Source organism: Nocardioides sp. CCNWLW216, from assembly GCF_037120545.1.
Lineage (GTDB): Bacteria > Actinomycetota > Actinomycetes > Propionibacteriales > Nocardioidaceae > Nocardioides > Nocardioides lianchengensis.
The window spans coordinates 532,186-589,690 of the sequence record NZ_JBBBBJ010000001.1 but is presented as its reverse complement, the minus strand read 5'-3'; the positions used below and the strand labels follow the sequence as shown (position 1 = coordinate 589,690).

The 57,505-nt window shown below is 72.2% G+C and carries 51 protein-coding genes and 1 pseudogene (2 of these 52 running past the window's edge); 34 read left to right on the top strand and 18 right to left on the bottom strand.

The window, feature by feature from the left end:
• From V7S47_RS02735 to V7S47_RS02715, 5 genes are all read left to right on the top strand, one after another.
• Positions 1-296 carry the 3' portion of a GTPase-associated system all-helical protein GASH gene (locus tag V7S47_RS02735; RefSeq protein WP_336560141.1) on the top strand. 757 nt of this gene lie to the left of the window's left edge, so the window shows 296 of its 1,053 coding nt (coding positions 758-1,053); its start codon lies beyond the left edge, outside the window; its stop codon occupies positions 294-296.
• Complete coding sequence (locus tag V7S47_RS02730) at positions 289-1,371, top strand: TRAFAC clade GTPase domain-containing protein (protein ID WP_336560140.1); 1,083 nt, start codon at positions 289-291, stop codon at positions 1,369-1,371. The genes V7S47_RS02735 and V7S47_RS02730 overlap by 8 nt, the downstream gene beginning before the upstream one ends.
• Complete coding sequence (locus V7S47_RS02725) at positions 1,368-2,222, top strand: hypothetical protein (protein WP_336560139.1); 855 nt, start codon at positions 1,368-1,370, stop codon at positions 2,220-2,222. Before V7S47_RS02730 ends, V7S47_RS02725 begins: the two co-directional genes overlap by 4 nt.
• Positions 2,206-4,212, top strand: coding sequence for a GAP1-N1 domain-containing protein (locus tag V7S47_RS02720; protein WP_336560138.1), 2,007 nt, complete (start codon positions 2,206-2,208; stop codon positions 4,210-4,212). Before V7S47_RS02725 ends, V7S47_RS02720 begins: the two co-directional genes overlap by 17 nt.
• A 307-nt stretch (positions 4,213-4,519) precedes the next feature.
• The gene (locus V7S47_RS02715; RefSeq protein ID WP_336560137.1) at positions 4,520-5,611 is read left to right on the top strand and encodes an LLM class flavin-dependent oxidoreductase; all 1,092 of its coding nucleotides are present in this window, start codon (positions 4,520-4,522) and stop codon (positions 5,609-5,611) included.
• Between the two features lie 200 nt (positions 5,612-5,811).
• Here the strand turns inward: V7S47_RS02715 and V7S47_RS02710 are convergent, their stop codons facing one another.
• A complete protein-coding gene (locus V7S47_RS02710; protein WP_336560136.1) occupies positions 5,812-9,480 on the bottom strand; it encodes a family 78 glycoside hydrolase catalytic domain in 3,669 nt (1,222 codons plus the stop codon).
• A gap of 304 nt (positions 9,481-9,784) precedes the next feature.
• Here V7S47_RS02710 and V7S47_RS02705 point away from each other — a divergent pair, with 304 nt between their 5' ends.
• On the top strand, positions 9,785-10,123 hold the full coding sequence (locus V7S47_RS02705; RefSeq protein ID WP_336560135.1) for a hypothetical protein: 339 nt from the start codon (positions 9,785-9,787) through the stop codon (positions 10,121-10,123).
• Between the two features lie 51 nt (positions 10,124-10,174).
• Here the strand turns inward: V7S47_RS02705 and V7S47_RS02700 are convergent, their stop codons facing one another.
• The 3 genes from V7S47_RS02700 to V7S47_RS02690 form a co-directional block, all read right to left on the bottom strand.
• Positions 10,175-10,792, bottom strand: coding sequence for a hypothetical protein (locus V7S47_RS02700; protein ID WP_336560134.1), 618 nt, complete (start codon positions 10,790-10,792; stop codon positions 10,175-10,177).
• Positions 10,793-10,880: 88 nt separating this feature from the next.
• Positions 10,881-12,065, bottom strand: a complete 1,185-nt coding sequence (locus V7S47_RS02695) for a SpoIID/LytB domain-containing protein (protein WP_336560133.1) — start codon at positions 12,063-12,065, stop codon at positions 10,881-10,883.
• A 159-nt stretch (positions 12,066-12,224) separates the two neighbouring features.
• Positions 12,225-13,760, bottom strand: coding sequence for an LVIVD repeat-containing protein (locus tag V7S47_RS02690; protein WP_336560132.1), 1,536 nt, complete (start codon positions 13,758-13,760; stop codon positions 12,225-12,227).
• 72 nt (positions 13,761-13,832) lie between these two features.
• On the opposite strand from V7S47_RS02690, the gene V7S47_RS02685 reads away from it, so the two are divergent.
• Genes V7S47_RS02685 through V7S47_RS02675 form a run of 3 tightly spaced genes read left to right on the top strand, consistent with a single transcriptional unit; the run spans position 13,833 to position 15,751 of the window.
• On the top strand, positions 13,833-14,579 hold the full coding sequence (locus tag V7S47_RS02685; protein WP_336560131.1) for a DUF305 domain-containing protein: 747 nt from the start codon (positions 13,833-13,835) through the stop codon (positions 14,577-14,579).
• A gap of 4 nt (positions 14,580-14,583) precedes the next feature.
• A complete protein-coding gene (locus V7S47_RS02680; protein ID WP_336560130.1) occupies positions 14,584-15,099 on the top strand; it encodes a hypothetical protein in 516 nt (171 codons plus the stop codon).
• 25 nt (positions 15,100-15,124) lie between these two features.
• Positions 15,125-15,751, top strand: coding sequence for a hypothetical protein (locus tag V7S47_RS02675; protein WP_336560129.1), 627 nt, complete (start codon positions 15,125-15,127; stop codon positions 15,749-15,751).
• A gap of 9 nt (positions 15,752-15,760) precedes the next feature.
• Here the strand turns inward: V7S47_RS02675 and V7S47_RS02670 are convergent, their stop codons facing one another.
• A complete protein-coding gene (locus tag V7S47_RS02670) occupies positions 15,761-16,348 on the bottom strand; it encodes a TetR/AcrR family transcriptional regulator (RefSeq protein ID WP_336560128.1) in 588 nt (195 codons plus the stop codon).
• A gap of 64 nt (positions 16,349-16,412) precedes the next feature.
• On the opposite strand from V7S47_RS02670, the gene V7S47_RS02665 reads away from it, so the two are divergent.
• Positions 16,413-17,582, top strand: a complete 1,170-nt coding sequence (locus tag V7S47_RS02665) for a macrolide family glycosyltransferase (protein ID WP_336560127.1) — start codon at positions 16,413-16,415, stop codon at positions 17,580-17,582.
• A 154-nt stretch (positions 17,583-17,736) separates the two neighbouring features.
• Here the strand turns inward: V7S47_RS02665 and V7S47_RS02660 are convergent, their stop codons facing one another.
• Both V7S47_RS02660 and lpdA read right to left on the bottom strand, forming a co-directional pair.
• Complete coding sequence (locus V7S47_RS02660; protein ID WP_336560126.1) at positions 17,737-19,134, bottom strand: NAD(P)H-quinone dehydrogenase; 1,398 nt, start codon at positions 19,132-19,134, stop codon at positions 17,737-17,739.
• A gap of 91 nt (positions 19,135-19,225) precedes the next feature.
• A complete protein-coding gene (lpdA, locus tag V7S47_RS02655; RefSeq protein ID WP_336560125.1) occupies positions 19,226-20,620 on the bottom strand; it encodes a dihydrolipoyl dehydrogenase in 1,395 nt (464 codons plus the stop codon).
• A gap of 81 nt (positions 20,621-20,701) precedes the next feature.
• Between lpdA and V7S47_RS02650 the strand changes: the two genes are divergently transcribed.
• A complete protein-coding gene (locus V7S47_RS02650) occupies positions 20,702-21,154 on the top strand; it encodes a gamma-glutamylcyclotransferase family protein (protein WP_090850131.1) in 453 nt (150 codons plus the stop codon).
• 99 nt (positions 21,155-21,253) lie between these two features.
• Here V7S47_RS02650 and V7S47_RS02645 read toward each other — a convergent pair whose 3' ends face one another.
• The gene (locus tag V7S47_RS02645; RefSeq protein WP_336560124.1) at positions 21,254-22,213 is read right to left on the bottom strand and encodes a type IV toxin-antitoxin system AbiEi family antitoxin domain-containing protein; all 960 of its coding nucleotides are present in this window, start codon (positions 22,211-22,213) and stop codon (positions 21,254-21,256) included.
• A gap of 287 nt (positions 22,214-22,500) precedes the next feature.
• On the opposite strand from V7S47_RS02645, the gene V7S47_RS02640 reads away from it, so the two are divergent.
• The 14 genes and pseudogenes from V7S47_RS02640 to V7S47_RS02575 form a co-directional block, all read left to right on the top strand.
• On the top strand, positions 22,501-23,304 hold the full coding sequence (locus tag V7S47_RS02640; protein WP_336560123.1) for a purine-nucleoside phosphorylase: 804 nt from the start codon (positions 22,501-22,503) through the stop codon (positions 23,302-23,304).
• Positions 23,305-23,318: 14 nt separating this feature from the next.
• Positions 23,319-23,945, top strand: coding sequence for a TetR family transcriptional regulator (locus V7S47_RS02635; protein ID WP_336560122.1), 627 nt, complete (start codon positions 23,319-23,321; stop codon positions 23,943-23,945).
• 112 nt (positions 23,946-24,057) lie between these two features.
• Entirely contained in the window at positions 24,058-25,173 is a 1,116-nt protein-coding gene (locus V7S47_RS02630; RefSeq protein ID WP_336560121.1) for a heme/hemin ABC transporter substrate-binding protein, read from the top strand.
• Entirely contained in the window at positions 25,170-26,267 is a 1,098-nt protein-coding gene (locus V7S47_RS02625; RefSeq protein ID WP_336560120.1) for a FecCD family ABC transporter permease, read from the top strand. The genes V7S47_RS02630 and V7S47_RS02625 overlap by 4 nt, the downstream gene beginning before the upstream one ends.
• Positions 26,264-27,085 (top strand): heme ABC transporter ATP-binding protein, encoded by an 822-nt coding sequence (locus V7S47_RS02620; RefSeq protein ID WP_336560119.1) that lies wholly within the window; start codon positions 26,264-26,266, stop codon positions 27,083-27,085. Before V7S47_RS02625 ends, V7S47_RS02620 begins: the two co-directional genes overlap by 4 nt.
• A complete protein-coding gene (locus V7S47_RS02615; RefSeq protein WP_336560118.1) occupies positions 27,082-28,251 on the top strand; it encodes a hypothetical protein in 1,170 nt (389 codons plus the stop codon). Before V7S47_RS02620 ends, V7S47_RS02615 begins: the two co-directional genes overlap by 4 nt.
• Positions 28,248-29,690, top strand: coding sequence for a hypothetical protein (locus tag V7S47_RS02610; RefSeq protein ID WP_336560117.1), 1,443 nt, complete (start codon positions 28,248-28,250; stop codon positions 29,688-29,690). Before V7S47_RS02615 ends, V7S47_RS02610 begins: the two co-directional genes overlap by 4 nt.
• Positions 29,691-29,716: 26 nt before the next feature.
• Positions 29,717-33,373, top strand: coding sequence for a beta strand repeat-containing protein (locus tag V7S47_RS02605; RefSeq protein ID WP_336560116.1), 3,657 nt, complete (start codon positions 29,717-29,719; stop codon positions 33,371-33,373).
• Between the two features lie 77 nt (positions 33,374-33,450).
• Positions 33,451-34,038, top strand: coding sequence for a TetR/AcrR family transcriptional regulator (locus V7S47_RS02600; protein ID WP_336560115.1), 588 nt, complete (start codon positions 33,451-33,453; stop codon positions 34,036-34,038).
• A gap of 99 nt (positions 34,039-34,137) precedes the next feature.
• A complete protein-coding gene (locus V7S47_RS02595; RefSeq protein ID WP_336560114.1) occupies positions 34,138-34,800 on the top strand; it encodes a biliverdin-producing heme oxygenase in 663 nt (220 codons plus the stop codon).
• Positions 34,801-34,818: 18 nt separating this feature from the next.
• Positions 34,819-35,619: an NAD-dependent epimerase/dehydratase family protein gene (locus V7S47_RS02590; RefSeq protein WP_336560113.1), complete on the top strand. Its 801-nt coding sequence runs from the start codon at positions 34,819-34,821 to the stop codon at positions 35,617-35,619.
• A gap of 40 nt (positions 35,620-35,659) precedes the next feature.
• Positions 35,660-36,058 carry a MerR family transcriptional regulator gene (locus tag V7S47_RS02585; protein ID WP_090850112.1) on the top strand — a complete coding sequence of 133 codons (399 nt, stop codon included), beginning with the start codon at positions 35,660-35,662 and terminating at the stop codon, positions 36,056-36,058.
• Positions 36,059-36,066: 8 nt separating this feature from the next.
• Entirely contained in the window at positions 36,067-37,059 is a 993-nt protein-coding gene (locus V7S47_RS02580; protein ID WP_090850111.1) for an aldo/keto reductase, read from the top strand.
• A gap of 117 nt (positions 37,060-37,176) precedes the next feature.
• A pseudogene (locus tag V7S47_RS02575) lies at positions 37,177-37,746 on the top strand (lysoplasmalogenase family protein); the annotation flags it as partial.
• A 43-nt stretch (positions 37,747-37,789) separates the two neighbouring features.
• Here the strand turns inward: V7S47_RS02575 and V7S47_RS02570 are convergent.
• Both V7S47_RS02570 and V7S47_RS02565 read right to left on the bottom strand, forming a co-directional pair.
• Positions 37,790-38,236 carry an SRPBCC family protein gene (locus tag V7S47_RS02570; protein WP_336560112.1) on the bottom strand — a complete coding sequence of 149 codons (447 nt, stop codon included), beginning with the start codon at positions 38,234-38,236 and terminating at the stop codon, positions 37,790-37,792.
• Complete coding sequence (locus V7S47_RS02565) at positions 38,233-38,772, bottom strand: HEAT repeat domain-containing protein (RefSeq protein ID WP_336560111.1); 540 nt, start codon at positions 38,770-38,772, stop codon at positions 38,233-38,235. Before V7S47_RS02565 ends, V7S47_RS02570 begins: the two co-directional genes overlap by 4 nt.
• Before the next feature lie 17 nt (positions 38,773-38,789).
• Between V7S47_RS02565 and V7S47_RS02560 the strand changes: the two genes are divergently transcribed.
• Complete coding sequence (locus V7S47_RS02560; RefSeq protein WP_336560110.1) at positions 38,790-40,442, top strand: phospho-sugar mutase; 1,653 nt, start codon at positions 38,790-38,792, stop codon at positions 40,440-40,442.
• 7 nt (positions 40,443-40,449) lie between these two features.
• On the opposite strand, the gene V7S47_RS02555 is transcribed toward V7S47_RS02560, so the two are convergent.
• Entirely contained in the window at positions 40,450-41,031 is a 582-nt protein-coding gene (locus V7S47_RS02555; RefSeq protein ID WP_336560109.1) for a hypothetical protein, read from the bottom strand.
• A 53-nt stretch (positions 41,032-41,084) separates the two neighbouring features.
• Here V7S47_RS02555 and deoC point away from each other — a divergent pair, with 53 nt between their 5' ends.
• Complete coding sequence (gene deoC, locus V7S47_RS02550; RefSeq protein WP_336560108.1) at positions 41,085-41,771, top strand: deoxyribose-phosphate aldolase; 687 nt, start codon at positions 41,085-41,087, stop codon at positions 41,769-41,771.
• Between the two features lie 12 nt (positions 41,772-41,783).
• Positions 41,784-42,473: an ATP-binding protein gene (locus V7S47_RS02545; RefSeq protein ID WP_336560107.1), complete on the top strand. Its 690-nt coding sequence runs from the start codon at positions 41,784-41,786 to the stop codon at positions 42,471-42,473.
• Here V7S47_RS02545 and V7S47_RS02540 read toward each other — a convergent pair.
• Complete coding sequence (locus V7S47_RS02540) at positions 42,429-42,896, bottom strand: DUF3592 domain-containing protein (protein ID WP_336560106.1); 468 nt, start codon at positions 42,894-42,896, stop codon at positions 42,429-42,431. The genes V7S47_RS02545 and V7S47_RS02540 overlap by 45 nt on opposite strands.
• Positions 42,897-42,899: 3 nt before the next feature.
• A complete protein-coding gene (locus V7S47_RS02535; RefSeq protein WP_336560105.1) occupies positions 42,900-44,015 on the bottom strand; it encodes an adenosine deaminase in 1,116 nt (371 codons plus the stop codon).
• Positions 44,016-44,067: 52 nt separating this feature from the next.
• Between V7S47_RS02535 and V7S47_RS02530 the strand changes: the two genes are divergently transcribed.
• Positions 44,068-44,523, top strand: coding sequence for a MaoC family dehydratase (locus tag V7S47_RS02530; protein WP_336560104.1), 456 nt, complete (start codon positions 44,068-44,070; stop codon positions 44,521-44,523).
• Between the two features lie 89 nt (positions 44,524-44,612).
• A complete protein-coding gene (locus tag V7S47_RS02525; protein WP_336560103.1) occupies positions 44,613-45,383 on the top strand; it encodes a hypothetical protein in 771 nt (256 codons plus the stop codon).
• A gap of 44 nt (positions 45,384-45,427) precedes the next feature.
• Here the strand turns inward: V7S47_RS02525 and V7S47_RS02520 are convergent, their stop codons facing one another.
• Both V7S47_RS02520 and V7S47_RS02515 read right to left on the bottom strand, forming a co-directional pair.
• On the bottom strand, positions 45,428-46,714 hold the full coding sequence (locus V7S47_RS02520) for a thymidine phosphorylase (RefSeq protein WP_336560102.1): 1,287 nt from the start codon (positions 46,712-46,714) through the stop codon (positions 45,428-45,430).
• Between the two features lie 4 nt (positions 46,715-46,718).
• Positions 46,719-47,135, bottom strand: coding sequence for a cytidine deaminase (locus V7S47_RS02515; RefSeq protein ID WP_336560101.1), 417 nt, complete (start codon positions 47,133-47,135; stop codon positions 46,719-46,721).
• A 224-nt stretch (positions 47,136-47,359) separates the two neighbouring features.
• Between V7S47_RS02515 and V7S47_RS02510 the strand changes: the two genes are divergently transcribed.
• The 4 genes from V7S47_RS02510 (at position 47,360) to V7S47_RS02495 (ending at position 52,629) form a co-directional block, all read left to right on the top strand.
• Entirely contained in the window at positions 47,360-48,451 is a 1,092-nt protein-coding gene (locus V7S47_RS02510) for a BMP family lipoprotein (protein ID WP_090850815.1), read from the top strand.
• Positions 48,452-48,590: 139 nt separating this feature from the next.
• Positions 48,591-50,105 carry an ABC transporter ATP-binding protein gene (locus tag V7S47_RS02505; RefSeq protein ID WP_336560100.1) on the top strand — a complete coding sequence of 505 codons (1,515 nt, stop codon included), beginning with the start codon at positions 48,591-48,593 and terminating at the stop codon, positions 50,103-50,105.
• Entirely contained in the window at positions 50,102-51,337 is a 1,236-nt protein-coding gene (locus tag V7S47_RS02500; protein ID WP_211752660.1) for an ABC transporter permease, read from the top strand. Before V7S47_RS02505 ends, V7S47_RS02500 begins: the two co-directional genes overlap by 4 nt.
• Positions 51,334-52,629: an ABC transporter permease gene (locus V7S47_RS02495; protein WP_336560099.1), complete on the top strand. Its 1,296-nt coding sequence runs from the start codon at positions 51,334-51,336 to the stop codon at positions 52,627-52,629. The genes V7S47_RS02500 and V7S47_RS02495 overlap by 4 nt, the downstream gene beginning before the upstream one ends.
• Before the next feature lie 15 nt (positions 52,630-52,644).
• Here V7S47_RS02495 and V7S47_RS02490 read toward each other — a convergent pair whose 3' ends face one another.
• From V7S47_RS02490 to V7S47_RS02480, 3 genes are all read right to left on the bottom strand, one after another.
• A complete protein-coding gene (locus V7S47_RS02490) occupies positions 52,645-53,841 on the bottom strand; it encodes an amidohydrolase (protein ID WP_336560098.1) in 1,197 nt (398 codons plus the stop codon).
• Between the two features lie 79 nt (positions 53,842-53,920).
• Positions 53,921-54,901: a methylmalonyl Co-A mutase-associated GTPase MeaB gene (gene meaB / locus V7S47_RS02485; RefSeq protein ID WP_336560097.1), complete on the bottom strand. Its 981-nt coding sequence runs from the start codon at positions 54,899-54,901 to the stop codon at positions 53,921-53,923.
• A 79-nt stretch (positions 54,902-54,980) separates the two neighbouring features.
• Positions 54,981-57,505, bottom strand: the end of a protein-coding gene (locus V7S47_RS02480) for a glycoside hydrolase domain-containing protein (protein WP_336560096.1). The gene runs 3,250 nt beyond the window's last position; 2,525 of the gene's 5,775 nt are visible here — the last part of the coding sequence; its start codon lies off the right edge, out of view — the gene reads right to left on this strand; the stop codon is at positions 54,981-54,983.

Genomic DNA, 57,505 nt, shown 5'->3' with positions numbered 1-57,505 from the left:
CGCTAACGGTGCTGGACCAGGTGATCGCGGCCGGCACGGATACGTTCACCCTGACCGAGGCCGTCGCAGCCCTCCAGGAAACCGGATGGACGGCCCCCACACCCGATAACGCCCGTGAGGTCTTCCGCCCCTTGGCAACCGGCATCGCCTTCATGGTGCAGTTCAGCGGCAACACCACGGTGGTCACTGAGGCACTCGCGGCCTCCCTCGATCTGCCTGAAGGACATGTTGTTAGTGCGTCTGCCCTGGCTCGCCAGATTCTGAACGAACACGCACAGCAGGGCGAAGATGACTGAGGCGCAGGTCTTCCCGCAGTTCACGTGCTCAGAGGCCGGGTGCGAGATCGCCTCCGGGGGCGCTTGCCTCGACGGCTTTGAGTCCGCGACCATCTGCCCGCACGCTACCGAGACCGCTGGCCCAGGCGACGGGGCCGGAAGGTCGGACGAGGCGGATCCCGAAACCGGTGAGACTTCTGAGGGGTTGACAGAGGACGAGGATCCGGATCTCGAGCGACCGGTTCTGAGGACCGAGCCACCTGTACTCGTTCCCGGAGAGGAGGCACTGACCCTTGGTGAGGCAGGTGGCCTGATGGCCAAGCACCGAGTCACGATGGTGCTGGTCGCCGGCGAGGCCGACGTGGGCAAGACGACCCTGGTCGCCGAGCTGTTTGCGAGGTTCCTTGCTGGACCGTTCAACGGCTGGTCCTTCGGCGGATCGGAGACGCTGCGGGCCTTTCACATCCGTCTGCACCCGTCGCTCGCGTCCTCCGGTGCGGGAACCCCAACGACCGAACGCACCGCCGATGAGGAGATGCGGTTCCTACACCTCACCTTGGCGCGCGACGGCAACCGGCACGAAGTCCTGGCCTCTGACGGCAAGGGCGAGTACTTCGAGAATCTCATCGAGCACGGCGGTATTGCCTCCGAAGTACCGATCGCGGGTCGCGCCGACCGGTGTGTGGTCGCTGTCAACGGCGAACGCCTCAACAACCCACGTCTGCGGGACTCGACCATCCACAGAGCGCGGCTGCTCCTCATGGCCCTGACAGGACCGGGCGGAGTTCCCGCGGGATGCCCCATCGCGCTCCTGTGCACCAAGTGGGACAAGGTCGGCACCGACGAAAGTCGCTCCGCTGCGCGCGCCCTGCTCGACGAGCTGGCCGCATCGTGTGGACGCGAGGTCGCCGTGATGACTGCGACGGTCCGACCTGGACCTGACATCGAAGGCCTCGAGGAGCTCCTCGACTTCGTAGCCCCGACCAACGAAACTCCACCAGCCAGCGCCGGGGCCGAGCGACGCGCCCCTGCTCAGAACGGCGAAGGGCGCCACTTCTGGCGGGCTCTTGAAACGCCACCAGGAGAGACCGTATGACGGAGAGCCCGGATCCCGACGCCGTGAGTGCCCTGTTCGTAGGCCTCCCGTATACGGGCAAGACCACCTACCTAGCCCTGGCTTATGGCACGATCGTCAACGACCTGAACTGTGGTGTCGACCTTGACGCGCACGACGACGATCGTGCCTACCTCAACCGGATTCTTGGTGCGCTTCAAGAGTTCAGGCAGGCGGACCACACGACCGTGGGCGAAACCGAAGGGATGAATCTGTCTCTGCGGTTCTCCGAGCACGCTTCGGCGCGTGTGGAGATCCCCGATCTTTCCGGCGAAACCTGGCAAAGCGTCCACGTCGACCGTTCGTGGGACAGACAGCTCGTCGACGCGGTTCACGGTTGCACGGGCTTCGTCTTGTTCACCAACGTCGACTACCACGAGGCCGGCCAGACGGTGGCAGAACACCAGGCTGACGCCGAGGCCCTGGGTGACGAGGATTGGGATCCCACCCAACCTCACTCTGAGGAGATCGGAGAAGGTCCTACGCAGCTCGCACTGGTTGACCTTCTCCAGGCCCTGCGCCGCGTGCACGATGGCGTCTTCCGGCTCAGCATCGTCCTGTCTGCGTTTGACGCCGCATTGCCTGCCGACATCAAGCCGACGGCGTGGGTCGAGCAGAATCTGCCCTTGCTCGCTCAATACGTTGCCGTGAACGCGGACCGTATCGAGAGCCGAGCCTTCGGCGTCAGCGGTCAGGGTGGTGTGTATCCGCCGCCCCCTGACCTGGAGTCGATCCCGCTCCTTCGACGCGCCTTTGTGCGGGGGCCTGAAGGCGAAAATGAAAGTCTCCTCGCGCCGCTACTCTGGGCGCTAGGCCATGACCATGAAGATTAGGACTGAACAGGCTCTCTTCGGCTACAACGAGGGACACCGCCTCCTTGTGTCGTCGAGGTCGTTGAGCTCCGAGACCCAGCGCGCGCTCCGGACACTGACAGACGCGGCCTTCGAGGGTGCGGTGACGACGTACCTCACTGTGCAGCCGCTCGAGACCGAGAATGCACAGGCGTTCGTCCGCACATGGCGCGCGGATGACTGGAACCGCCCGGGCAGCGTTTGGTCACATGTGTTGTTTGTCGAGCATTCCGACCTCAGTAAGATGACCGGGTTCGGCGCCATCACAAAAGCGTTTCGGAGGCCACATCCGGCGGCCGGCGCGCTCTCGAACGCGGAACTCTCTGCGTATCAGGTCGCGCTAGACATTGCAGGTGATCAGCGCGTCGGCCCGGTGAACGCAGACATCGAAATCCTGCGTCAGATCATCCACGCCACCTACTCAACCAACGATCCGATCCAGTTCCGCGTCAACCAAGTCGAGAACTTCGAGTCTCTCTTGCTGGCGATGACCGAGCAGCAATGGCCGCGCCTGAGGCGGACGTTCTCATCGCGAACGCGGCAACGCGCCGCCAGCGCCACGTACGACCTTGAGTTGGTCGAAAAGTTGTCGAGGTCAACTGCAGCTAATCCGCTCGCGGATCAAGGCTCGCGCGACGTCGGTAGATGGGTCGACTGGTTGGTCCGCGACCTGATTCAGCCGGACGAGAACTTCCGACTGTTCCTGCGACTCGGTGGCACTGAGAGCCGGACCGGGCGCAGCGAACTACGCAGGCTGGCCGACCTCTACGACCGCCTGGCGCAACCGAATCCAGACATCATCAAGACCGCTCTCGCAGTACGACACGCCTATCCGCTGCCGGAGAGCCACAGCCTTTTGAAGGCAGCTCTCTTCGGACCGGCTGATCATTCTAGGTACGGAGGCTGGCCGGTCGACGAAGCATCGCGTCTGACCGCCGCGCTTGCCGCGTCGCCGTCGTTGGACCTCAGAGGCCTCGACTTCGGGAGTCGACTGGCCCAACTGGCGATGTCACCCGGCGGAGCCGAGGAGGTCGGCCGCATGGATCTCGAAGCCCTTCCTCTTGAAGCACTCGAGCCTGTAGTCGCAGATGTGGCGAATGCGGTCGACATTACTGCTGCCGTTGCCCTCGCGAACGCGCTTCCCGAACTTGGCGCACTGGTTGTGGCACGCCGACCTGAGCTTCTGGGCCAGCCAGCAGTTTGGGCGGAGGGCGATGCCGCACTCTTGCTCGACATCCTCGAACTGCAGAATCGCGACACCGTCATTGCCGTACTCACCTCGCTGCTCGAGTTTCGGGCGATTGAACCCCTTGCCGCGGTCGCCAGCGCGAACCCGGCACGATGGTGGGACCTTCTCGGATGGGTCGGCACAAGGCCGTCTTCAGACCTCGTCGCCGGCGCGGAGGTCCTGCGCGCTGTGCTGGCGCGTATCGGCTCAGCCGCTCTCGGCTCTCCACCGGAGGGGTCTCTGCAAAGCTCGGGCGAACTCGTAGCGCTCGCTTTGGCCGCCGACTTGGGGGTCGGGCTGTGGAGGCGTGCGCCCGCGAAGGACTGGGCGAACCTCATCTCGCATCTGCCGGAGCTAGACGCTCCCAGGAACGTCATCGAGCGTACCTACTCCGTCGCTCTGGCAAGCGCCTTGCAGAGCAACTCCGCGAAGGTGCGGACGCAGGGCTGGCAGATGACATTCGAGTTCCTCCATTTCGCCCTTCTGGACCCAGGATTCGACCCAGAAGGCTGGTATCTCCTGGCGAACGTGCTTCCCGCGGGTGAAGAGTGGGATCGGTGCAGTCGTCTCCGCCGTGGTGCTGCTTGGGAGGCGCGCCGTGACCAGTGGCCGCCGGCTTCGGTCGCACGCCTAATCGAGGCCTCGACGCCCTACCAGTACGACATGGCTGACCTCATCAGTGCGCGCAGCGAGAAGAAGAAGAAGGACAGCTGGCTGCGGTCAGTACTCCGGCTGCTCGAATAGCTCCCGCCTGCCGCCGGTCGGCGGGTCTAACCTCCGCCTCCCGGCGTCGTCGAAACGTCCGCGATTACCGAGGTCTGTCGGTCCGCTCCACGCCGGCGGTCGATCAGGGAAGCTGCCGCTGGTCGCGCGCGCTGACGAGACCCGCGCCCTACCCCCGCGAGTCGGCGCGTTCGAAGCACCTGCACACGCCGAGAGGACTCGGGGCTGACGCGATCTTGACGAGGACCGGGTGCGTCACCGAGCCGGCATCGCTCACCGACTCGTAGCGTTGAAGAGACAAGCCGCGCGTGACCCGTCGACGGACGGGATGGAATGGGTGGCGAGCGGGACGCGTTCAGCCCGCACCCACCACCCACCCTCGGAGGTTCCCGTGCACGTCGGCGTTGACAGCTTCGTCTCACGGGTCACTGACCCGTCCACTGGTCGCGTCGTCGGCCCCGCGGAACGGATGGCCCACCTGCTGGAAGAGATCGAGCTCGCCGACCGGTCCGGCCTCTACTCGTTCGGCATCGGCGAGCACCACCGCGAGGAGTACTACGACTCCGCACCGCCGGTCATCCTCGCCGCGGCCGCCGCGCGTACGACGTCGATCCGGCTCGGCAGCGCGGTAGCGGTGCTGAGCGCCGCCGACCCGGTGCGGCTCTTCCAACAGTTCGCGACGCTCGACCTGATCTCGGGCGGCCGGACCGACCTGGTGGTCGGCCGCGGCTCGTTCACCGAGTCGTTCCCGCTCTTCGGTCTCGACCTGGCCGACTACGACTCGCTGTTCGCCGAGAAGCTCGACCTGCTCCTGCAGATCCGAGACTCACCGAAGGTGACCTGGTCGGGACAGCACCGCGCCCCCCTCACCGGTCAGGGCGTCTACCCGCGACCAGCGCAGGACCGGCTGCCGATCTGGGTCGGGGTCGGCGGGACGCCCGAGTCGTTCGTGCGCGCCGGATTGCTCGGTTTGCCGCTGATGGTCGCGATCATCGGCGGCGAGCCGCGCCAGTTCGCACCGCTGGTCGACCTCTATCGCCGGGCGGGCGCGCAGGCCGGTCACGCGCCCGAGACCCTGCGCGTCGGCCTCCACGTCTTCGGCTACGTCGGCGAGAGCCGTCGCCACGCCGCTGACACGATCTACCCGGGCTGGCACGAGATGTTCACCTCGGCCTCCCGCGAGCGCGGCTTCGCGCCGCCCAACCGGGCCCAGTTCGACGCCACCAGCGGACCTGACGGCGCGTTCTTCCTGGGCAGCCCCGACGAGATCGTCACCAAGCTCGGCCGCGTCGCGGACCAGCTCGGCGGGGTTGATCGGGTCGCGCTCCAGATGACCAACCCGCGCTTGGCCCACGCCGACCTGCTGCGCGGCATCGAACTCCTCGGCGCCGAGGTCGCGCCGCGGGTCGCTGACCTCTGACCAGTCGTCGCAAGCCGGACCGTCGGACAAGCCGACACCGCACACGCTCCGTCCCTGTGTCTCTCCCCGCCGTCAGCGCGTTGCACGCGGGTCCTGCCCGGGAGAGCTGACGCCGGCGGGCTCGGCGAGGAACCATGACGAAGCGGCCGGCCAGGGCACCCTCACGGGCACCCGGACCGGCCGCTTTCACCAGAGGCATCTCAGCGTCGTACCCGCACGATCACCCGCGCCGAGCGGGAGGGCTTGACCCCCTTCGTCCCCTGGAAGAGCGCCCGCACAGCGATCCGCCCGGGCCGAACCTGACGCGGCACCCAGATCCGAGCCCGGCCCTGAGCTTTGACCGTGGCGGCGCCGAGGCGACCCTTGCTGGAGCGGAAGACGACCGTGCCGCCCTTGACCCGCGCCCCGTCCTCAGCACGGACGCGCGCGACCAGCAGGACCCGGTTCTTCCGACGCTCCGCCGTCAGCTTGGTGGTGGAGGAGACCCGGCCGGCCGAAGGCGGGTTCGGCGGGGTGGGCGGGGTCGCGCGGACGTTGCTGAACGTCCAGGTGCCCGACCCGACGGACCAGCGCTGCTGGCCGTCGACGGTCTCCAGCGGCGTTGCCGTGGCGCCCCTCGGACCGCGGACGGCGTACGTCCGGCCGGCGACGACCGGGAGGGAGACGACGCCCTCGACGTTGACCGGGAGGCCGGCGGTGAGGGTGACGTCGCTGCCACGGCGGGTCCAGTCGGTGCTGACCGGGCCGCGCTGGGTGGGGCGGGTGCCCGCGGCGTGGGTGAGGCCGGTGTCGGGGATGCGGAGGGCGACGTCGCTGGCGCCGGCTCCGGTCAGGTCCACGCCGAGCACGTCCTGCTGGATGTCGACGATCGCCTGGGAGCCCCAGCCGTGCGACAGGCTGTTGGCCGAGCCCTCGGCGACCCACGCCTCGGGCGTGAACGTGCCGCCGTCCTTCAGTGTCTTGGCCCAGCCGAGGTCGTCGGCGTTGGTGAGCAGGCTCCGCAGCTCGCGCTCCGCTCCCCCGTCACCGAGGGCCTTCAGCAGCCAGTGCGACGTCATCGGGCCCTGCTTCATGCCCATCGCGCCGATCCGCTTCGCCAGCTCCGGACGGTCGGCCCCGGGGGCGATGCCGAACGCGATGGCGTACGACGTCGCGTGCTGGCCGGCGTGCGGGCTCGACGTGCCGTCGGCGCGGATGCCGTCGTGGTAGCTGCCGTCGCTCTGGCGGAGCACCGCGTTCATCCGGTCGGCGATCGCGTCGGCGTCGGCGTCGTACGCCTCGGCCCCGGGCTCGCCGAGCTCCTCCGCCATCAGGGCGGCGGTGCGGAGCACGTTGACGCCGAGGGCGTTGACCGTCGTGCGGGCGGTGGCGGTCATGTCGTAGTCGAAGCGACCGGAGGCCGGCCAGTCGACGATGCCGTAGAGGTACTGGCCCGAGCCGCCGGTGAGCTCGGTGACCAGGCCCTGCGTCGCGCCGCTGGTCGCGACGTGGCGGCGGATGTAGCCGGCCGTCTCGGCCATGGCGGGGTACGCCTCGGCGAGCAGGTCGCGGTCGCCGGTCTCCTGGTAGTAGCGCCAGACCCAGTCGGGCACCAGCGCGGTGAAGTCCGGGATGTCGCGCTTGCCGTCGCCATTCGGGTAGACGGCGTTGTAGCGGCCCTTGTCGACCTCGGCGCCGCTCCAGTAGCGCTCCTGGCTGGCCAGGAACTCCCGCATCGCGACCCGGGTCGCGACCCGCTCGTTCTGGGTCGCCATCAGGCCGTAGGAGATGTTCGCGGTGTCGAGGAGGAACTGACCCTGCTCCCGCGTCGGGGTGTCGACGAAGGTGTCCTGGACCGAGTAGACCAGCGAGCGGTCCATCAGGTCCCACACCGCGTTCAGGGTGGGGTCGTCGCTCTCGAACGTCGCCGCCTCGCCCGGGAGCCGGGTGTGCAGCACGGTGGCGCTGACGTCGTCGACGGTGATGTCCTCCCCCGCGCCCGGGATCTCCAGGTAGCGGTAGGCGAGGTGGTCGAAGGCCTGGAAGTCCTGCTCGCCGTCGACCTGGGTGTAGAGGAAGCGCATGTCGGTCCCCTGCGTCGCGACGCCCGACGTGGAGACGCGGCCGTTCTCCTCCAGCAGGAAGCTGGCGCGGACCGGGATCGTGCGTCCGGCCAGGCCGTCCTCGAAGTGCACCGCCGGGCGGGCCGGGATGACCTTGCCGAAGTCGGCGACCGGGGTGCCGTCCTGGGCGATCAGGATCCGCTCAGGCCGTACGACGGTCTCGGTGACGCGGGTCTGGCGGCCCGAGAGGTGGTTGAACGTGTTCGCGACCGGGTGCTCCCCGATCACGATCGGCGCGCCCCACGTCGAGTCGTCGTACCCGGGGCGCTTCCAGGCGCCGGCGGCCACAGTGAGCCGCGCGTCCTGGTGGGTGATGTTGAGACCCTCGCCGTTGCGGGTGCCGACACCGACGAAGTCGCCCGGCCGCGTGCGCCAGGTGCCGTCGGTGGTGACGACGTACTCGGAGCCGTCGGCGTACTCGACGACGACGCGGCCCAGCAGCCCGGGCGTGCCGGCGGCGCGGCCCTGGCCGCTGCCCGACCAGCGGGAGACGACGCCGAAGACCGTCTGGCGGCCCGGGCGGAGCAGGACGGTGAGGTCGGCGGTCTGGTAGTACTGCTCGGCCTGCAGCGTGGCGCTGCCCTGGTAGCCGAGGTTGCTGCCGCGGTCGGCGCGGGTGCCGTTGACCCACAGCTCGTAGGTGTCGTCGGCGGCGAACCAGCTCCGCGCGCGAGTGATCGTGCCGGCGGGCAGCGTCACCTGCTTGCGCGCGAAGGTGAACTCGTCTGGCTCCTGCCCCGCGCTGCGCTCCCACTTCGCGAGGTCGCTGGAGAAGTCCTCGGAGAAGAGCGTCTCGTCGTCGGGGCCGGTGACGACCAGGTTGTCGTAGTCGGCGGTCTCGCCGCTCGCCGTACGGAAGCCGACGGTGCCGGTGGCCCAGTTGGTCCGGGTGACCTGGCCGAGCTCCGTGCCGTCGAGGAGGTAGGTGATCGTGTCGCCGACGACCCGGACGGTCAGGTGGTACGTCGTGTCGACCGCGACCGTGGCCGGGAAGGTCACCCGGGCGCCGGAGGTGTTGGGCAGCGTGCCGCCCTGCAGCAGGTGGTGGCGTACGCCGGTGCCGGGCACCAGCGCGACCATGTAGCCGTTGGCGGCGTCGGGGGCGCGCAGCACGATGCCGGCGCTGTTGCGGCGCGGGGTGATGTCGACGTCGAGGGTGTAGTCGGTCCAGTCGCGGCCGGCCTTGGCGACCGTGATGCCCGCGCCGGTGTGGCGCCCCTGCCCGTCCTGCACCTGAAGCGCACCGGTGAGGGAGCCGGGCTGGCGGCGGATCCACTGCGCGCCGCCCCAGTCACCGTCCTCGAGGCCGGTCTCGAACGTCGCCTCCGGCGCCCAGGGCGAGACCTGGCCGCCGCGGTCCCAGGTGCGGACCGTCCAGTCGTACGCCGTACCGGGGTCCAGGTCGGCGCCGTCGTAGTCGACGTAGGCCTGCTGGTCGGAGTCGACCTTGCCGGAGTCCCAGACGACCTGGTCGTCGTCGCCGCGGACCTCGATCTCGTACGCCGTCTGCACCTCGTTGCCGTCGACGTCCTGCGGCAGCCACCCGAAGCGGGGTGTCCCGTCGACCTCGAGCGGGTGCGGCTGGTCCTCGACGGTGAGTCGGGTCGGCGCCGACGGTGCGGTCCCGTCCGCGGCGTGCGCGGGGGTCGCCGTCGTCGCTGCGCACAGCGTCACGCCGAGGGCCAGGGCCACCGACGACGCCGCGATCCGGCGGGCGGGATGGGAGTGGTGAGGCGGGGTCGCCGCCTGCGAAGGGGGTTGAAGCACCGAGAGCTCCTCCGAGATTGAAAGGTTTCAGGAAGCGATCCTGTCATGGAGTGGTGGGCGTCACAAGGGGGCTGAGATGCCTCCTTATGAGCGGTTGGGTGCATCCAGGTCGTGCGCGTCGATCTGCCGCGCCCACGAGGGTTGAGCTGCGCGAGAAAAAGTGACGCGCGGTGCGCGGATACGAGGCCCCGACAGCGATCCGGCCCGTCACTTTCTCCGGACGACGGCGCAGCCGTGATGCCGCGCAGGCCGACCGACTCGATTCCGCCTCCCCCGCCACGGATCTCGATTAGCGTTCGCCCGCATGACCACCGAGAGCCGCGAGGACGACTGGATGGCCGGCGTGGCGCCGCCCGTCCAGCGCACCCCGGCCGAGCAGGCCGAGCGGAACGTCGACCTGGTCTGGTGGGCCACCTGGCTCGGGTTGCTCCTGGCCGGCGTGGCGGCGATCGCGGGCGTGACGATGGCGGTGCAGCGGAAGGCCGTCGAGTGCACGGACGACTACGAGTACGACTACGAGTGCGTCGCGTATCCGATGGCCGCGCCGGGGGTCGCGATCGCGGCGCTGGCCGGCGTACTGGCGATCCTCGTGGTCTTCGCCGGCATCGCCGCGCGGGCGGCCCTGCGGACCACCGAGGAGTGACCCCCCGCGACCGCCGGTCTGAGCGCTACCTGCCGATCGAGCCGGGCAGCGTCAGCCGACCGCGACCCGCGGGCTCCAGCCCGGCAGACGAGCCACCGAGTAGCCGCGATCGCGCAGCCCGTCGTCGACGTGGAACACGCGCGACCTGGCCCGGCTCCCCTCCAAGGTCCCGTAGGCCACGCCGACGCGGACCCAGCGTGGGTCGCCGAGGCAGGAGCGGGCGATCCGGACGACCATCAGGTTCCGCTTCGGGCGGAACCGGCCTGAGGCATCGGCACAACCCGCCATCTCGTCCTCGCTCACGGGCATCAGGAGGAACGTGGTGTCCCGCCCCTCGCGGGCGACCTCGGCCATGACCTCGACGCCACCGGGCATCCTCAGGTGGAGGCGGCCGAACTGACCACCACGCGTCATGTCGCGGACCCGGACGGCCACGCGGACCGTCCGGGACGTGTGGGCGATGTCCACCCGCCGTACGTCGGCGTCCCGGTCCTCCGGGGCCGCCGACTCGGAGCTGTTCCCCCCGCCCTGGACCACCCGCACCACGTCGCCGGACGCGTCACGGTGCGACCAGACCTCAGCGTGGGCGGCGGGGGTCGTCGTGGAGACGAGGGCGCGCGACGCGAGCAGCGTCGAGAGGGACAGCACGAGCCGGTGGGGGCGCATCATTCTCCGAACCTGGGGTGGGCGAGCGCCCATCCTCTCGGCTCGGTCGCGCCGCCGCAGGCGATCGGCACGGAAGCGGACCCGACCGCCCTCAGGACACCCTGAACGTCAGGTACGTCGACCGCAGCCCCAGCACGCTGCGGAACGTGTCGCCGCTGACCGTGACCGACCCGGCACTGCCGCCGAGCGTCAGCGACCGGACCCGCCCGCCCCAGTCGCCGTTGCCGTCGCGCGCGGTGACCCGGATGGCCTGCAGCGTGCCGATCCGCGGCCAGGCCTTCTCGAGCCGGGCGGCGGGGAAGCGGACGTTCCAGGCGTGGACAGGGTTGCCGGACCAGCCGTCGTACGGGTCCTCGACGGCGGTCAGGTAGGGCACCGAGCCGGCGGAGGTCCAGCCGCCGCTGCTGGAGGAGAACTGGGTGAAGGCGGGCTTGCCCCCGTCGAGCAGCGCCTGGCCGCGGGTCGCGGCGATGGCCGCGTTGGAGGCGGGGTGCTCGGCGGCGTACCCGCCGTACACCTGGCAGGACGTGGTGTCGCAGATCTGGGCGTGCCGCGAGCGGGGGTGGGCGCGCTCGTAGGCGGCGTAGGTGCGGGCCGCGACCGCCTGGGCACGGACGGCGGCCGGGCTCCAGGTCGCCGGCATCTCCAGCGGTACGACGCCGCGCAGGTAGCCCTCCAGCGAGACGATGTTGACCGTCTCGTGGCCGCCGCCGGCGACCGAGGCGTGCCGCAGGCGGCCGCGGTAGGGGCGGTCGCCGGACGGCGTGACCAGGGTGACCGGTCGGCCGCCGGCGGCGATCTCGCCGTCCCCGCGGAGCGTGCGCCAGCGGACCCAGCGGGTGGTCTTGTAGGCGACCCGGGTGACCCCGGCCCGCGAGGTGGCCACGCGCCAGTAGCGGGCGCCGTTGGCCGGCAGCGTCCAGCTCCTCTTGGCGCGGAGGTCCTTGACCGTGAGGCCCGAGCGCGCCCGGACCAGCAGGTCGTCGGTGGTGTCGGCGGAGATCTGCACGCTGACCCGGCCGCCGACGCGACCCGGCTTCAGGCCCGGGTAGTAGAAGGCCAGGATCCGGTCGTGGGAGAGGCCACGCTTGGCGGCGCCCTGCGCGCCGTACTGCGACATGCCGTGGCCGTGGCCGTAGCCGTGGCCGGTGATCGTCACCGTGGCGTCGGCGGGCACGGCCCAGCGGTCGGTGGCGTGAGCCGGCGTCGGGGCGAGCAGCGAGGCCCCCAGGAGGGTCGCCGCGAGGGCCGGGAGGACGGTCGGGCGCAGGCGCATGTGGGGGTGAGTTCTCCGCGAGAGATGGGACGGAAGAGCACGCTTGGTGCCTCCGTGACAGATGTGAAAACCCATGGCATCACGCGTCCCACGCGCCCCGCAACGCGGTCGGGCGAACTACAGATCTGTAGTTCGCCCGACCGTGGAGGACCGTCTCGATCAGCCCCGGTAGCGCGCCTGCGACTGCGCGTTCAGCCCCCGCATCCTGACCTTCAGCGCGCTGCGCGTCCGGGGGTCGTCGAGGCGGAAGACCTCGAGCCCGCGGGTGATGTCGTTGGAGTAGATCCGCCCGTTGTACCAGTACGTCGACCACGCGCCGCCGAGCGTCATCTCGGTCTCGGAGATCGCCCCGCGGTCGAAGTGCGCGATCTCGGTCGGCTTGGTCGAGTCGGTGAAGTCGAAGACGGAGAAGCCGCCCTGGTACCACGCCTGGACCATCACGTCGCGGCCCTTCACCGGGATCAGCGAGCCGTTGTGGGCCACGCAGTTCTCGGTCGCGCCCTGGGTGCGCGGGATCTTGAAGTAGCTGCGGAACACCAGCTTGCGCTTCACGATGTCGTAGATCCCGTCGGCGCCGCGGGTCGGCCCGGTCAGCGGGTTGCAGGTCGGCAGCGAGCCGCCGCCGAGCTCGTCGGTGAAGACCACCTTGGTGCCGCGGTTGTTGAAGGTCGCCGAGTGCCAGAACGCGAAGTTGGCGTCGTCGGTGACCCGGTGGATCACCCGCGGCCGCGCGCGCTGCTTGATGTCGAGCAGGATCCCGTCGCCCATGCAGGCACCGGCGGCCAGGTCCTTGGCCGGGTACGCCGTGATGTCGTGGCAGCCGCTGGTCTCGCTGACCCCCAGGAGTGGGACGCCGCTGCCCGGGTTGCCGCCGTCGGGGAAGAGCCTCGGCTTCGCGACGACGCGGGCCCGCTCCGGCTTCCGCACCGGCACCTTGACCACGCTGATCCGGTCGTGCGGCGGCCTGCAGTCGGGCAGGTCCGAGGCCGGGCCGTACGACGACACGTAGACGAAGACCGACGTGCCGTTCCTGGCCGGCGCCAGCGTGTGGGTGTGCGAGCCGCAGTCGGTCTCGACTGCGGCGACGTAGCGCGGCTTGCGCGGGTTCGAGATGTCGAAGACCCGGATCCCCTCCCACGACGACTTGATCGACGCGGACTGGGCCTCGCTGCGGCAGGAGTCGTCGCTGCGGCTGGAGTCGACGCTGAGCACCAGCAGGTTGCGGTGCACCGACACGTCGTTCTGGCCGCCGGGGCAGACCACCTGCGCGACCCGGCGCGGCTTGGACGGCCGGCGGACGTCGTACACGGCGAAGCCCTGGTAGTTGCCGCCGAAGGCGTAGCGGCCCTGGAACGCCAGGTCGGTGCCGAAGGCGTCCTCCGCGGCGAACGCGCCCTTCAGCGGCACCCGCGCGATCTGCCGGACGTTGGCCGAGCGGTCGACCTCGCCCTGGTCGGCGGCGGCCTCGACGCGCTCGAGGCCCGTCCAGTCCCGCCCGGGGAGCAGGCAGCGGCCGACGAAGTTGTCGCCCACGGCGCGCAGCTCGGCCAGCTCGGCCTTGGTGCAGGGCCGGGCGGCACCGCTCGCGCCCTCCCCCGACGCACCGGGGCCGGACAGCAGTCCGAAGCCCAGCGCGAGGGCCAGGGCGGCGGCCAGTAGGCCGAGGGACACACGGGTGCGGGACGAGGTCGTCACGGGCGCGAGCCTTCCGAGAGCGCGAGTGGTGAGGGGAGCAGGGTACGACGGATTCCGTGATGTGCTGGGGGCGTGCACGCCGTCCGCCCGCTCCTCGCCGCCCTGCTCCTCGCGGGGTACGGCGCCGTCGCGGGCTGCTCGGACGCGACCACGACTCCCCCGGCCGGCCACGCCGAGCTGCCCGGCCAGGCCGGGCACACCCACGGCACCGCCCCGTCGCCCCGGCCCACCACGGAGGACCTCCCGTCCTCGGACGTCGACCAGGTCCAGCCCGGCGGACCCGGGGAGCCGTCGCAGACGCTCGCCCCCGACGAGGGGGCCGCGGGCTCCGAGTGGAACCACGACGACGTGTCCTACCTGCAGATGATGATCCCGCACCACGGCCAGGCGCTGGAGATGGCCGAGCTGGCCGCGACCCGGGCCGCGGACCGGCAGGTCCGCGCGGTCGCGGACCGGATCGACGCGGCTCAGGGGCCGGAGATCTGGCTGATGGCGGGCTGGCTGTCCGAGCGCGGCATCGACGTACCGTCGCCGGAGGAGGACCCCCACGACTACGACCACGGAGACCACGGGCACAACCCGATGGTCGGGCTGCTGAGCGACGACGAGATGGCGGCGCTGGCCGACGCCGACGGGGCCGCCTTCGACCGGCTGTTCCTGGCGGGGATGGTCCGCCACCACGAGGGCGCGATCGCCATGGCCGAGGACGTGCTGGCCGGCGGCAGCGACCAGCGGGTCGCCGAGATCGCCGCCGACGTGGTCGCCGGGCAGGCGGCCGAGGCGGCGCGGATGCAGCGGATCCTCTCGAGCCTGGGCTGAGCCGGTGTACATCCCGGCCGGCGCCGTCGGCGCCTACCTCGACAGTCCCCGCGCCGCCTCGCGGCTGCTGCGCGTCCAGGTCTGGACCTACCTCGCCGCCCTGTTCCTCGCCCAGCTGCTGCTCACCGGGCGGGTCGACGACGAGTCCTCGGACGCCTGGCTGACCTTCGGTCAGTGGATGGTCGGCCACCTCGCCGCCGGCGCGCTCCTCGGCCTCGGGTACGCCGTCGCGTGGCTGCTCCTCGCCCAGCGCCAGGGCGGCGTCCGGCTGACCGCGCAGCCGGACGACGCGCGCCCGTCGTCCGGCATCCCCTGGTTCGTCTGGATGCCGCTGGCCCTGGTCGTGAGCCTGGTCGGCGTGGCCCTCGCCCCGCTCACCGGCGCCCCCGACGACGGCGACCTGTGGGGCAGCGTCCTGGTCGCGCCCGTCGCGGACCTGACCGGGTTCCTGCTCGGCACGATCGTCGGGCTGCTGACGCTCATGCCGATCGGGCTCGTCGTACGACTCCTGCGCCGCTGACCCCGCTGCCGTCGTAGGGTGCCGCATGCGCTGGCCCGGATCCGACCGACGTGGACGCCGCCTGCTCGCCGCCGAGGCGGTGCGGGTACGGCGCCGGATGCTGCGCGAGGACGTCACCGTCTTCGGCGAGCAGCTCGGCGACCTGCACGTCGAGACCCTCACCACCGAGCTCGACGAGGACCTGCGCCGCGACTACCAGACCGCGCTCGACGACTACGAGCGTGCCAAGGCCCGGCTGGCCCAGGCCGAGGACGAGGCCGGCTTCGACGCGGTGGACACGATCCTCGACGACGGCCGGTACGCCGTGGCCCGCGTGCTGGCCCGCCGCGACGGCGTACCGCTGCCGGAGCGGCACGGCCCGTGCTTCTTCAACGCCCAGCACGGACCCGCGGTGGCCGAGGTGCCGTGGACGCCGCCGGGCGGCGTGGAGCGGCCGGTGCCGGTCTGCCGGGCCGACCGGCAGCGGCTGGCGGACGGCCACCTCCCGCAGCTGCGGATGGTGATGGTCGGCGGGCAGCTGGTGCCCTGGTGGCGGGCCGGGTCGGCGGTCTCGCAGGTCCACGACAGCGGCCACGCCGCCTCGTCCAACCAGCGCTTCGTCCACTTCCAGGCGCAGATGGACAACATCGGCGGCTCCGGACAGGGGTTCTAGCCGGACGCTCTAGTCGGGACGCAGCGCCCGCACCGCGCGGGCGGCGACACCGTCGGCGTAGGCGTGGGTCAGCGGGCCGGTCGCGCCCTGCCAGCGGTGGAAGACCGGCGCGACGAACAGCTCGAAGGCCTCCAGCGTGCCGACGTCGTCACGCAGCTGGCCGGCCGCGCGGGCGGCGGCGAACCGGCGCTCGACGTACTCGAGCTGGAGGCCGAAGATCTGCTCGCGCACCTGGTCGGGCAGGGCCGGGTCCTGCAGGCTCTCGATGGACAGCGCGCGCATCAGCGCGTCGTACGACGGGTCGGCCATCTCGTCGACGATCGCCCGCAGCACCGACGCCAGGTCGGCCTCGAGGTCGCCGGTGTCGGGCAGCACCAGGTGCTCCTCCGGCCGGTCCGCGCTCTGCTGGGCGAGCGCCTCGACGACCAGCGCGCCCTTGGCCGACCACCAGCGGTAGATCGTCGCCTTGCTGACCCCGGCGCGGGCCGCGATCGCGTCGACGGTGATCCGCGGGTAGGGCAGCTCGGTGACCAGCGCCAGGGCGGCGTCGAGCGCGGCGCGGCGTGACTGCTCGGAGCGACGGGTGGCGGACGGCACGCACCGGATGCTAGCGTCGGCCATGCGAAACGATCCGTTTCGTTTCACTTCGGAAGGAGCTGCGATGGCCCACGTCGCGATGGTGTCGATCCCCTATCCCGGCCACGTGCATCCGAGCCTGGAGCTGGTCCGCGGGCTGGTCGCACGCGGGCACCGGGTGACCTACGTGAGCGACCCGACCCACCCGCACGGTCCTCGGCTGTGCGCGGCGATCGAGGCGACCGGCGCCGAGCTGCGGCCCTACTCCTCCACCCTCGACGCCTGGGAGGGCGACGTCGTCGACCACCTGACCCGCTTCCAGGCCGAGTACGAGGCGATGCTGCCCCAGGTCCGCGCCCACTACGAGCACGACCGGCCCGACCTGTTCCTCTACGACATCGCCGGGATCACCGCGCGGATCCTGGCCGACAAGTGGGGCGTCCCGGCGCTGCAGCTCTCGCCGGCGTACGTCGGCTGGGACGGCTACGAGGACGACCTGGCGGACTTCCTCTCCGGCATCGAGGCCGACCCGCGCGGCCGGGCGCTGCGCGAGCGGGAGCGGACTTGGTTCGCCGCCCAGGGCGTCACCACCGATCCGCTGTCCTACCTCGGCCGCCCGGACCGGTCCGTCGTGCTGATCTCGCCGCTGATGCAGCCGCACCTCGACCGGGTCGACCGCGAGGTCCACACCTTCGTGGGCCCGCTCGTGCGGCCCGTCGTACCCAGTGGCGCGTGGACGCCGCCGGGCGACGACGTCCAGGTGCTGCTGGTCTCGCTCGGCTCGGCGTTCACCGACCGGCCCGACTTCTACCGCCGCTGCGTCCAGGCGTACGGCGACCGCCCCGGCTGGCACGTCGTGCTGCAGATCGGCTCGACGGTCGATCCCGCCGACCTCGGCCCGCTCCCGGCCACCGTGGAGACCCACCCGTGGGTCCCCCAGCTGGAGGTGCTCGGCCGCGCCGACGCGTTCCTGACCCACGCCGGCATGGGCGGGTCGAGCGAGGGGCTGGTCACCGGCACGCCGATGATCGCGGCACCCCAGGACGCCGACCAGTTCGAGAACGCCGACCGGCTGGTGGCCGCCGGCGTCGCCGTCCGGATCGACAGCGAGGCGGTCACCGTCGAGGAGCTGCGCACCGCGCTCGACGCGATCTCGGCGCCCGCCGTACGGACCCGGTCGCGGTCGCTCGCCGACGACATGCACAGAGCCGGCGGGCTCGACGCCGCCGTCGCCGTCGTGGAGTCCCGCCTCTGACGCCGACCCGTCACTCAATGTCGGGATTCTGCGGCGTGTCGGTCAGCGATCGACGGGTCGATCACGCCCCCGTCCACGAGTACGCCGCATCGAGCCGTCGATCTGCGACCGACACGCCGCAGGAAAGTGGCATCCAGTGACGGGTCGGCGGGGGTCAGAAGCGGTGCAGACGGCGGGCGGCCTCGGCGATCGAGCCGCTCATCGACGGGTAGACCGTGAACGCCTGCGCCAGCTGGTCGGCGGTGAGCGACTCGGCGACGGCCAGCGAGAGCGGGTGGATCAGCTCGCTCGCCCGCGGGCCGACGACCACCCCACCGACGACGATGCCGGTGCCGGGCCGGCAGAAGAGCTTCACGAATCCGTCGCGGACGCCCTGCATCTTGGCGCGCGGGTTGCCCGACAGCGGCAGCATGACCACCTCGGCCTGCATCTCGCCGGAGTCGACGGCCTGCTGCGACCAGCCGACGGTGGCGATCTCGGGGGCGGTGAAGACGTTGGAGGAGACCTTCTTCAGGTCCAGCGGGTGCACGGTGTCGCCGAGGAAGTGCCACATGGCGATCCGGCCCTGCATGGCGGCGACCGAGGCGAGCATCAGGACGCCCGTGCAGTCGCCGGCGGAGTAGACGCCGCGCGCCGACGTACGGGAGACCCGGTCGACGTTGACGAAGCCGCCGTCCTTGAGGATCACCCCCGCCTCCTCCAGGCCCATGTCGGCGGTGTTCGGCACCGACCCGAGCGCGAGGATGCAGTGGGAGCCCTCGACGGTGCGACCGTCGGTCAGGGTCACCGTCACGGTGTCGCCGGAGCGGGTGACCGACTCCATCCGCGACTTCGACAGCACGTTCATGCCGCGCCGCTTCAGGACCTCCTCGAGAACCCCGGCCGCGTCGGCGTCCTCGCCGGGCAGCACCCGGTCACGGCTGGAGACGAGGGTGACGGGGATGCCGAGGTTCATGTAGGCGCTGGCGAACTCGGCGCCGGTGACGCCCGAGCCGACCACGATCATCGACGTCGGCACCTCGGTCAGGTCGTAGACCTGCTCCCAGGTGAGGATCCGCTCGCCGTCCGGCTGCGCCGTCGGCAGGGTGCGCGGCGCGGCACCGGTGGCGACCAGGACGGCGTCCGCCTCGATCGTCTCCTCGCCGCCGTCGGCGAGCGTCGCCACGACCCGGCCGGCGCCGTCGAGCCGGCCCCGGCCGCTGACCAGGCGTACGCCGTCGCGCTCCAGCCGGCGCGCGATGTCGGAGGACTGGTCGGCCGCGAGCTGCTTGACCCGGGCGTTCACCCGGGCCAGGTCGACCTTGATCGAGTGGGCCGCGTCGCCCTCGTTGTCGAGGAAGCTGACCCCGAGCTCCGCGGAGCCGGCGAGCTCGCTCATCACCTCGGCGGTGGCGATCAGCGTCTTGCTGGGCACGCAGTCGGTGAGCACGGCCGAGCCGCCGACCCCGTCGGAGTCGACGATGGTCACCTCGGCCCCGAGCTGGGCGGCCACGTGGGCGGCCTCGTAGCCGCCGGGGCCGCCGCCGACGATGACGACGCGGTCCGTGCTCATTTCAGGTTGCCTCTCGTGTTGCCAGGTCTCGATGCGCCGCGTCCTCTTCGGCCGACGTCGGCACCTCGCTGCGCTCGGTGCCGGCTGGCCTCTACAGGTTGATCATGTGGCCGGCGATGCCGTGGATGGCTTCCTTCACCGACTCGCCGAGCGTCGGGTGGGCGAAGACGTTGCGGGCGACCTCGTCGGCCGTCAGGTCCCACTTCTGGGCCAGCGTCAGGACCGGCAGCAGCTCGGTCACGTCCGGACCGATCAGGTGGGCGCCGACGATCTCGTTGTGCTCGGCGTCGGCGACGATCTTGACGAAGCCGACGGCCTCGCCCAGGCCCTGCGCCTTGCCGTTGGCCGAGAAGGGGAAGGTGGCCGTCTTGACGTCGTACCCCTTCTCCTCGGCCTGGGCCTCGGTGTAGCCGAAGGACGCGATCTGCGGCTGGCAGTACGTCGCGCGCGGAACGAAGTCGTACTCGACCGGCATGGTCTCGGCGCCGGCGAGGGTCTCGGCGGCGACGATGCCCATCGCCTCGGCGACGTGGGCCAGCATCAGCTTGCCGGTGACGTCGCCGATGGCGTAGACGCCGTCGACGTTGGTGCGGCCGAAGTCGTCGATGGCGATCGCGCCGCGCTCGGTCAGCTGGACGCCGGCCGCGTCGAGGCCGTAGCCCTCCACGCGCGGGGCGAAGCCGAAGGCGGCGAGCATCTTGTCGGCCTCGAGGACCTCCTCCTTGCCGTCCTTGCTGACGGTGACCCGGACGCCCGAGCCGGTGTCCTCGACGTTCTCGACCTTGGTCGAGAGGAGGACCTTCACGCCGAGCTTCTTGTAGTGCTTCAGCAGCTCCTTGGACACGGCCGCGTCCTCGGTCGGCACCATCCGGTCGAGGAACTCGACGATGGTCACGTCGACCCCGAAGTTCGCCATGACGTAGGCGAACTCGACGCCGATCGCGCCCGAGCCGCCGATGATGAGCGAGCCGGGGAGGTTCTCGTCGAGGATCTGCTCCTCGTAGGTCACCACGTTGGCGCTCTTCTTCATGCCCGGCAGCATCCGGACCTGGGCGCCGGTGGCGATGATCAGGTCGTCGAAGGTGTACGACGTCGTGCCGCCGTCCTTGTCCTTGACGTCGATCCCCTTCGGACCGGTGAGCGTGCCCCACCCGTCGATCTCGGTGACCTTGTTCTTCTTCATCAGGAAGTGGACACCCTTGACGATCCCGGCGCTCACCTGGCGGGAGCGCGCGTGGGTCGGGCCGAAGGACATCGTCGCGTCGCCCTCGATGCCGAACTTGGCCTTCTCGTGGGTGAGCGTGTGCGCGAGCTCGGCGTTCTTCAGGAGCGCCTTGGAGGGGATGCAGCCGACGTTGAGGCAGACACCTCCCCAGTACTTGTCCTCGACAACCGCGACGGTCTTGCCGAGCTGGGAGGCGCGGATCGCGGCGACGTAGCCGCCGGGACCGGCACCGAGGACGAGGACATCGAAGTGGGTGGTCACGGCCTCCAGAGTAGTGCTGTCGCGCAGGTCACCCCCAGTCGGGAGGCTCCTGGACGTGACAGCGCCAGTAGCCTCTCCCCCGTGACGCTCTACGCCGCCTACGGGACCAACCTGGACCCCGCTCGGATGGGCGAGCGCTGCCCGCACTCCCCGCTGCAGACGACGGGCTGGCTGGAGGGCTGGCGGCTGACCTTCGGCGGCGAGGAGCACGGCTGGGACGGCGCTCTCCCCACGATCGTCCAGGACCCCTTCGAGCAGGTCTTCGTCGGCGTGTACGACGTCACCCGCGAGGACGAGACGCTCCTCGACGGCTGGGAGTCCGCCGACTCCGGCCTCTACCGCAAGACCAAGGTCCGGGTCGCCACGATGACCGGCGAGGTCGTCGCCTGGACCTACGTGCTCGACGCCTACGAGGGCGGCCTGCCCTCCGCCCTCCACCTCGGCGTGCTGGCCGACGCCGCCGAAGCCGCGGATGCGCCGGACGACTATGTCGCCGCGCTTCGTCGGCGGCCTTGTCGGTCGACGGGGCTGTAGGGGGCGGTCGTCCTAGTTACCCGGTGATCAGGGTAAGTAGGACGTTCCCGGCCGAACCTTCCCCCAGGAACGTCAGGGAAAGGCCAGGAAGCCCTCCGCTCAGGCGGCGACCTCGTCCGGGAACAGCTCGGCCCGGATGCGAGCCGCGGTGAGCTCGGGGTGGGCCAGGTCGGCCCAGGTGATGCGGATGCAACGCCAGCCCGTGGCGCGGCGGATGGCCTTCTCGCGCTCCTTCTCCTGCAGGACGACGTCGCTGGCCCGCTGGCCCGGCTTCAGCAGCTTCTCGTACTTCACCTGGCCGTCGAACTCCAGCCAGACGCCGAGCTCGGGCCACGCGAAGTCGACGCGAGCCACGAAATCGCCCGCGGCGTCGGTGACGACGTACTGGGGCTGGGGACGAGGGAGACCCTGCCGGAAGATCAGATAGAAGGTCCGGCTCTCCCCGGGCGTCTCGATCCGCGGGTCGGCAAGGCGCAGGACCAGGTCGGTGATGAGGGTGTTCGGCCACTGGGTCATCGACTCGTAGCGCGCTCTCAGCATCTGGGGGGTCGTCGCCTCGACATGGAGCAGGTGGTTGGCCACCACCAGACTCGCCTCCGCGTCCCCGAACGTCGTCACCTCGAGCACGAGGCGGGTCGCCGTCATGACCTGGACACCGTTGCGGGTGACGACGTCCTCCTTCTCGACCGTCCCGCAGTGCTGCTGCACGCCGGCCTCGTGCCGACCGGCCTTGCCGTCCGGCCGCGTCACGTGCACCTCGGACAAGTCAAGACCCCAGGTGGGTGCGTCGTACTCCGGCAAGCCGGAGACGTGCGAAAGGACCACCTCGGTCTTGGCCTGCTGCTGGACCGCGCGCGCCCGCAGTCCGTGCCGGCCGGCGTCGTCGAGCTGCTTCCACTGCTCGGTGGGGATGAAGGCGCCGTTGCGAATCCGGGTCCACTGGCCGCTGTGGATCCGGCGGCGGATGGCCCGGTCGTTCCATCCGGCCTTGAGCAGCTGCTGGCGGAGGATCACCGGACCGTTCCGCGGGTCGTCGGGGTCACGCTTGGGGATCATCATGCGACCGCTCTGCCCGCGGCGACGGGGGGCGACGCGGCCCGTCGTACGGCCTGTGGAGAGGTGGTTCCGCAGGCCGTCCTGTGCGCGACTCGTGGCCCGCTGTTCGCGCTCGCCGCGGCGATCGCGCCCGAGCCTCCCGGCCTTTCCCGGACGTTGCCGGGGGATGCATCGGCCGGGAAGGTCCTACTTACCCGGAGATCCGGGTAAGTAGGACACCCCCCCACGCCACGCCGCGTCCTGACCGCCTTGACGCGCTTCCAGGGCCCGACAGGACTAGAGTCCGGCGCGTGACGGACACGCCTGATCCCTATGCCCTGGCCGAGCAGGCCGCCGCGACCCTGGCGGAGCTGACGGGGGTGCCCAACCACGACGTGGCCCTGGTCCTGGGGTCGGGCTGGCTGCCGGCGGTCGACGCCCTCGGGACGGCGACGGCCGAGATCGACACGACCGACCTGCCCGGGTTCTCGGCGGCCGCCGTGGCGGGCCACTCGGGCAAGATCCGGTCGATCACGGCGGGCGACAAGCAGCTGCTGGTCTTCCTGAGCCGCACCCACTACTACGAGGGCAAGGGCGTCGAGGCGGTCGTCCACGGCGTGCGTACGGCGGCTGCGGCCGGCTGCCGCAGCATCGTGCTGACCAACGGCTGCGGCGGGCTGAAGGAGAGCTGGACGCCCGGCACCCCGGTGCTGATCAGCGACCACATCAACCTGACCGGCCGCTCGCCCATCGTGGGGGCCCGCTTCGTCGATCTCACCGACCTCTACTCCCCCCGCCTGCGCGCCCTGTGCCGCGAGGTCGACCCCTCCCTCGACGAGGGCGTCTACGTGCAGTTCCCCGGGCCGCACTACGAGACCCCGGCCGAGGTTCGGATGGCCGGGATCATCGGTGGACACCTGGTCGGGATGAGCACGACCCTGGAGGCGATCGCTGCACGCGAGGCGGGCATGGAGGTGCTGGGCATCAGCCTGGTCACCAACCTGGCCGCCGGCATCAGCGATGCGCCCCTGGACCACACCGAGGTCCTCGCGGCGGGACGGGCGGCGGCATCGCGCATGGGCGACCTGCTGAGCCGGGTCGTCCCGGGGATCTGACAAAGGGGAACCAGATGACGGCCAGCGACACTCGGCAGCTCCTCATCGACGCGGCGACACGCGCGTTCGCCGAGCACGGCGTCCACAACGCCTCGCTCCTCGAGATCACGAGGCAGGCCGGTCAGCGCAACCGCGGTGCGGTGCACTACCACTTCGGCTCCCGCGAGGGGATGCTCGTCGCCGTGCTCGAGCGCGAGGCCGAGTTCCTCGGCCCCCGCGAGCGCGAGCTCCTCGCCGTCGCGCAGGGCACGCCCGACGACGACCTGGCCAGCGTCTTCGAGGCCGTCGTACGACCGTCGGTCGAGCTCGCCGAGACCGGGTGGCGGGGGCGCTGCTTCCTCCAGATCGTCGCGCAGCTGGTCGACGAGGAGGCCGGCGGCGCCGAGACCGCCGTCCAGGAGGCGCTCGGCCGGTCCGGCGGCTACGAGGTCTACGAGCTGCTCCACCAGCGGCTGCCGGAGATGCCGGCGCAGATCCGCGACGAGCGGATGGCGCTGGCGACCACCTTCCTGCTGCGCTCGATCGCCGACCGGGCCCGGGCCGGCGACCGCGAGGGCCCCGGGCGGACCCAGCTGTCGACCGAGGACTTCATCCGCAACCTGATCTCGATGGTCACCGCGATGGTCACCGCCCCGACCTGACCCTGGTCCAGGCCAGGTAAGGCAAACCTGGGGTAGGTAAGGCATGCCTAATTAAGAGGGCGTATGCTGCTCCGGGCGACGATGGGCGTCGCCAGGTCAGGAGCTCGTGCAGATGCGTCGCCCCCGTCGCGCGACCGGTCGTCCGGTCGTCGGTCTCGTCCTTGCTTGCCTCGTCCTGTCGGGCTGCGGTCCGGTGCTGTCCGCGGACGGCGACGGCGACCAGGCGGACGACGCCACCACCGCCGTCCCGCAGCTCGCCGACGTCGACCCGGTCGACGACCCGCGGTCGTGGAAGGGCGTCGTCGACATCGACCTCGGCGCCCCCGCGATCGACCCGGTCGACGACGCTCCGGAGCCCGCGCTTCCCACGAAGGTCACCGACGCCCAGGGCACGAAGGTCGAGGTCACCGACGTCAGCCGGATCCTGGCCCTCGACATCTACGGCACCCTGGCGCACACCGTCTACGAGCTGGGCCTCGGCGACAACGTGGTCGGCCGCGACGTCTCGTCGTCCTTCCCCGAGATCGCCGACCGCCCGCTGGTCACCCAGAACGGCCACGAGCTCAACGCCGAGGCGATCCTGGCGCTCGACCCGACGGTGGTGCTGACCGACACCTCGCTCGGTCCGTGGGACGTCATCCTGCAGCTGCGCGACGCCGGCGTACCCGTCGTCGTCACCGACGCCCACCGCAGCCTCGACGACCTCGAGTCGCTGACCCAGGAGGTGGCCGACGCCCTCGGCGTCCCGGCCCAGGGCAAGGAGCTCGGCGCCCGGATCGCGGCCGACGCCGCCGCCACCTCGGCGGAGATCGCGAAGGTCGCGCCCCAGGACGTCACCGGCAAGCTCCGCACGATCTTCCTCTACGTCCGCGGCCAGGCCGGCGTCTACTACATGTTCGGCGAGGACTCCGGCGCCGACTCCCTCATCGAGGCCGTCGGGGCGTACGACGTGTCGAAGGAGATCGGCTGGAAGGGCATGCGCCCGGTCAACGACGAGGGCCTGATCTCCGCCCAGCCCGACGCGATCCTGATGATGAGCAAGGGCCTGGACTCCGTCGGCGGCGTCGACGGGCTGCTGGAGCGCTTCCCGGCCCTGGCCGAGACCCCCGCCGGCGAGAACGAGCGGGTCATCGCGATGAACGACGACCAGATCCTGAGCTTCGGCCCGCGCACCTCCGACGTCCTCAACGCCCTGGCCGTGGCGTTCTACGCGCCGGACGCCCTGTGACGGTCTCCGCGCCCCCGGAGGCGGGAACCGCAACCGCGGTCCCCCGCCCGCCGCGGGCCCGGGTCGGACGGGCCACCGTCCTGTTCGTCTCCCTGGGCGTCGCGCTCGTCGTGGCGTCGCTGGCCGCGGCCGGCTCCGGCCAGCTGCAGATCCCGCTGGCCCAGGTGGCCGGCTCGTTCTTCCACCACTTCGGGCTCGACTGGGGCCCGATGCCCACCCACCCGCGCGGCGACGCGACGCTCTGGTCGGTCCGGTTCCCGCGGGTCGCCATGGCGATCGTGGTCGGTGCCGCGCTGGCCGTGGCAGGCGCCCTCATGCAGGGCATCTTCGGCAACCCGTTGGCCGAGCCGAGCGTCGTCGGGGTCTCCTCCGGCGCCGCGGTCGCCGCCGCGTGCGCCATCGTCTTCAGCCTGACCTTCGCCGGCGACTGGACCCTCGCGGTCTGCGCGTTCGTCGGCGGTCTGGTCACCACCCTGACCGTCTACGTCCTCGCCCGCGCCGACGGCCGCACCGAGGTCGTGACCCTGGTCCTCACCGGCATCGCGGTGAACGCCGTCGCCGGAGCGCTGCTCGCGCTGCTGATGTTCCTCGGCGACACCCAGGCCCGCGAGCAGATCGTCTTCTGGCAGCTCGGCAGCCTCAACGGCAGCCGCTGGCAGTACGTCGGCGTCGTCGCCCCGCTCGCCGCGGTCGGCATCGTGATCTCGCTGCTCTGCGCCCGCAACCTCGACCTGCTCGCCCTGGGCGAGCGCCCGGCCCGCCACCTCGGAGTCAACGTCGAGCGGTTCCGGGTCATGCTCATCGTCGTCGTCGCGCTGCTCACCGCCGCCGCCGTCAGCTTCTGCGGCATCGTCGCCTTCGTCGGGCTGGTGGTCCCCCACCTGATCCGGATGGTGACCGGCCCCGGCCACCGCGTCCTGCTGCCCGCCTCGATGCTGGCCGGTGCGCTGGTCCTGGTCGTCGCCGACCTCGGCGCCCGCACCCTCGTCGAGTACGCCGACCTGCCGATCGGCATGCTGACCTCGCTGGTCGGCGGGCCGTTCTTCTTCTGGCTGCTGCGCCGGACCCGTCGTACGGCGGGGGGCTGGGCATGACCTCCCCCGCCCTCGTCGGCCGCGGCATCACGGTCCGCTACGGCTCGAACCCGGTCCTCGACGGCGTCGACATCGACGTCCGCCACGGCGAGGTGGTGGCGCTGGCCGGGCCCAACGGCGCCGGCAAGTCCACCCTCCTGGCGGTCCTCGCGGGCGACCTGGACCCGACCGCCGGCAAGGTCGAGGTGCTCGGCCGGCCGCTGGCCGACTGGCGGCTGCGCGACCTGGCCCGCGAGCGCGCCGTCCTCACCCAGGAGCACCGGATCTCCTTCCCGTTCCCGGTCGCGGAGGTGGTCCGGATGGGGCGCTCGCCGTGGCGGGGCCGCCCGGAGGAGGACCAGGACGACGCGATCGTGGCCGAGTCGATGGCCGCCACCGACACCACCGCGCTGGCCGACCGGTCCTTCGGGATCCTCTCGGGCGGCGAGAAGGGCCGGACGTCGTTCGCCCGGATCCTGGCCCAGCGCACCGGCGTGCTGATGCTCGACGAGCCGACCGCGGCCCTCGACATCGGCCACCAGGAGACCGTGCTGCAGCGGGCCCGGCGCGAGGCGGACGCCGGCGCCGCGGTGGTCGTCGTACTCCACGACCTGAGCCTGGCGGCGGCCTGGTCCGACCGGCTGGTGCTGCTCGAGCGCGGCCGGGTCGCCGGCGAGGGCGCACCTGCCGACGTGCTCACCGGCCCGCTGCTGAGCAGCGTCTACGACTACCCCATCGAGGTCGTCGCGCACCCCGTCACCGGCGACCTGCTGGTGCTGGCCGACCGCCGGGCGACCCGCGAGAACACCCGCGACCACATCCGCGAGGAGGACGCATGACCCGCCGACCCCGCAGCCTGCTCGCTACGCTGCTCGCCGCCGCCCTGACGGCCGGCGCCCTGACCCTGGCTCTCGCCCCTGCACCCGCCGAGGCCGCGTCCCGGATCACCGTGAAGAACGACCGCGGTGGCGCGAGCGCGGACTCGACGTACCAGACCAAGCTGACGATCACCGGCTCCGGGTTCCAGGTGGTCAAGGGCGGCTTCGGTGGCGTCTACCTGATGTTCGGCTGGGTCGAGGATCCGCGGAGCGGGTCGTGGAAGCCGTCGAAGGGCGGGCTCACCGGCGAGGACTACCGCTACATCCCCGACGCCGAGAACGCCGCCGAGAACCAGGGCTACCTGAAGTTCGTCGCCTTCCCCGGCAGCTCCACCGCGTCCGAGGCGAACGCCGTCCTCAGCGCCCGCGGCGGGTTCAGCCTCGAGCTCACCGTGCCGGGACCCGTGTTCACCAGCGTCGACCGCGACGGCAACGCCTCCGAGGTCGACTGCCGCGAGGTCACCTGCGGCGTGATCACCATCGGCGCCCACGGCGTGAAGAACCCCGCCAACGAGACCTTCACCCCCGTCCGATTCGGCGACGTGTACGGCGGCGCCGCGCCCACCGAGTCCGCCTCCCCCACGGCCCAGCCCACCGCCCAGCCCACCGCCGGCAGCCCGACCACGGCGGCCCCGACCACGGCCGCCGAGCCGACGGCCGCCCCGACCCGGCGGGCCGCCGGGGCGCCCGCGGTGACCGCCGACCGGGCGACCGCCGTGGCCGGTCACGCGCTGGCCTTCACCGGTCAGGGCTTCACGCCCGGTGAGCAGGTGCTGGCGATCCTCGACGACGGCGTGGTGGCTCTCGGGCCGGTGGTCGCCGGGGCGTCCGGCGAGGTCGCAGGCCTGATGCAGCTGCCGCTCGACCTCGGCACCGGCACCCACGAGCTCCGGCTGGTCGGCGCCGCGTCCGGTGCCCAGCCGAGCGAGATGTTCCCCGTGCAGGCCGGCGCGGCCGAGCCCGTCGCGGCCGCCACCGAGGACGACGACTCCGAGGTCGCCGCCCGGGTGTTCCTCGGCCTCGCCGTCCTCGTCTTCCTGGTCGCGCTCGCCGTGGCCCTGGTCCGGCTGCGCCGCCGCCGACCCGGCCCACGAGCCACCAGCCCGGTCGCGGGAGCGACCCCGTGACCCGCCGGCTGCGCCCCGCGCTGGCCGGGGCGCTGCTGGCCGCCCTGGCCCTTCCCTCGGCCGTGCTGCTCGGCTCCGCAGGCGTGGGGGCACCCGCCCGCGCCGCCGACCCGACCTCGACCGGGTCGCCCACCGGGAATCCGACCACCGGCGAGCCGACGCCGACCGACGGGCCCACCGCGACCGCCACGGTGACGACCACGGTCACCGCCTCCCCGAGCACGACTCCTGAGGGCCCCGTCACCGTCGACGACGCCCAGCTGCGCTGGGGCATCAACAACGAGAGCAACAACGCCGCCTTCGCGCCCGGCACCTTCAACCTCCTCTCGGCCGGCGAGCTCGCCAACCCCGGCGAGGGCGGCAAGACCCTCCGCAGCGCCGACGGCGGCGCGACCTGGAACAACGGCAAGCGCGCCGGCTGGTCGGCGAAGTCGGGGAAGGTCCGGCTCGAGAAGCGGCGGTCCGACGGCAGCTACACCGCCGCGACGTACGCCGGCACGTCGACCGACGCGGCCGGCAACCGGCTGACCACCAGCGGCAGCACGTTCTCCGACCACCAGGTCGTCATCGACGGCGGCACCGGCGAGGTCGACCCCGTCGCGGGGACCGCCACGGTGCGGTGGAAGGGCTCGTTCACCGTCCTCTACTACTCCGGCATGACGTTCTTCTACGTCGCCGACCCCGTCCTGTCGATCACGAAGGACAAGGCCCAGCTGCTCGGCACCGTCAGCGGCTACGCCACCGACATGGACGACATGACCAAGTGGGTCAAGGTCGCCGGCCAGCAGGTCGTGCTGGCCGACCTGCCCACCGCCGGTCTCGTGCTCCCCGGCGAGGGCGGCTTCTCGATCACGCCCACCTACCGCGGCGTCGCCTACAACGCCCCGGGCGACGGGGTGTCCCAGGTCCGTTCCGGCGACGACTGGGGAGCCTTCCCGGCGTCCTTCCTCGCGGCCATGCAGCGGCTGGGCTCCGCGGCGTACTGGTACTCCTCCGGCGGCAGCGCGGACGCCCACAAGGTGGCGCTCCCGCTGACGGTCAGCTACTCCGCCTCCGACCCCGTCAAGCCCCCGGTCAAGCCGACGCCGACCGGGAGCGCCGACGACCCCGACGACGACCCGACCCAGTCGGTCGCGCCGACGCCCCCGACCAGCACGCCCACCCCGACCACCCCGGCGCAGCCGGCCGGTCCCGCGCTGCCCGTGCAGCCGGCCGCCGCCGCGCCACCCGCCGCCGCGGCCGTCGCCGCGGCGCCCCCGACCTTCGACCCCCGGCTCCCCGCGATCCCGGTGGTCACCGCCCAGACGGCCCCTGCGGCCGCCCGGGCGACCAGCTCCGGCCACCCATGGGAGTGGTGGACCGGCTCGCTGCTGCTGCTCGGAGCAGCCGCCATCTCCACCGTCAGCACCCTCAGCAGTCGTGTGAAAGGAAAGTCATGACCACCAATGCCGCAGGGGGCACCCCTGTGCGTAGCCGAGCGAGGCGCGGACTGGCGGGTCTCCTCTCGACCGCCGTCGCCGCCTCCGGCCTGGTCGCCCTGGGCGTCGCGGGAGCACCCGCCGCCTCGGCCGCGCCGGCCCAGGTCACCAACGCCACCTTCACCTGGGACATCAACAACGAGGTCAACGCGGGCGCCTTCGCCCCCGGCACCTGGAACCTGATGTCGGCCGGCAGGATCGGCAACCCCGGCGCCGGAGGCGCGACCCTGAAGTCCGCCGACAACGGCGCGACCTGGAACAACGGCGCCGCCGCCGGGTGGAAGAACACCGACGGCAACGTCACCATCGAGGACAAGGCGGCCGACGGGAGCTACGGCCCCACGACCTTCCAGGGCACCCGCACCAACAGCGCCGGCCAGACCACGTCGGGCGCGTCGCAGACGATCCTCGCGGAGACCCGCCTGGTCGTGAGGAACGGCGTCGGCACCCTCGACCCGGCCACCGACAACGCCACGATCACCTGGGACGGCGACGCGACCGTCCTCTTCTACTCGGGCATGACCTACTTCACCCTGTCCGACCCGAAGCTCACCCTCACCGGCGGCGCGGGCACCGTCACCGCGACGCTCGGCGGCTACGCGACGTCGATGGACGACCCCACGAAGTGGGAGGCGGTCCCCGAGGCGACGGTCGCCCTCGCCACGCTCAGCGGCGTGGACGTGACCTCGACCGGTCTGACCGCGACCCCGGCGTACCGCGAGGTCCCCTACACCGCACCCGCGAGCAGCAGTCCCCAGGTCACCTCGGGCGCGAACTGGGGCTCCTTCCCGCAGGCCTTCGTGGACTTCCAGCAGGTCCTCGGCCAGGGCCCGTACTGGTACTCCACCGGTGGCAGCGCCGACCCGCGCAAGGTCGCGAACCCGTTGAGCGTGGGCTTCAGCGAGCACAAGGCCTCGGTGCAGGTCAGCAGGACCACGCTGCTTCCGAGCGGCGCCCAGGAGGTGACCGTGACCGGTAGCGGCTTCACGCCGTCGCTGTCCACGGGCACCCGGCCGCCGCTGTCCGGCCGCCCGGCCGGCACGTACGTCGTCTTCGGCAAGTTCGCCGAGGTCTGGAAGCCGTCCCTCGGGACCGCGGCCGCCCCGTCGGCCAACCGGGCCGTCGGCTCGCAGAAGTGGGCGGTCGCCGCGGCTGACATGGCGACCATCGGTGGCGCCAACAGCGGCGCGGTCGAGCTCAAGCCCGACGGCACGTTCACGACCACCCTGACGGTGAACAAGCCGGCGCTCGACGCCACCGCCACGGCCAGCCAGCTGGTCAACTACGGCATCTACACCTACGGCGGCAGCGGCGCGAGCGCCCCGGCCTTCGAGACCTACACCCCGGTCACCTTCGCCCAGGCCACCCCGGCCGTCGCCGTCTCGGCGCCGTCGGTCGCCCAGGGCCTCCCGGCCGCGGCCACGGTCACCGTGTCGAGCACGACCGGCGTGGCGGCCACCGGCAACGTCACCCTCTCGCAGGGCGACACCGTCGTCGGCACCCAGCCGCTCGACGGCACCGGCAAGGCGACCTTCGACCTCGGCGCCAGCCGCCCGGTCGGCACCTACCCGCTGTCCGCGTCGTACGCCGGGGACGCCAACTTCCTGACCGCCACCGGCACCGGCTCCCTGATCGTCGCCGCGCCGTCGGTGACCCTCTCCCGCTCGACGTTCGTGCCGAACGGCGCGCAGACGGTGACCGTGACCGGCACCGGGTTCAACCCGGCCGCCGCCACCGGCACCCGCCCGCCCCTGGCCGGCAAGCCCTCCGGCTCCTACGTCGTGTTCGGCAAGTTCGCCGAGAACTGGAAGCCGTCGGCCGGAGCCGCCACCGCCACCCGGGTCAACAGCTCGCAGAAGTGGGCCGTCCTCGCCGAGGACATGGCCACCATCGGCGGCCCCGACGGCGGCGCCGTCGAACTCAAGCCCGACGGCAGCTTCACCGCCACCCTCACCGTCGACAAGGCGGCCATCGACGCCGTCGCCACCGCCGCAACCCTGGTCAACTACGGCATCTACACCTACGGCGGCAGCGGCGGCACCGTCGCGGCGTACGAGACCTACACCCCCGTCACCTTCGCCCAGGCCACCCCCACCGTCACCGTCACGGCGCCGCCGGCGCGTCCGGGGGTCGCCGCGTCGGCCACGGTCACCGTGTCGAGCACGACCGGCGTGGCGGCCACCGGCAACGTCACCCTCTCGCAGGGCGACACCGTCGTCGGCACCCAGCCGCTCGACGGCACCGGCAAGGCGACCTTCGACCTCGGCGCCAGCCGCCCGGTCGGCACCTACCCGCTGTCCGCGTCGTACGCCGGGGACAGCAACTTCTCGACCCGGACCGGCGCCGGCACGTTCGTCGTGGCCAACCCGGCGGTCGAGGTGTCCCGCTCGACGTTCGTGCCGAACGGCGCGCAGACGGTGACCGTGACCGGCACCGGGTTCAACCCGGCGGCCGCCACCGGCACCCGCCCGCCCCTGGCCGGCAAGCCCTCCGGCTCCTACGTCGTGTTCGGCAAGTTCGCCGAGAACTGGAAGCCGTCGGCCGGAGCCGCCACCGCCACCCGGGTCAACAGCTCGCAGAAGTGGGCCGTCCTCGCCGAGGACATGGCCACCATCGGCGGCCCCGACGGCGGCGCCGTCGAACTCAAGCCCGACGGCAGCTTCACCGCCACCCTCACCGTCGACAAGGCGGCCATCGACGCCGTCGCCACCGCCGCAACCCTGGTCAACTACGGCATCTACACCTACGGCGGCAGCGGCGGCACCGTCGCGGCGTACGAGACCTACACCCCCGTCACCTTCGCCCAGGCCACCCCCACCGTCACCGTCACGGCGCCCTCGGTGTCATTCGGCGCGGTCGCGACGGCCACGGTCGAGGTCACCGGTGACGGCGACAACACCGGTTCGGTCACCCTCGCCGAGGGCACGACCGAGCTCGGCACCGCGGTCCTGGAGGACGGCAAGGCCACCTTCGACCTCGGCACCGCGCTCGGGGCCGGGGACCACGAGCTGACCGCCACCTACACGGGCGACGCCAACACCACCGAGGGCACCGGCAGGACGACCCTGGTCGTCGCCCCGGGCACGGCCACCGTGACCCTCTCCGTGCCCGCGCGCACCTACGGCCAGGTGTCCACCGCGATCGTGACCGTCGCGGGCACCGGCGCCACCGGCGAGGTCACGCTCTCGCGGGCCGGCCGCGTGGTCGGCAAGACCGACCTGCAGTCCGGCCGGGCCACCTTCTCGCTGGGTGAGCTGGCGGCCGGACGGCACGCGCTGACCGCGTCGTACGCCGGCAACGGCAACGTCGCGGCCGCCACGGCGACCGGCAGCGCCACGGTCGCGAAGGCGACCAGCCGGGCCAAGCTCCAGGTGACCAAGAAGCCGACCCGCACGCGGGCCGGCAAGGTCCGGGCCACCATCACCACCACCCCGGCCGGCTCGGCCACGGGCAAGGTGAAGCTGGTCCTGCGCAACGCGAAGGGCAAGGCCGTCCGCACCGTGTCGGCCCGGCTGAACGCCCGGGGCGTCGCCACGGCCACCCTGCCGAAGCTGGCCAAGGGTCGCTACCGCGTGGTCCTCACCTACGCCGCCACGGCGAACGTGAAGGCCTCCACCAAGACGGCGACCCTCCGGGTCTCCTGACCCGTCCGCACCACCACGCGGCGTCCCTCCCCTTCGTGGGAAGGGGCGCCGCGTGCGTTCCGCACTAGAGTGCGCAGGTGCCGAAGATCAACGCCGAGACCGTCGCGGAGCACCGGGACCGGGTGCGTCAGCGGGTCTACGACGCCTTCGCGACGCTGATGAGCGAGCGGAGCTTCGACGCCATCACGATGGCCCAGATCGCCGAGCGCGCCGAGCTGGGCCGGACCACGATCTACCACCACTTCCCCGACAAGGAGGCGGTGGTCGTCGCGTTCGCGACCCACGAGACCGAGCGCTACCTCGCCGAGCTCCGCACCGCGCTCGACACCGCCGACGACCCGGTCGAGCGACTCCGGGTCTACGTGCGTCACCAGCTGGCCGCCGGTCAGCAGTTCCACATGGGGCTCGGGATGCAGCTGGTCGGGATGCTTTCCCGCGAGTCGGTGCAGGCGATCCGCGAGCACGTGGTCGCGGTCGAGGACGTGCTGCGGGAGCTGCTGGCCGCCGGAGTGGCCGCCGGGGCCTTCGAGGTGCCCGACCCGACGAGCGCGATGTCGCTCGTGCACGCCTGCCTCGCGCCGCGGCACGTGCCCCCCGAGCAGGTCGAGCGGTTCATCGTGCGCGCACTGCTGACGGATGCCGGGCGGGCGTCGTACACTAGTTAGGCAAGCCTTACCTACTCCATCTTGTTGACAAGTGGTCAAGATCTTGTCGACAATGTGTCCGTAAGTCTCGGCGCCCCCGCCCGCCCGAAAGGCCGCCCCATGACCGTGCTCGACCACACCTCCGTCGACGACTCGCTCTCCACCGCCATGCGCGAGGGCTCGATGGCCGAGCACGAGGCCGCCGAGCACTCGTCGTTCATGACCGAGCTGATGGGCGGCAAGCTCGTCGAGCAGGCGTACGCCGACTACCTCCTCCGCTACCGCGGCGTGTACGACGCCCTCGAGACCGCGATCCGCTCGCGCCTCGACGACCCGGCCGTCGCCGCCGTCCACGACACCGCCCTCGAGCGCCTGGCTGCGATCGACGCCGACCTCGACCACTGGTCGCCCGGCGGCCCCCGCACCACCGACTCGACCGCGACCGCGGCGTACCGCGAGCGCCTGGAGTCGGTCGCCGCCTGGGGTCCGGCCCTGGTCGCGCACCACTACACCCGCTACCTCGGCGACCTGTCGGGCGGCCAGGCCATCGGCCGGATCCTCGACCGCACCTACGACCTCGGCGGCGCCGGCATCGCGTTCTACGACTTCGCCGAGATCCCCAAGCCCAAGCCCTACAAGGACGCCTACCGCGCCCGGCTCGACGGTCTCGTCCTGTCGGCCGAGGACAAGCTGCGGGTGGTCGACGAGGTGAAGGTAGCGTTCCGGCTGAACCAGGCCGTCTTCACCGAGTTGGGACAGAGCATCGATGGATACCGCCGCTGACCTGAGCGTCCCCCTCCCATGAGGGTGCTCGTCACGGGCGCCGCCGGCAGCATCGGCCGGGTCGTCACCGTCGCCCTCGCCGCCCGCGGGCACGAGGTCGTCTCGCTCGACCGGGTCCCCGAGCCGGACGGCAACGAGACCCGGTTCCACACGCTCGACTGCCGCGACCCCGAGGCGGTCGCGGCGGTCTTCGCCGAGGAGCACCCCGACGCCGTCGTCCACCTGGCCGGGCACCCCGACGAGAGCTCGCTGCCCGACGCGCTCGCGTCGCACGTGCTCACCACGGCGGCGATCCTGGACGCGATGGTCGAGCACGACGTACGACGCCTGGTCCTCGCCTCCTCCAACCACGCCGTCGGCCGCACCCCCCGCCGCGAGCTGCTGACCGTCGACGCCCGACCGCGCCCCGACACGTTCTACGGCGTCGGCAAGGTCGCCGCCGAGGCCCTGCTCAGCCTGTACGCCGACCGCCACGGCCTGGACGCGATCGCCTGCCGGATCGGCTCCTTCGGCCCCCGCCCCGAGACGGTCCGCCAGCTCTCCACCTGGCTCTCCCCCGAGGACTGCGTCCTGATGGTCGAGGCGGCGCTCACCGCGACCGCCCCCGGCTTCGCCGTCCTCTACGGCGTCTCCGCGAACACCCGCGGCTGGTGGGACCTGGAGCCCGGCCGCGCCCTCGGCTACGAGCCGCAGGACGACGCCGAGGACTTCGCCCCCTTCGTCGCCCCCTCCCCCGAGGACGACTGGGACAACGCCCACGTCGGCGGACCGTTCGCGACCTCGACGTACGACCGGCCGGCGTTCGACCGGTCGCGGTAGCGCTTGACCTGGAGCGCACTCCAGGCGCGACACTGGCCGGATGAGCCTGACCATCGCCGAGGCGGCCGAGCAGACCGGCCTGACGCCCGACACGCTGCGCTACTACGAGCGCGACGGGCTGATGGTGCGCGCCGTGGGCCGCTCGCCCTCCGGGCACCGGCAGTACGACGACGCCGCGCTGCGCTGGATCGAGATGATCACCCGCCTGCGGTCCACCGGGATGCCGATCCGCGACGTGCGGCGGTACGCCGACCTGGTGCGGGCCGGCGAGGGGAACGAGGCCGAGCGGCTGGAGCTGCTGCGCACCCACCGCCAGCAGGTCCTGCGCGACCTGGCCGAGGTCCAGCGCCACCTCGGCGCCATCGACATGAAGATCGGCATCTACGAGGACGGCCTCGCACGGCGCGGGCTTGACCTGGAGCGCGCTCCAAGCGTTTGAGTGGAGCCATGAGCATCGACCAGCGCACCCTCGGAACCACCTCGCCCCTCACCGTCTCCGCCCTCGGGCTCGGCTGCATGGGCATGTCGGCCTTCTACGGCACGCCCGACGAGGAGGGCGGCCTGGCCACCATCCGCCGGGCCCTCGATCTCGGGGTGACCTTCCTCGACACCTCCGACATGTACGGACCGCACACCAACGAGCGACTGGTCGGGCGGGCCATCGCCGGCCGTCGCGACGAGGTCCAGCTGGCCACCAAGTTCGGGATCGTCGCCGGGCCGGGCCGCGAGCGGGCCTACGACAGCAGCCCGGCGTACGTCCGCTCGGCCTGCGACGCCTCGCTTCAGCGGCTCGGGGTCGACCACGTCGACCTCTACTACCAGCACCGCGTCGACCCGAAGGTCCCGATCGAGGAGACCGTCGGCGCGATGGCCGAGCTCGTGACCGCCGGCAAGGTCCGCCACCTGGGGCTCTCCGAGGCGTCCGCGGCGACCATCCGTCGGGCCCACGCGGTGCACCCGATCACCGCGCTGCAGACGGAGTACTCGCTGTTCACCCGCGACCTCGAGGACGAGATCCTGCCGACGCTCCGCGAGCTCGGCATCGGCCTGGTCCCCTACTCGCCGCTCGGCCGCGGCATCCTGACCGGCGCCATCACCTCCGAGTCGACCCTCGAGGAGGGCGACTCGCGGCGCTCGGCGTACTTCCCCCGCCTCAACGGCGAGGGGCTGCAGGCCAACCTGCGGCTGGTGGACGCCGTCCGCGCGATCGCCGAGGAGAAGGGCTGCACGCCCGGCCAGCTCGCCCTCGCGTGGGTGCTCGCCCAGGGCGAGGACGTCGCGCCGATCCCCGGCACCAAGCGCGTGAGGTACCTGGAGGAGAACGCCGGCGCCGCCGACGTCGAGCTCTCCGCCGACGACCTCCAGCGCCTCACCGACGCCGTCCCGCGCGACGCGGTGGTGGGCGAGCGCTACGGAGACATGTCGAGCATCGACGCGTAGGTCGCGCAGCGACCGGAGCGTCGATATCGCCGAGTCGGCGTGAATCGAGGGGAGGAGCGCAGCGGGGGACCTCGATTCACGCCGACTCGGCGCACGCGGGCACTACGGTGCGGTGCCATGGAACGGCGAGCAGCAGCGGCCCTCTCGGCGTACGGCGCCGTCGCCGTGGTCCACGTCGGGTGCCAGCTCGCGGAGGTGAGGACCGCGGCCACCGCGACCCAGGCCGCCCTGATGCCCCTGCTGGCAGTCTCCCTGGCCCTGACCGGGGCCACCGGCCGTCTCGTCCGCCTCACCCTGCTCGCCCTCGGCTTCTCCTGGCTCGGCGACACCGTGCCGCGGTTCCTGGACGGCGACCCCGCGTTCCTGGCCATGGTCGGGCTGTTCCTGGTCGCGCAGGTGGTCTACGTGGTGGCGTTCCGGCCCGACGCGGGCCGCAGCCTGCTGGCGCGCCGCCGCGGGTGGCTGGCGGCGTACCTCCTGCCCGTGGCTGCGCTGCTCGCCCTCACCCTGCCGAACGCGGGCGTGCTCGCGCCCGCCGTCGTCGGGTACGGCGGCTGCCTGCTCGCGATGGCCCTGCTGGCCACGGGGGTGCACCCGCTCGTGTGGGCGGGCGGCGCGGTGTTCGCGGTGTCCGACGGCCTGATCGCGCTCGGTGCCTTCGGCCCGTGGGACGTCCCGCAGGGGGTCGGCAGCGCGGCGGTGATGACGACCTACGCCCTGGCCCAGCTGCTCATCGTGCTGGGCGTGACGGCCCGAGCCGGCGCCGCAGGCCCGCCACGCAGCCGCGCATCATCCGGTCGTGGTTCCACGTCAGCACCGGACGGACCAGCGGGGACAGGGTCCCGAGCAGCCCGGACACGCTGACCTCCTGCTCGAGGCGCAGCAGCGTCCCGCCGTACGACGGGGCCAGGCGGAAGCGGACCGTCCCGCTCAGATCGCCGGCGACCGCCACCTCGAGGACCGGCAGCTCGCGGCTGACCGCGCGCAGCACCAGGTCGAGCGCGTAGGGCAGCGCCGAGCGGCAGACCACCCGGGCCTCGTCCGGGCCGAGCGACGCGACCGCGCGGACCTGGGGCCACCACTCCGGGTAGCGCTCCAGGTCGACCAGCACGTCCCGCACCGCCTCCGGCGCCGCGTCGAGGTGCCACGCGTCGGCGAAGGCGTACGACGCCCTCACGCGAGGTCCAGCCGGTCGCCCAGCCGGTCGAGCGCGCGCCCGGCCGCCTGCCGCACCCCCGGGTCCGGGTCGCCGAGCGCGTCCCGGACCGCCTCGACGTGCTCGGTGTCCCCGGCGATCCCGAGGAACCGCACCGCCTGCGCCCGCATCCGCGGCAGCTCGTGGTCGAGGAACCCGACCGCGGCCGGGCCGGCCTGGCCGAGCTCGCGCCGCGACGCCACCCTCAGGCAGTGCTCGGCCGGCCGCCAGTGCTCGTCGTCGAGCCCTGCCAGCACCGCCGGGACGGCGTCGTCGGTCCACACGTGCAGCAGGCCGCGCGCTCCCCAGGCCCGGAACCAGCACGCGTCGCGCTCGCCCGGACCGACCCGAAGCCCGCTGAGGTAGACCACCTCCCGGAGGTACGACGACGGGTCCGCGCCGCCCAGCAGGTCGACGCAGACCGCGACCGCGTCCGGCTCGCCCAGGTGGCCGGCGAGCTCGCGCACCAGGTGGCCGAGGGGCCGGTCGGTGTCTCGAGGCGGTGGCAGGGCGGACACCCTCGTATCGTGCCCCCATGACCACCGCCGTCACCCTCGACGACCTGCTCGCGTCCGCCCGCGCCTGGATCGCGGAGGACCCCGACGAGCAGACCCGCGCCGAGCTGGAGCAGGTCGTGGCCGCCGTCGAGGCGGGCGGCGACCCGACCGACCTGGCCGACCGGTTCGACGGCACGCTCGAGTTCGGCACGGCCGGGCTGCGCGGCGCGCTCGGTGCGGGCCCGAACCGGATGAACCGGGTCGTGGTCACGCGGGCGGCAGCCGGGCTGGCGTCGTACCTCCGCGACACCGGCGCGCGCGGCCCCGTCGTCATCGGGTACGACGCCCGCCACAACTCCGACGTCTTCGCCCGCGACACCGCGGAGGTGATGACCGGCGCCGGGATCCCCGCGCTGCTGATGCCGCGCCCGCTGCCGACGCCGCTGCTGGCCTTCGCGATCCGCGAGCTCGGCTGCGCGGCCGGCGTGATGGTCACCGCCAGCCACAACCCGCCGCAGGACAACGGCTACAAGGTCTACCTCGGCGACGGCAGCCAGATCGTGCCGCCGGCCGACTCGGGCATCGCCGAGCGGATCGCGGCGGTCGGCCCGCTGGCCGACGTGCCCCGCGGGACCGGCGGGAAGGTGCTCGACGAGACCATCGTCGACACCTACTACGACACCGTCGCCGGCCTCGCGGGCGACGGCCCGCGCGACCTGGACATCGTCTACACGCCGCTGCACGGCGTCGGCGGCACCTCCGTCGTCCAGGTCCTGGAGACCGCGGGCTTCTCCGCGCCGCGCGTCGTGGCCGAGCAGGAGCACCCCGACCCGGCGTTCCCGACGGTCGCGTTCCCCAACCCCGAGGAGCCGGGGGCGATGGACCTGGCCATGGCCCTGGCCGAGAAGCACGGCGCCGACCTGGTCGTCGCCAACGACCCCGACGCCGACCGCTGCGCCGCGGCCGTCCCCGGCCCGCACGGCTGGCGGATGCTCCGCGGCGACGAGGTCGGCGCGCTGCTGGCCCACGCGCTGCTCGAGGCCGGCAAGGAGGGCACCTTCGCCACCACGATCGTCTCCTCCAGCCTGCTCGGCACCATGGCCCGCGCCGCCGGCCGCCCCTACGTCGAGACGCTGACCGGCTTCAAGTGGATCGGCCGGGTCGAGGGCCTGGCCTACGGCTACGAGGAGGCGCTCGGCTACTGCGTCGACCCCGAGCACGTGCGCGACAAGGACGGCGTCTCCGCGCTGCTGCTGCTCTGCGAGCTGGCCGCCGCCGCGAAGGCCGAGGGCCGCACCCTCGTCGACGTGCTCGACGACCTCGCGCTCGCGCACGGCCTGCACGCCACCGACCAACTCTCGGACCGGGTCACCGATCTCGCCGAGATCGGCGCGGCCATGGAGCGGCTGCGCGCCGTCCCGCCCGCGACGCTCGGCGGTCTCGTGGTCGAGCGGGTCGACGACCTGTCGCTCGGCAGCGCCGACCTGCCGCCGACCGACGGGCTGCGCTACGTGCTGGCCGAGGGCGCTCGGGTCGTCGTACGCCCGAGCGGGACGGAGCCCAAGCTGAAGTGCTACCTCGAGGTGGTCGTGCCGGTGCACCCCGAGGACGGCGTGGACGCCGCCCGGATCGCCGCCGCCGGTCGCCTCGACGCGGTCCGCGGCGACATCCGGGCCGCGGCCGGGATCTAGTGCCGCACTAGACGACCAGCGTCACGACGAACGCGACGACGGCCGCCGCGAACAGGCCGATTTCGAGCCAGGCGGGCTCGCGGCGGACCTGGGCGGCCAGCGCGACCTGCTCGTCGGAGTAGCGGCCCACGCCCTCGAGCGTGCGGGCCTCCTCGGCCAGGTGGCGCAGCCGCTGCTCCACGAAGTCGGGGTACGACGGCGCGGCGGCCCCGGTCGGCTGCGGCTCGGGCGCCTGTCGGTTGCTCCTCATCACCTGGCGGAAGGACCGGCCGAGCGCGGGCGAGACGTAGCGCCGCTCGCCGGCGCGCACGGCCAGGACCTGCCGGATCGCCAGCTCCTCGATCGCCGCCAGCGGCACCCGGACGGTGTCGAACATGTTGCGCAGCACCAGCCAGCGCCCCTCGACCAGGACACGGGGCTTGAGCATCGCGGCCCAGTCGAGCACGCCGAGCGCCAGCGCGCCGGCCGCCACCGATGCGGCTCCGGACAGGAGTCCGAGCACCACGGCGCCCGCGGCGAGCACCATGCCGATCCAGCCGAACACCTGCCCACTGGTCGGGCGGAACCTCTCGACCGTCTCGGACGGCACCTGACCCCCTCGCGGGTACGACTGCGGAACCCGGTGACCCTATCCTGGCGTGCGTGAACACCACCCCCACGCCCGCCGAGGTCGCCCGGATGATCGACCACACCCTGCTGAAGCCGGAGGCCACCCGCACCGACGTGGCAGCGCTGGTCGCCGAGGCGGTCGAGCTCGGCACCTACTCCGTGTGCGTCTCCCCCTCGATGCTGCCGCTGGACCTCCCGGCGGGCAGCGACCTGAAGGTGGCCGCCGTGTGCGGGTTCCCGAGCGGCAAGCACACCTCGGCGGTGAAGGCCTCCGAGGCGGCCGGAGCGGTCCGTGACGGTGCCGACGAGATCGACATGGTCATCGACGTCGGCGCCGCCCGCGAGGGTCGGTACGACGACGTCCGCGCCGACGTCGCCGCGGTCCGCGAAGCCGCACCGGCCCCCACCGTCCTGAAGGTGATCATCGAGTCGGCCGCACTCGACGACGAGCAGATCGTCGGCGTGTGCCGGGCCTCGGCCGAGGCCGGGGCCGACTTCGTGAAGACCTCGACCGGCTTCCACCCGGCCGGCGGCGCCTCCGAGCACGCGGTGCGACTGATGGCCCGGACCGTCGGGCCCGACGTGCAGGTGAAGGCGTCCGGTGGCGTCCGCACCCTGGAGCAGGCCCGGGCCATGATCGCCGCCGGCGCGTCGCGTCTCGGCGTCTCAGGCAGCCGATCCCTGCTCGCCGGCGACGGTCCCGCCGACGCGTCGTACTGACGTCGCCGCCCGGTGACCTCACCTGAGCTCGGCGGCACCGGACGGCTGCGGCAGAATGACCCGGTGCACGCGCGGGTGATCGTCCTGGCCGGTCCGTCCGGCACCGGCAAGTCCCGCCTCGCCGAGCGGATCGGGCTGCCGGTGCTCCGGCTCGACGACTTCTACAAGGACGTCGGCGACCCCACGCTCCCCCTGATCGCCGAGGGCGCGAACGCCGGGCTCGTCGACTGGGACGACCCCGCGTCCTGGCTGCTCGACGACGCCATGGCGGCGCTCGACGAGCTGTGCCGCACCGGCCGCGCCGAGGTCCCGATCTACGACATCTCCCAGAGCGGTCGCTGCGGGTCGCGGACGCTCGACCTCGCGGGCGGCCCACTGTTCGTGGCCGAGGGGATCTTCGCGCAGGAGATCGTCCCGCACGCGCGCGAGGCCGGGATCCTCGCGGCGGCGTACTGCGTGCGGCGCCACCCGCTGCTCACCTTCTGGCGCCGGCTCACCCGCGACCTGCGCGAGCACCGCAAGCCGCCGCTCGTGCTGGTGCGCCGCGGCCTCGCCCTGATGCGCGCCCAGCGCCGGGTCGTGGGGCACGCGGTCGCGCTCGGCTGCGTGCCGGTCACCAACGAGGAGGCGTACGCCGCCAGCCGCGAACTGGCCCGGTCACTCCCAGACGAGCAGCGCCAGCAGCAGCCACGCGACCGGTAGCGCCAGCGCGACCGTGACCAGCAGCCGGGCGACGACGAACGAGCTCCGCCCGGCGGAGGCCTGCGGGTCGACGTCGGCCAGCTCGACGTGGGTCGGGTGCTCCGGGTCGTAGCGGACCTCGACCGGGTCGCCCGCGTGCGGCGGGGGCGGCTCGACCCCGGTGAGGCACTCGGCCTCGACCGGCTCGCCGCCCTCCGGCGTGAACCGGACCGTCGGGTAGTAGAGCGTCGTCGGGTCACCCCCGACGCTGACGTCCTTCGCGGAGAGCTCCAGCACCTCCGCCCGCGCGGTCACCGCGCGCCCGGCCACCTGCACCGCCGTACGGCGCTGCCGGAGGCCGCGGGCCGCCACCGCCGCCGCACCGGCGAGCAGCGCCAGCGCGCCGACCAGCAGGACGACCGAGGGTCCCGCGTGGACGGTCACGGGTCAGTCCCGACCCGCGGACCGCTCGGCCGCGAGCTCGGCGTACGCCGGCTTGATGACCCGCTCGATCAGGTCGAGCCGCTCGTCGAACGGCAGGAACGCCGACTTCATCGCGTTGACCGTGAACCACTCGAGGTCGCGCACGCCGTACCCGAAGGCCTGGACGAGGTCCCACAGCTCGGCGGTCATCGAGGTCTGGCTCATCAGCCGGTTGTCGGTGTTGACGGTCACCCGGAAGCGCAGCTTCTTCAGCAGCCCGATCGGGTGCTGGGCGATCGAGGCGGCCGCGCCGGTCTGCACGTTGGAGGCCGGGCACATCTCCAGCGGGATCCGCTGGTCGCGGACGTACGCCGCCAACCGGCCCAGCTCCACCGACCCGTCGTCGTGCACGGTGATGTCGTCGATGATGCGGACGCCGTGGCCGAGCCGGTCGGCGCCGCACCACTGGATCGCCTGCCAGATCGACGGCAGCCCGAACGCCTCGCCGGCGTGGATGGTGAAGTGGGAGTTCTCGCGCTGGAGGTACTCGAAGGCGTCGAGGTGGCGGGTGGGCGGGTAGCCGGCCTCGGCCCCCGCGATGTCGAAGCCCGCGACGCCGCGGTCGCGCCAGGCGATCGCCAGCTCGGCGATCTCCATCGAGCGGGCCTGGTGGCGCATGGCCGTCAGCAGCTGGCGTACGACGATCCGCCCGCCCGTGGCCGCGACTCCGGCGTCGAAGCCCTCCTGCACGGCCGCGACCACCTCGTCGAGGGTCAGCCCGCCCTCGACGTGCTGCTCGGGCGCGTAGCGGACCTCGGCGTACACGACGCCGTCGGCGGCCAGGTCCTCGACGCACTCCCGGGCCACCCGGGTGATCGCCGGCCCGGACTGCATGACGGCGACCGTGTGGTCGAAGGTCTCCAGGTAGCGCTCCAGTGAGCCCGAGTCGGCCGACTCGGCGAACCAGGTGCCGAGCGCGACGGCCTCGGTCGCCGGCAGCTCGTGGCCGCAGTCGGCCGCCAGATCGATGATCGTCTGCGGTCGCAGCCCGCCGTCGAGGTGGTCGTGCAGCAGCACCTTCGGCGCTCGCAGGACGGTGTCACGCGTGAGACCGGTAGGTTCGGCGGCGGCGCTGCTCATGGCGCCATCCCACCACAGAACCAGCCCCGAGTTCACTCGACAGGAGCCTGCCTTGCGCGTGTTCACCAGCTTCGACGACGTCGCCGCAGCCGCCGGCCAGGACCTCGGCAGCACCGACTGGGTCACCATCGACCAGGAGCGCGTCGACACCTTCGCCGACGCCACCGGCGACCACCAGTGGATCCACGTCGACGTCGAGAAGGCGAAGGCCGGACCGTTCGGCGCCACCATCGCCCACGGCTACCTCACGCTGTCGCTGGTCCCCTGGCTCGGCGGCCAGATCTTCAGCCTCGACACCCCCGGCGCCAAGCTCAACTACGGCGTCAACAAGGTCCGCTTCCCGAACCCGCTGCTGGTCGGCAAGCGGGTCCGCGGCCACGCCGCGTTCGGCGAGGTCACCGACCTGCCCGCGGGCAAGCAGCTGATCATCCGCTACACCGTCGAGATCGAGGGCGAGGCCAAGCCCGCCTGCGTCGCCGAGACCGTCGTCCTCCTCCTGGAGGACTGACCGCTCCGGGTCCCGGGCGGACCATCGTTTGGCCGATCGGCTGGCGGGTAGTCACCCACCACTCGACACGCACCTCTCGGGAGACCGTCATGCACCTGCCCCGCATCGCTGGGACCGTCCTCGCCGCCGTCCTTCTCTCAGTCCCGCTCGCCGCACCCCCGGCCTCGACCGCTCAGCCCGAGCCGTCGTCCGAGCAGGCCTCGGCCAGGGGCAAGGACCCGAACGTGTTCTGGCGGACGAAGTCCAAGGGGCAGCTCGACGGGGGCCAGCGCTACCTGCCGCGGGTCAAGATGTGCGCACGCTGGACCTACCGGGCGAGCTGGACGGTGCGGGTCGCGGTCGACAAGAACCAGAAGATCTGGGGCTTCAAGGACCCGAAGATGAAGAAGCCCGTCCTCCAGGTCAAGTTCTACAAGAACTGCAAGACGGGCGCTGCCCGCCGCAAGGCGTCCCAGGTGGTCGCACAGAGCCGGGTCAGCGCCGCGAACTTCACGATCCGGCTCTGCTCGTGGAACCCCTCGGTGGCGATCGGCTACCCGTGGCAGATCAGCGCAGGCGTGGCTCCCACCTGCGAGGGCGACCAGGACCGGGTGTCCCGCACCCGCACCCTCGAGCCCGACCGCGCCTACCACAAGTTCGACGTGTCGAGCACCGGCACGGCAGCGACCTGGAAGAAGTTCGAGTACTGGCACGACGCCCCGGGCGACCGGAGCCTGCAGGCCTGCTTCAAGCTCCGGGTCTACCTCGACATCTCCACCCCGAAGGGCAACCGCGCGCAGGACGCCACGATGGCCCCGGTGACCGACCGCTTCTGCCTCCCGGTCGGCAGCTGGGCGATGGCCATGGCCGGCCGGGACTGACCCCTCATCGCCGCGTCGGCGATTCGCCGCGTCGGCGGTTCGGGTCAGGTGATGCGGTCGAGGACCAGCGGGGTCGGCGGGTACGGCGTGCCCGCGGGCGCGACGTCGTACCCGCCCTCGAGGGAGGCGAGGGCCCGGTCGAAGCGAGCGGGCTCGTCGGTGAGCAGGGTGAGCAGCGGCTGACCCTCGGTGACCTGGTCGCCGGGGCGGGCGTGCCAGACGACGCCGGCACCGGCCTGCACCGGGTCCTCCTTGCGGGCGCGGCCGGCGCCGAGGCGCCAGGCGGCCAGGCCGACGGCCATCGCGTCGAGCCGGGTCAGCACGCCGGTGGACGGCGCCGCGACCACGTGCGACTCGCGGGCGACCGGGAGCTTCGCGGACGGGTCACCGCCCTGGGCGGAGATCATGGCGCGCCACGCGTCCATCGCGCGGCCGGAGGCCAGCACGTCGGCCGGGTCGACGTCGGTGACGCCCGCGCCGGCGAGCATCTCGCGGGCCAGGGCCAGGGTCAGCTCGACCACGTCGGCGGGGCCGCCGCCGGCGAGCACCTCGACCGACTCGGCGACCTCGATCGCGTTGCCGGCGGTCAGGCCGAGCGGCGTCGACATGTCGGTGAGCAGCGCGACCGTGCGGACGCCGGCGTCGGAGCCGAGCGCGACCATCGTCTCGGCCAGCTCGCGGGCCTTGTCGAGGTCCTTCATGAACGCGCCGGTGCCGACCTTCACGTCGAGCACGAGCGCGCCGGTGCCCTCCGCGATCTTCTTCGACATGATCGAGGACGCGATGAGCGGGATCGCCTCGACGGTGCCGGTGACGTCGCGCAGGGCGTAGAGCTTCTTGTCGGCGGGCGCCAGGCCGTCGCCGGCCGCGCAGATGACCGCACCGACCGACTCCAGCTGGGCGAGCATCTCGTCGTTCGACAGCGCCGCCCGCCAACCGGGGATCGCCTCGAGCTTGTCGAGGGTGCCGCCGGTGTGGCCGAGGCCCCGGCCCGACAGCTGGGGTACGGCGACCCCGCAGGCCGCGACCAGCGGCGCCAGGGGCAGGGTGATCTTGTCGCCCACCCCACCGGTGGAGTGCTTGTCGGCGGTCGGCCGCGACAGGGACCCGAAGTCCATCCGCTCCCCCGACGCGATCATGGCGCCGGTCCAGCGGGCGATCTCGGCCCGGTCCATGCCGTTGAGGAGGATGGCCATGGCCAGCGCCGACATCTGCTCGTCGGCGACCTCGCCCCGGGTGTAGGCGTCGATCACCCAGTCGATCTGGCTGTCGGACAGCGTTCCGCCGTCCCGCTTGGCGAGGATGACCTCGACCGCGTCGTGGAGAGTCACCGCGTCAGGCTAGCGGGAGGGTCCCGCGCGTCAGGTCATCGGGACCGAACGCCTGCGGCAGCACGTGGTCCATGCCGAGGACGCCCTCCGGGGTCTGGACGAGCAGGTCCGCACCGCCGTGCTCCCAGAGCAGCTGCCGGCAACGGCCGCACGGCATGATCACGTCACCGACGCCGTTCACGCAGACGAAGTGGGTCAGCCGCCCGCCGCCCCCGGCGACCAGCGAGGAGACCAGGCCGCACTCCGCGCACAGCGTCACGCCGTACGCCGCGTTCTCGACGTTGCAGCCCACGACGATCCGGCCGTCGTCGACCTGGGCGGCCGCGCCCACGGCGTACCGGCTGTACGGCGCGTACGCGTGACCCGCGACCTCGACGGCGAGCTGGCGCAGCGCCTCCCACCCGCCCGACGGCTCGCTCATGTGTCTGCTCCTCTCGTCCGCGGCCGGTCCGCGGGCCCCAGGGTGGACCACGGGGGCGTCGACGGCAATCCGGCACAGTCCCACACCCCCCGTTTCATCCCAAGTCGATAAACCTTTCGTCACTACGCCCTCAAGCAGGAGCAACTGCGGCCGACAGCCGCTAGCGTGCCTCCCCGTGCGCCCCCGGTGGTGTGGGGCTGGATCTGGAGGCAGAAGTGAAGAAGATGCGGAAGGCCATCGTCGGCGGGATCGCCGTCCTGGCCGCGTCGAGCGCCCTGGTGGCGTGTGGTGACGCGCCGGACGAGTCGGGCTCCTCGGGCAGCAACGACGCGGCGAAGACCGACTTCCTCCCGTGCATCGTCTCCGATGCCGGCGGCTTCGACGACAAGTCGTTCAACCAGCTCAGCTACGAAGGGGTCCTCCAGGCCGCCGAGGAGCTCGGGTCGGAGCACAAGGAGGTCGAGTCGAACAGCGAGAACGACTACGCCCCCAACCTCGAGAGCCTCGTGGCCGAGGGTTGCGACGCCATCGTGACGGTCGGCTTCGCCCTCTCCGCCGCGACCGTCGAGTCGGCCAAGGCCAACCCCGACGTCGAGTACATCCTCATCGACGACGCGGCCGACAACGACTTCGACGGCACCAAGGACGCGGAGAACATCAAGCCGCTCCTCTACGACACGGCCCAGGCCGCGTTCCTCGCGGGCTACGCCGCGGCCGACTACACCAAGACCGGCGTCGTCGGCACCTACGGCGGCCAGCCGTTCCCGACCGTCACGATCTTCATGGACGGCTTCAAGCAGGGCGCGGAGTACTACGCGGCCGAGAAGGGCAAGGACGTCAAGGTCGTCGGCTTCGAGGGCGGCGAGAAGGGCCTGTTCACGGGTGGCTTCGAGGCCAACGAGACCGCGACCACCACGGCCAAGGGCATCATCGACCAGGACGCCGACGTGATCCTCCCGGTCGGCGGCCCGATCTACCAGGGCGCCCTGACCGCGATCGCCGACTCCGGCAAGGACGTCGCCCTGATGGGCGTCGACGCGGACTTCTTCGAGACCGACCCGAAGACGCAGGACGTCGTGCTCACGTCCATCCTGAAGAACATGAAGGTCTCGACCTACGAGGCGATCGTGGCCGCCGGCAACGACGAGTTCGACCCCGAGGCCTACGTCGGCACGCTCGAGAACGACGGCGTCGGCATCGCGCCGTTCCACAACTTCGAGGACAAGATCTCCGACACCCTGGCGGACGAGCTCGAGCAGGTGAAGGCCGGCATCATCGACGGCTCGATCCCGGTCACCTCGTACCTCAACCAGTGACCCTGCACCACTCGTAGGAACAGCCCCGACTGAGCACCAGAGGGGGGTCGGCACCTGCCGGCCCCCCTTTGGTGTCGCTAGCCTGAGGCGCGCACCTCCCGATCACCCGGCCACGTCGCCCATCTCCTAGGGACCTCGCATGACACTCGCCCTGCGCGGCATCACCAAGCGCTTCGGCACCCTGGTCGCCAACGACCGGATCTCGCTCACCGTCGAGCCCGGCGAGATCCATTGCCTCCTCGGGGAGAACGGCGCCGGCAAGTCGACGTTGATGAACGTCCTCTACGGCCTCTACCAGGCCGACGAGGGCGAGATCCTCCTCGACGGCGAGGCTCAGCACTTCTCCGGTCCCGGCGACGCGATCGCGGCCGGCATCGGCATGGTCCACCAGCACTTCATGCTGATCCCCGTCTTCTCGGTCGCCGAGAACGTCATGCTCGGCAACGAGGCCACCGGGTTCCTCGGCACCCTCGACCTCGACTCCGCCCGTGCCCGCGTGCGGGAGATCTCCGACCGGTTCGGCTTCGACGTCGATCCCGACGCGCTCGTCGAGAACCTCCCCGTGGGCGTGCAGCAGCGCGTCGAGATCATCAAGGCCCTCTCCCGCGACGCCCGCGTCCTCGTCTTCGACGAGCCGACCGCGGTGCTGACCCCGCAGGAGACCGACGAGCTGATGACGATCATGCGCCAGCTCAAGGAGTCCGGCACCTCGATCGTCTTCATCACCCACAAGCTCCGCGAGGTGCGCGAGGTGGCCGACCGGATCACCGTCATCCGGCGCGGCGCCGTCGTGGGCGAGGCCGACCCGGCCGCCAGCAACGCCGAGCTCGCCGCCCTGATGGTCGGTCGTCCGGTCGAGCTCACGGTCCACAAGGAGCCTGCGCAGCCCGGCCCCGCGACCCTGGTCGTCAGCGATCTGAAGGTCACCGACGCCGAGGGCCACGTCACCGTGGACGGCATCAGCTTCACGATCGACGCCGGCGAGATCGTCGGGGTGGCCGGGGTCCAGGGCAACGGCCAGACCGAGCTGACCGAGGCGATCCTCGGCCTCCAGAGCCACGTCTCGGGCTCGATCGCGCTCGGCGGCGTCGAGCTGGTCGGTCGCTCGGTCCGCAAGGTCCTCGACGCCGGAGTCGGGTTCATCCCTGAGGACCGCCAGGTCGACGGGTTGGTCTCGGGAATGACGATCGCCGAGAACCTGATGCTGAACCGCACCTACGGCAAGCCGTTCGTGAGCGGCGGCTCGCTGCGGTTGAAGGACCTCGCGTCCTTCGCCCACGAGAAGCTCGTCGAGTACGACGTCCGCGCGCCCGGCATCGAGACCCTCGCCGGTCAGCTGTCCGGTGGCAACCAGCAGAAGGTGGTCGTCGCCCGGGAGCTCTCCCGCGACCTGCGGCTGCTCGTCGCCGCCCAGCCGACCCGCGGCGTCGACGTCGGCTCCATCGAGTTCATCCACAAGCAGATCGTCGCCGCCCGCGACACCGGCGTCCCCGTGCTCCTGGTGTCGACCGAGCTCGACGAGATCGCCGCCCTCTCCGACAGGATCATGGTGCTCTACCGCGGCCGCATCGTCGGCATCGTCCCGTCCACCACCCCGCGTGACGTCCTCGGCCTGATGATGGCCGGCGAGCGTCCGGAAGGGAGCGTCGCGTGAGCTCCGAGCAGCCCCCCGTCCAGGAGACCGCCGAGGAGCGGCCCCCCGCCGAGCAGAAGCCGGAGCCGAGCCGCTGGCACCTGGCGCTGCGCGAGGTCGCCGCCGGGCAGGTCTCGGTCGCGTTCTTCTCCGTCCTGCTCGCCGTGATCGTCGGGTCGGTCATGATCCTGTTCACCGACGACCAGGTCCGCGAGACGGCCAGCTACATCGGCGCCCGTCCCGGCGACTTCTTCCAGGCGGTCCAGGAGGCCATCACCGGCGCTTACTCCGCCCTGGTGCGCGGCTCGATCTGGAACAACCGGGTCGACACCTTCGAGCAGCAGATCCGGCCTCTCACCGAGACCCTGAAGTTCTCGGCGCCGCTGATCACCGCCGGCCTGGGCGTCGGCCTCGCCTTCCGCGCCGGGCTGTTCAACATCGGTGGCCGCGGTCAGATGCTGCTCGCCGGCGCGGCCGCCGGCTGGGTCGGCGTCAACGCCGACCTGCCCGCGATCGTCCACCTGCCGCTCGCGATCGCGGCCGGCATGCTGGCCGGTGCACTGTGGGCCGGCATCGCGGGCCTGCTGAAGGCCCGCACCGGCGCCCACGAGGTGATCGTGACGATCATGCTCAACTACGTCGGCTACTACCTCGTCTTCTTCGCGCTCACCCGCAAGGAGATCCTGCAGGCCCCCGGGACGATCAACCCGAAGTCCGAGCCGATGCCCGACTCCGTGGTCCTCCCGAAGATCCTCGGCGACAAGTTCAACCTGCACCTCGGCTTCGTGCTGGCCCTGCTCGCCGTGGCCTTCGTGTGGTGGCTGCTGAACCGCTCCGCGGCCGGCTTCCGCTTCCGTGCGGTCGGTGAGAACCCGGACGCGGCCCGAGCCTCGGGCATCGACGTCGGCCGGACCTACACCGTGGTGATGCTGATCGCGGGCGCCCTCGTCGGCCTCGCCGGCGTCAACCAGGCCCTCGGGACGGTCACCAGCGGCGTCGCCACCGACCTGGACGCCGGCATCGGCTTCGACGCGATCACGGTCGCCCTGCTGGGCCGGTCCCGGCCGCTCGGCATCCTCGCGGCCGGACTCCTCTTCGGCGCCTTCAAGGCCGGCGGCTTCGCGATGCAGGCCTCGGAGAACATCCCGGTCGACATCGTGCTGATCGTCCAGTCCCTCATCGTCTTGTTCATCGCCGCTCCCCCGCTGGTGCGGGCGATCTTCCGACTGCCCGCGAAGGAGGCCACGGCGTGAGCACCGACCCGATCGTCCGTCCCGACGAGCCGCCCGTCACCGCGCTCGAGCCCACGGCCCCGCCGCCGGGCCTGGGCAAGACCCCGGTGCTGTTCGGCGTCTTCGCGGTGCTGATCGCCGCCCTGGTCCTGTTCAAGCCCCGCCACGAGGACACCACGTTCCGGCTGGCCACCGACACCGACCTGGTCAAGCTCCCCGAGATCACCGTGCCCGCCGACGCCACCACCTGGGTGATGGTCGTGCTGATGGTCCTGGCCGCGGCCTTCGCGGCCTGGTCCGCCCGCGCGGGGCGTCGTACCCCGCTGTGGCTGGTGGCCCTCTTCGGCGTGGCCGCGATGACCGCGTTCCTGAGCTGGGCCGCGGCCGGCGAGACCGTGCCCGTCATCGGTCTGCTCGCCGGGGCGCTGGCCCTGGCCGTCCCGCTCGTCTTCGGCGCCCTCGGCGGCGTGCTGGGCGAGCGCGCCGGCGTCGTCAACATCGCCATCGACGGGCAGCTGCTCTTCGGAGCCTTCGGTGCCGCCCTGGTCGGCTCGATCACCGGGTCGCCCTGGGCCGGCCTGCTCGCCGCGATGCTGGCCGGCGCGCTGGTCGCGCTGGTGCTGGGCGTCTTCGCCATCACCTACTACGTCGACCAGGTGATCGTGGGCGTGGTGCTCAACGTGCTGGTCATCGGCCTCACCAGCTTCATGTTCAGCCAGGTGCTCGCCCCGAACTCCGCCGACCTCAACAGCCCGCCGCGGTTCGAGCGGATGCCGATCCCGCTGCTGGGCGAGATCCCGGTCATCGGCCCGATCCTGTTCCGCCAGACGATCCTCGTCTACCTCATGTACGCCGCGGTCGCGATCGTCACCTGGGCCCTCTACCGGACCCGCTGGGGTCTGCGCGTGCGCGCCGTGGGCGAGCACCCGAAGGCCGCCGACACCGTCGGCATCAAGGTCAACCTCACCCGCTACCGCACCGTGCTGCTCGCCGGCCTGATCGCCGGCGCCGGAGGGGCCACCTACACCCTCGTGTCGGTGTCCCAGTTCAACCGCGAGATGACGGGTGGAGCGGGCTACATCGCGCTGGCCGCGGTCATCTTCGGCAAGTGGGACCCGATCCGCGCGACCCTGGCCGCGCTGCTGTTCGGGTTCGCGTCCAACCTGCAGAGCGTGCTCTCGGTGATCGGCTCGCCGGTGCCGAGCCAGTTCATGCTGATGCTGCCGTACGTCGTGACGATCTTCGCGGTGGCCGGGCTGGTCGGGCACTCCCGGGCACCCGCCGCCGACGGCGTGCCCTACCGCAAGGCCTAGGCCGGGCCGCCCGCCTCAGGCGGGCGGCTCGGTGAGCGCCCGGGCGGCCGCCCCGGCCATCAGCCGGGCCCCGATCCCGATCGCGCGCTCGTCGATGCGCAGGTCACCCTGGTGGAGGTCGTACGTCGGGCCGCCCGGGGTGCGGGTGCCCAAGCGCATCATGGCGCCCGGGACCTGGTCGAGGTACCACCCGAAGTCCTCGCCGCCGAGGCTCTGCGGCGCCACCACGTGCCCGTCGTCCCCCAGGACGTCGCGGACGGCCTGCGCCAGGATCCGGTTGGAGACCGGCTCGTTGACCACCGGCGGGACCCCGCGCTGGTAGTCGACGTGCGCGGTCACGCCGTACGGACGGACGATCTCGTGGACGACCTCGCGGACCAGCTTCTCGCAGTCGGCCCAGGCGATGGCGTCGAGGATCCGCACCGTGCCGGCCAGCAGGCCCTGGTCGGGGATCACGTTGGGGGCGGCCCCGGCGCTGACGACGCCCCAGACGACGCTGACGCCGGCCCGGGGGTCCATCCGCCGCGACAGGACGGCCGGCAGCTCGGTCGTGACCTTGGCCAGCGCGAAGGTGAGGTCGCCGGTGAGGTGCGGTCGGGAGGTGTGCCCGCCCCGGCCCTCGAGGCGGACCTCGACCCGGTCGGCGGCGCTGGTGAGCGGGCCGAGGCGCAGCCCGACCTGGCCCACGTCGACGCCCGGGTCGCAGTGCAGGGCGAAGATCCGGTCGACGTCGTCGAGGACGCCCAGCCCCATCAGGTGGACGGCGCCGCCGGGCATGACCTCCTCGGCGGGCTGGAAGAACAGCCGCACCCGGCCCGCGAGCCGGCCGCGGTCGTGGGCCTCGGCCAGCGCGAGCGCCGCACCGACCAGCGCCGTCGTGTGGACGTCGTGCCCGCAGGCGTGCGCGACGCCCGCGACGGTGCTGCGCCACGGGTCGTCGGTCGCGTCCTGGACGGGCAGCGCGTCGATGTCGGCCCGCAGGGCCACCACCCGGCCGCCGGAGCCGAGCTCGGCGACGACGCCGGTGCGCGGCAAGGGGGTCAGCCGCCAGCCGGTGTCCTCGAGACGTCGGGCGATCAACCGGGTCGTGCGCACCTCGTCCCACGAGAGCTCGGGGTGGGCGTGCAGGTCACGGCGCAGTCCGACCAGCTCGGCGTCGTGCTTGTCCACGACGCCGGCGAGGAGCGAGGGGAGGGAATCGTCCGCGGGCATCCCCAGGAGGTTAGCCCGCCGGTCGTCGTCGAGTGACGCCGGATGGCTCGCTCGGACGGCTCCGGGCAGCCATCTGGCGTCACTCGACGGCGTCGTACGCCGCCAGCAGGCGGTCGGCCGCGACCGGGGCGGGCAGGTCGCCTGCGAGCACCTCGGCCCGGATCCGGTCCCGGACCGCGCGCACGCCCGGCGAGTGCCGCAGCCGCTGGTCGAGCTCGTCGCGGACCAGGGCCCAGGTGAAGTCGAGCTGCTGCCCGGCCCGCTTGTGGGCGAGGCCGTCGACGCCGAGGTGGTCGCGGTGGGCCTGCACCCGCTCCCACAGGTCGTCGACGCCGACGTCGGTCAGCCCGGAGCAGGTGACGACCGGCGGCGCCCACTCGCCGTGGCCGCGGACCAGGCGCAGCGCGCCGGCCAGCTCGCGGGCCGCGCCGCGGGCCTCCTGCTCGCGGTCCCCGTCGGCCTTGTTCACCGCGATCACGTCGGCGATCTCGAGGATCCCCTTCTTGATGCCCTGCAGCTGGTCGCCGGTGCGGGCCAGGGTGAGGAACAGGAAGGTGTCGACCATGCCCGCCACGGTCACCTCGGACTGACCGACGCCGACCGTCTCGACCAGCACCACGTCGTAGGACGCCGCTTCGAGGACCGACATGGCCTGCACCGTCGCCCGCGCGACCCCGCCGAGCGTGCCGGCGCTGGGCGAGGGCCGGATGAAGGCGCCGGGGTCGACCGAGAGCCGCGGCATCCGGGTCTTGTCGCCGAGGACGGAGCCGCCGGTGCGCACGCTGGACGGGTCGACCGCCAGCACGCCGACCCGGTGGCCGGCAGCCGTGAGCCGACGGCCGAGCGCCTCGATGAAGGTCGACTTGCCGACGCCGGGCACGCCCGAGATCCCGACCCGGACGGCCGAGGTCTCCGGGACGGGCAGGGCGGTCAGCAGCTCGCGGGCCCGCTCGCGGTGGGCCGGGTTCGCGGACTCGACGAGGGTGATCGCCCGCGAGACCGCAGCCCGGTGGCCGGCGGCGACTCCCTCGAGCAGATCGGGCACGGTGACGGCGGGCACGTCGGGCACAGTACCGCCGGACGCGAACGGCGCCCCGGTCCAGGAGGACCGGGGCGCCGGGTGCTGCGGGACGGACGGGTCAGCGGCGGACCCGGACCGCCTTGCTCGTCACCGTGGTGGGCGTCCAGTCACCGCGAGTGCCGGTGACCCGGACGGTGACCCGCTTGCCCGCGAAGGCCGGCTTCAGCCGCAGTCGGGCCGCGGTGCTCACGACCTTCCCGTTGACCCGCCACTGGTAGGTGAACCGGGTGCCCGCACTCCAGGAGGTGCGACGCATGTTGACGGCGAGGGTGCGACGGACCTTCGCCTGGCCCGTGATCGTCACCGTCGCCGCCTTGACCCGCGGCCGGGCAGGCGTCCGGACCGTGGTGGTGGCCGCCGCGGTGCCGCCGACCACCCCCACCCGGACCTGGTACGACGTGCCCGCCGCCAGACCGGCGAAGGTCACGCCGGTGGTGTCGGACCACACCTGACGGCTCGCGACGACGCGTCCGGCACGACTCAGCGACACCTGGAGGACGAACCGCTGCGGACCGGTCGCCGTCCATCGCACCTGGACCTGCGACCAGGCCGGGGCCGTGGCCGTCGCCCGGGTGACGGTCGGCGCGGCGAGGACGGTGGCCCGCGCGGACGGCGTCGAGACGTTCGACGTGCCGTTCACGTTGGTCGCCGAGACCGTCGCCGTGTAGTCCCCGGCCGCCAGGCCCGGGAACGTGTGGCTGCTCGTGCCCCCGGCCACCCGGGCCTCGGCGCCGTTGCTCAGCCGCACCGTGTAGCCGGTGATGGTCGAGCCGCCGTCGTCCGGCGCGTCCCAGCTGACCGTGACCGACTGACCGGTCACCGAGACGCCGGGTCGGGCGGGTGCCGTGGGCCGGACGCTGGCGACCGGGACGTAGGCGCTGTAGTCGCTGGCCGGCGAGGCGCCGAGGGCGTTGACCGCCTTGACGCTCGCCCGGTACGACCTGCCGCGGTCCAGCCCGGTGAAGGTGTACGACGTCGTCGCGGCGTCCACCGAGACCGGCTCCCCACCCTCCAGCTGCACGGTGTAGCCGGTGAGCGGGGAGTTGCCGTCGTAGGCCGGGGCGGCCCACGACACGGTGACGTTGCGCAGCGACACCGTCGCCGACACCGCCTGCGGGACGTCGGGCGCCGCCGAGGCCCGCAGCTCCAGGCCGTCGACCGCGGCCTGCAGGGTGGCGCCCTGGCCGGCGTACTGCTCGTCGGTGGCGGTGCCGGCCGCCAGCAGGGCCGTGGAATCGGCCAGCGCCGAGCGGAGGACGCCGACCGTCGCCGGCGAGTACCGGGTCAGGTCCATGGCCTGGACGTCGGCGACGCCCACCATCAGCGACCGCCGGACCCGAGGCGCCAGCTGGCCCACGGCGAGCCGCAGGTCCCGCAGGGCGGCCTTGACCTCGGAGGCGATCGCCGTCTCGTTGACCAGCACCTCCCCCGCCGACTCCATCGCCCGGGTGAAGGCCGCGAAGTCCACGCCGACGTAGCGCGCGCCGTTGGTCAGCTCGGATCGGTGCGCCTCCTGGAGCGCGCGCAGGGCCGACTTGTCCACGCCGTAGTTGAACGTGAGCGAGTCGAGGTTCGACACGAACGGGTGGTTCGCGTCGGGGACGTCCGTGCGGAGCACCGCGATGACGTCGTGCGTGCCGCTGACCGCGGTCGGCAGCGACACGGTGGTGGTCCCGGCGGACGACCAGTTGGCGCCGGTCACCGGGAGCGGGACGGTCACCAGCGGGGCGCCCGTGCGCGAGCCGAGGTAGAGCTCGATCCGGGAGTTGTTGCCGACCCGGCTGGAGTTGTTGACGTAGTGGACCGAGACCGAGGTGGCCGTCTTGGCGAACCGCAGGTCGTCGTACTCCAGGACGTCGCCGTCGCGGGTGCCCCCGACGTTGACGCCGGAGGTGCCGTCGTTCCAGCTGAAGTTCTCGGTCTTCAGCTCGGTGCCAGCCCACCGGCTCCGGTTCTCGAACTCGACGACCAGGCCGTCGCCGGACGGGGCGTCCGGGACGTCGAAGGTGAGGCCGCCGAGGTTGCCGATGTAGGGCCGGGCCTCGGTGTAGGTGCCGCGCAGGACGATGAAGACGTCGTGCGTGCCGGTGAGGCCGGCCGGCAGGCTCACCTCGGCGACACCGCTGGAGTTCCAGTCCGAGCCGGTGGCCGGCAGCGGCACGTTGACCAGCGGGGTGCCGGTCATCGAGTCCAGATAGACGTCGAGGTTGGCGTCCGGCGCGACCCGGTTGGAGTTGTTGATGTAGCGCATCGACAGCTTGGTCGGGGCCTCGGGGAAGGCCACGCCGGCCCAGCGCACCCAGTCACCGTGGTGGGTGTTGGCGATGGCGGTGAACCCACCCGCGCCGGCGGAGGCCGTCTCGGTCTTCATGGTGTTGCTGCCGACGCTGACGCCGTCGCCACCCCACCCGGCCCGGCCCTCGGGGGTCAGGACGACGTTGTTGTCGACCGGCTCCTCCTCGACGGCACCGGAGTCGGCGAACTGCATGAAGTCGAAGTTGCCGACCCAGTGCAGCGCGGTGTCACCGGCGGTGGGGTTGGAGCCGGTGAAGACGAAGTAGACCTTCGCCGGGCTCGCGGCGA

Excerpts from the sequence above, each read along its gene's own strand:
- V7S47_RS02730 (WP_336560140.1), top strand. The coding sequence starts at position 289 with ATGACTGAGGCGCAGGTCTTCCCGCAGTTCACGTGCTCAGAGGCCGGG.
- V7S47_RS02725 (WP_336560139.1), top strand. The coding sequence starts at position 1,368 with ATGACGGAGAGCCCGGATCCCGACGCCGTGAGTGCCCTGTTCGTAGGC.
- V7S47_RS02720 (WP_336560138.1), top strand. The coding sequence starts at position 2,206 with ATGACCATGAAGATTAGGACTGAACAGGCTCTCTTCGGCTACAACGAG.
- V7S47_RS02715 (WP_336560137.1), top strand. The coding sequence starts at position 4,520 with ATGGAATGGGTGGCGAGCGGGACGCGTTCAGCCCGCACCCACCACCCA.
- V7S47_RS02705 (WP_336560135.1), top strand. The coding sequence starts at position 9,785 with ATGACCACCGAGAGCCGCGAGGACGACTGGATGGCCGGCGTGGCGCCG.
- V7S47_RS02700 (WP_336560134.1), bottom strand. The coding sequence starts at position 10,792 with ATGATGCGCCCCCACCGGCTCGTGCTGTCCCTCTCGACGCTGCTCGCG.
- V7S47_RS02695 (WP_336560133.1), bottom strand. The coding sequence starts at position 12,065 with ATGCGCCTGCGCCCGACCGTCCTCCCGGCCCTCGCGGCGACCCTCCTG.
- V7S47_RS02675 (WP_336560129.1), top strand. The coding sequence starts at position 15,125 with ATGCGCTGGCCCGGATCCGACCGACGTGGACGCCGCCTGCTCGCCGCC.
- V7S47_RS02665 (WP_336560127.1), top strand. The coding sequence starts at position 16,413 with ATGGCCCACGTCGCGATGGTGTCGATCCCCTATCCCGGCCACGTGCAT.
- V7S47_RS02660 (WP_336560126.1), bottom strand. The coding sequence starts at position 19,134 with ATGAGCACGGACCGCGTCGTCATCGTCGGCGGCGGCCCCGGCGGCTAC.
- V7S47_RS02645 (WP_336560124.1), bottom strand. The coding sequence starts at position 22,213 with ATGATGATCCCCAAGCGTGACCCCGACGACCCGCGGAACGGTCCGGTG.
- V7S47_RS02635 (WP_336560122.1), top strand. The coding sequence starts at position 23,319 with ATGACGGCCAGCGACACTCGGCAGCTCCTCATCGACGCGGCGACACGC.
- V7S47_RS02630 (WP_336560121.1), top strand. The coding sequence starts at position 24,058 with ATGCGTCGCCCCCGTCGCGCGACCGGTCGTCCGGTCGTCGGTCTCGTC.
- V7S47_RS02620 (WP_336560119.1), top strand. The coding sequence starts at position 26,264 with ATGACCTCCCCCGCCCTCGTCGGCCGCGGCATCACGGTCCGCTACGGC.
- V7S47_RS02615 (WP_336560118.1), top strand. The coding sequence starts at position 27,082 with ATGACCCGCCGACCCCGCAGCCTGCTCGCTACGCTGCTCGCCGCCGCC.
- V7S47_RS02595 (WP_336560114.1), top strand. The coding sequence starts at position 34,138 with ATGACCGTGCTCGACCACACCTCCGTCGACGACTCGCTCTCCACCGCC.
- V7S47_RS02590 (WP_336560113.1), top strand. The coding sequence starts at position 34,819 with ATGAGGGTGCTCGTCACGGGCGCCGCCGGCAGCATCGGCCGGGTCGTC.
- V7S47_RS02585 (WP_090850112.1), top strand. The coding sequence starts at position 35,660 with ATGAGCCTGACCATCGCCGAGGCGGCCGAGCAGACCGGCCTGACGCCC.
- V7S47_RS02580 (WP_090850111.1), top strand. The coding sequence starts at position 36,067 with ATGAGCATCGACCAGCGCACCCTCGGAACCACCTCGCCCCTCACCGTC.
- V7S47_RS02560 (WP_336560110.1), top strand. The coding sequence starts at position 38,790 with ATGACCACCGCCGTCACCCTCGACGACCTGCTCGCGTCCGCCCGCGCC.
- V7S47_RS02535 (WP_336560105.1), bottom strand. The coding sequence starts at position 44,015 with ATGAGCAGCGCCGCCGCCGAACCTACCGGTCTCACGCGTGACACCGTC.
- V7S47_RS02525 (WP_336560103.1), top strand. The coding sequence starts at position 44,613 with ATGCACCTGCCCCGCATCGCTGGGACCGTCCTCGCCGCCGTCCTTCTC.
- V7S47_RS02515 (WP_336560101.1), bottom strand. The coding sequence starts at position 47,135 with ATGAGCGAGCCGTCGGGCGGGTGGGAGGCGCTGCGCCAGCTCGCCGTC.
- V7S47_RS02510 (WP_090850815.1), top strand. The coding sequence starts at position 47,360 with ATGCGGAAGGCCATCGTCGGCGGGATCGCCGTCCTGGCCGCGTCGAGC.
- V7S47_RS02505 (WP_336560100.1), top strand. The coding sequence starts at position 48,591 with ATGACACTCGCCCTGCGCGGCATCACCAAGCGCTTCGGCACCCTGGTC.
- V7S47_RS02490 (WP_336560098.1), bottom strand. The coding sequence starts at position 53,841 with ATGCCCGCGGACGATTCCCTCCCCTCGCTCCTCGCCGGCGTCGTGGAC.